Here is a 57671-nt window from a genome sequence, read left to right as displayed (position 1 = left end):
GGGCGTGTTACCGACGGCAGCGGTGCGGCAACTTGTTTCCTTATGGAAAATAATGTACTATGGCAACATGAGCTTTTGTTCTGACGCTTCGCTGAAGCTAATGGCAAGCTGAATGAGCTGCTCTCTGAGCAAGCTTATAGCTAAGTCTGATTGAATATTTAAATTGGTAAAGGCCCGCGTTACGCTGGCCTTTTGAACCTTTTTATCAAAATTCTTTCAGAAATGGCCCGCAATATCATGAGCAATACTGTCAAAACTCCGAAATTTATCGTCATCCAAGGTGGGAAATCTTCGGGGCAGCCCGAGTCGGTCGAACCTGCCGTCAACCATTTCCACTCATCGGATAATTCGCCCTCCGCATTGGAGTCGAACCGATTGCGGCGCGCGATTCTCAGCTTGCGTGTCGCTGAGGTCGGCGAAACTGTCGAAGATATCTTGGACGAAATTAGCGATAAGCTTGACACCGGTGAAGACTACGACTTCTCAAGGGGTATCTTCATCAAGGATCAGCTGGAGGTTTACGGCCTTCGGTTCTGCTTGGCTCGACCAGAGATGAATTTGGTTCGGGAAGGTTATTTGATGCTCTGCTGGCCTGATCGTTTGCTTCGGAAGTATCCGGAATTGGCCGAGCTCCACCCACTCGCGCATCAATCACTTACGCTCGGTTAGCGTGTCGATGGATTTACCGTAGGGGGAATGACTGAGTCTGGCGTAGCGGCATCGCTGCGTAGTGGCCCAGTCGCTCGCCACTGCATCCCATTCTCTTCCGGCAAGCACGGCATCAAAGCGACCGGTAAATATCGAATTTCGATGCCCATTTTTTCTTCGCGAGTGAGGGTGCTTTAGAAAAGGTCCGTCTGCGTTGGCGTTGCTACAGACATAGATTTCGCTGATTCCGAATCGTGCTGCACCTTCGGGGCTGAGTTGATTTTCGGTGCCGGATAGGCATTCAACTCTTCCGAGCGCCATAGTTCAATCAACGCCCTGGCAAATTCTGGATTTTTTGAGCTTAGCCAATCGTCGTAGTGCTCTGGTCGCAGGATCGCCACGCCTCGCTTCTCTTCGTTCGGCCGATGAAACCTGCGCAGCAGCGGGTGGTCATCTGCGTTCAGCGTAAAGTGAGTGAAGCTGTTCGATATGGTGCCATCCGCCTCTTCCCAGGTCCGCCACATCCCGGGTAGTCCGATTGGCGTTTCGTCGGCAAGTTCCAGCGCCCAGCGTTCGTGCAGACCGGTTTCCCAGTTTGGTTCGAACACCTTTACCCTCTCAATCTGGGGCGGCTCACCACTTAAGACTTGGCGAACCTATGTGGACGCGACTTGCATCTTAGATGCAGCGAGGCGTGCGCAGAAGCAGCTCATCGGCTTGGGGGCCAGAGCGGTCGTCGCCGGTCCCTCTATTCCTGCAGGCAAAATGGTATGCTGTTCAGAACGTCCAGCCTTGTAACTGAATCTAAATTCGGTAACGTGCTCCTATTGTTCAGACCTTTTTCGTTCGCGACGCATGCAATCACCCGCAGAGACAAATTCAGACAGCACCGGCAAGCCGCTAGATTACCTAGATGTGCTGCGGGAAGGAATGACAGCGTTGAATGCTGTGGGACATGACGGCTTCGAAGGGCTCGTCGCGGAAGTTTTGACCCGTGCCTGTGGCCGGCCTTTTAGGCTCGCTGCGAGCGGTTCGCAGGGTGGGCGAGACGGCGACGACGGGGCCGTGTATTTTGAGGCAAAACGATACGTCAGTGACTTGAAGAGACCCGCGGTTTCGGACAAGTTGTTGGAACTTAGTGTTCGCGGCGTCGAACATATCGACCTCTTCGTGCTCGCCGTTACATGCCCAGTAGGCGCACAACACGCTGAGTTCTACACGAAGGCCTGTGATGACATTGGTATCGAGCTGCTGCTGTTGGACTGGGATGAATCTAGTTCAGGCACGCCAGCATTGGCAGTGCTACTGTCTTTAGCTACCGATGTCGCTCGACGCTTTTTTGCTGAAAATCTTCCCGACAAAGCTCAGGAAATAGCGGGTGCGATTTCTGAATTGGAATCCAGGGTCGACAGCAGGCTACCGGCCGAGATGTTGTCGAAGCTAACAAGTCCCCTTGCGTCTTTCAGCTATGCGCGTGAGAGTAGCGAAAAATGGTTCAAGAAAATTTTCGGGAACGTCCGAGATGCTCGAGGAATCCTCCACCAGCCGGTGGCGCCTTTCGACAGCAACGCCAGCAACTACCGAGCGCGCCCTGCGTTGGCGAAGGAGCTTGCGGTAGCGCTCACCTCGGCGCCAGACGAAGGATTCTGGATGCTACAAGGCCGGGAAGGGGCAGGGAAAACCTGGCTTTTAGCTTCGACTTGGAATGAACTGGCGCCCCCACCGATTCTGGTTTTCATTGTTCCCGGGGAGTGTAGAGACCCTGCACGCCTGTATGACCTGGAAGGGTTCGTCGCAAATAAGCTTGCGATGCAGTCCGAGAAGACGATACACGGCGATGCTGATAAACGCTGGCGCCGTCGGTTGAAAACATGGGAGACATCGCCGCAGGCTGAACGCGTCCGGTTGGTCGTCTACCTGGATGGCATTAACCAATCTCCGGAGGTAAATTGGCGGCAGTGGATTGAATCCCTCTCGTCCTACGTTCAGTCGATTGGCGGAAGGCTCATTGTCTCAGCACGGCCGGAGGCGGCACAGCGCATTGCTGACACGGTGGCCTCGCCGTGTCGAAGGGTAAACGTCCCTGAGTGGACTGAGCAAGAGCTTTCTGAGATTTTGAAGTCGCTTGAAATTGAGCCTAGCCAAATGCCGCCACAGGTGTTTGCTGCGCTCAGAAATCCCCGCCTGTTGGGCATTGCGCTTGAGGTTCTGGGCAAGCGGGAAATAAATGGACTTGAAGAATTGCATCCTGAGCGACTGCTGTTCGAGTATATGAACAAAGCATGTCGAGATAGCGCGGTGCAGCTTGAACCGAGAAAATTCGCGCAAACTTTGCGGGGGCTCGCATCCGAGTTTCTTCGCCGCGTCAACGAAAATCAAACCGATGACCTGCATGTTTATTCCACCGATTTCGCTGTAGATTTGAGTGAGGCGGCTGACAGCCAATTTTTCCAACCGGTACCATGGGAAAGTAATCACTACGCCATCAATAGGAACGGCCTGTCACTCGCGCTAGGGCTTTGGATTATCTCCGAGTTGGACAAGGAGGCACGCAATAATCGTGACCCGGCTGAGCATCTTGAACATCTGATAGAGCCAATTGAGGCGCTAGACTTCACTGCCGATGCGATGCTCGCCGCCGTGATGGTCGCGTTTTTGGATACCGGCAAGGACTCCAAAGTTGGTGCTCTTCTGTTCTGCAGGTATTGCAATTTGCAGAACAGGCCGTCGAGTGAAGAAGTTGTGCTTCTTGGCTTGGCGCGTCGCCGCACTGGTTTGGTCCTCGATGCAGCAGAAGTCGCGATTGAGAAAGGGCATTCTCCGGATGGTGGTCTCATCGGTGCGACCCTCAGCGCGATTCGTGATGACAGTCAAGCGTGGGCCACGATGCAAGAACGCATCGCGACCTGGCTTACCCTAAGGTCTGATGTTGTCGACGATATTGGCGGAACTGACCAGGCGGAGAAAAAGGTTCGAATTCAGAATCATCAGAAAGAATATCAGGAACGGCTGCGAAACCTGTCGCAAGCGGAGAGCGCGATTCTGGACGAAGTGAACGGCGTGTGCATCAGCCGTGATGTTAAACCTTATCATTCGCTGGCGTTCTTGTTAATGCGCGGGCGGGCACTAGCCCCGTTCGCTCAACACATGGTGGCATGGTCCTTAGGGACCTGTCTGCTATCGAGTTTCTACAGTTTACATGACGAATTCCTGCAACTGGTCCAGTACAACACCGAAGACTGGGAGAGCACTCGCGGTGCTATTTTGCGCGCGAGCTCACGGCTAAGTGAACTAGAAGTGTCGGAGAAAGGAAAGTGGGCACTATGGCGTCTGCTGACGTCGACTGGGGCACTATTCGACAGCGCCGAGGCAAAAGCGCTCTCCGATGAATTGACGCAATCCGAAGGCCCGGGGGAGTCATGGTCGTTGAGGGAAAGGATGTGTGCGGTCGACCCGTGCGACCCTACCACCGGTATACCTGACAATTTAGCAGATACTGCAATCAGGTTTGCGGACACCCAACCATCCGAGATTGATACGCTCATGGGACAGACGGCGGAACACCACTTCTTCGCAAAAGCTGCCACAGGTATTTGCCGATTCATGCCTGAGTTGGCCCTGAAAAAATATCAGGAGCTGATAGCAGATGTAATGACGCGTAAAAGTTTGCCACTGCGTCAAGGTGTTCAACCACTGTTAGCTGCCAGTGCGTTGATAGAGCCTTCACTGGTTCCTGCGCTGACCAAACTCGCAATCGAGTGTAGTGAGAGCGAAAACTCGCTGGGCCTCAACACGCAAGACGCGCCGTTCGTGCAGCACTACGCGACTGAGGCGGTATTGCCTCATCTGGATGGCAATGAGCAATTCGCATTCTTTCAAAAGTGCGCCAATACGGGCATCGCTCGCCGCTCGGTGGAAATGCTGAATGCTGCTGAAGAAGGCTTTATCGAAAGAGACTGGAAGGGTATAGAAGATGGAGGCCACACGACAAAGTTGTGCAACGCCTTGCTCTTCATTGCTTACTCGCACACTTCGCTCCCTAGGGCTTTCAAGGAATCGTTGCCGCGGTTGGTACGCCATTCGGATTGGCTAATTCGCGCGCATGCACTCGCTGCTGTGGCCCGAACCGAGGACCCACGCCTCGTTCAAATTGTCGTCGACTCAGATTGGAGTGCATCCGCTCTGCACAACCGCCGTCAGGCCCTGGAGGAGCACGCAGGCTCACGCGTATTAGCTGCGGCATGTCGCTTGGGGATGATTGAGCCCAATGATGCGCTCGAAAGAATGGCTTTGTCTTCGTACGGTCTCATAGCGCGGTGCGGCGCCGAAGGTATCTCTGCTGTGGCCGCTGCAGTGGCCGGCGCATTACAACGTGTCCTCTGTCTGAACTACACCCCCAACTTGTCGGCCATTGAAGAAAGGGAAGTTAAAGACTTCGACTTGCTGCCCCCGGTGCTTTCGTCCCGTATTCCAAATGAACGGTCACGTAATCCGCTTGAACCAATGACAGACGACGAGAATGAGAAGGCGTGTGATGCTTGGCAGAGTGCCGCGTGGACCAGTTACTTTGCTCTGGAGTCCCAGCTTTCTGACGATGACGCCAGATTGGCATTGGACCATCTCAGTCAGGACTGCGTGGAGGCTATCGTCCTCGCGGACCCAGTTGCTGCTGAGACCTGGCTTGGATGGATAGGGGGGGCGGGGCCTACTCAGCAGCGTTTGATTGCTCATTTTTGGCAGCAGCTGGTAATGGGTTTTGCCCATGTCCGGAAAGATGCCAAGCCTTTGCTGGCGTTGGTACACCATCAGCCATTGACGAAGGTCGTGCGTAGCTACCACGGCATTTCAGTCTTTACCTGGTTACTTTGGCGCAGCGCAGATTTGCTCGACGTATCTCAAATCTGCTTCGATAGACTGAACGTTGCACAGAGCGACACTGAAATCGCATATGAGGTTTACGCGGCGGAGAGTGCCGAGAAAGGAAGAGCGCTTGACGACTATATTGCTCTGCAATTAGCGGTTGGAGAACCAGTCAATCTTTGCCGCGCTCTCACGGTTGCAGGCTTCCGCGACGAATGCCCGCAATCCGTCCGGTTGTTGGAGCAGTACGCAGAAGCGACCGGGATGGTCGGAGAGGCACGAGAGGCCGCCTGGCAGGCTTACCAGCGAAACAGATGGGCACGTCACTGGTTCGACTTAATGCAGCGTGCGCCGTCCAAAGAAGCCTTCTGGAGGCAGTCGCGCCTGTTCTTGAAGATAGCTGATGCCCGTTATCAGATGTGGCCATTGAACTCTGATGCTGCAAGCCCGTTCGCACGATTCTTTGTGACGCTGCATGCGGAGTTGAATGACCGTCTGGAGAAGTGGAGTCGCTCGCGTCGAGATAAATTGTATGGACAAAAACGTCCCTGGTGGCTGCATTAACCGTGTGCAAATTTCTCGATGAATGTGCGAAAAAAAACGAGGAAAGTTTAAATTTCTCGATGAAAGTGCGGTTTTTCCGATGGCTTCTAACACTCCTTTTCAAGGATGCCAGAACTTCTCGTGCTGCCTCTTTGCGTAGCCAGCAAGACGGCAGCAGGATTTGATTTTTATATTACTCATGAGTGCATTTTGATGACAAGCCCCTACCAAATTCACATTGACTACTTCAATCGCATTTTAGAAAGCTGGAAGTCAGCAATAGGGCATGTTCTAGTTGAATCGGTCGCCGTGAGAGAGCAAACCGGCTGGCTGCTACTGTCGGCGCGGGTTTTTTTGAGCGCGTTTCCCATGCCTAGCAAGGCTGACGAAGTCATTTCGGTTAGTGCACTTAGGTTCGCCAGAGAGCGGGTGGCGATGGATGTGGAAGAACTGAGTTTGTTCGTAAAAAACTTGCGGGCAGGTCACCTGCTAGTGCACGACACGTCATTGAACTTTCCTGGAAATTCGACAATTTCAGAGTACGTGCCGACTTCCCAGAACGAGCCAGAATTCTTCACGCCGCAACTGCAGGTGCGTTCAGAATCGCGCACTATGCAGAGCCGGGAACTCAATTATTCTGAAATAAATTCCGAGCTGCGAGCTGGGGAAATGCCTTTTGATGGGTTAATCGATGTTCTCGACTATTTCGGATTTGGGCATACTGGAATACTGCCGCATGAGCACCAAATCACTTTGACAATCCAGCCACCGGGCGATTTGCGCATCGACGAATGTTCTTTGTCCCAAAACACCTTGAAAATTTCGCTGCAACGAAAAACTTCGTTCGCTCCTGATGATTTCGGAGTGGGGCTTAGACAGCACCCCGACCCGGTTACCGGCCGCAGGAAGCAGTTGACGGACTCTGTGATGTGGTCGAACGGAAAAGAAGAATTTCAGGATGGTGCTCTCGAGATAGAGCTGGAAAGCTGTGCAATGGCGGAGGTGTTCATTACCGCTGGCGGGTTTAGCGTTCGTCGCGCGCAGATATCTGACCCGGCAAAAAGTCTAAATCATAGGTTTGCGGCCTACCGGTTCATTGACCCTGGGCTTCAGCAATTAGAGAAATTTTTGTACGCTACCAAGAAGGAAGCGCGTGAGCTCGAAGATGCCGTTGCCACCTTGTTTTTTCTTCAGGGCGCTAGTTCGCTGTTGCCACTCCCTACAGATTCACCGGACATAGTGGTAGAAACGAGAGAGGGCCGCCTTGCTGTGGTCGAGTGTACTATTCGCTCTGACAATTTGCGGGAGAAGGTTGGAAAGCTTATCCGACGCCGTGAAAATATGATTCTTGCTGAGGAACAGGCGGAAATAAATAGGCCTGTGCTGGGGATTTTAGTTGTTAATCAGGAGCGCAGAACTGTTGCGAAAGAAGAGCAATATTTAGTCGACAATCAGATAGTTTTGCTGACGGTCGAAGACCTTCGAGCCATGGTGGCGGAGCTACCGTTTCATTTTGAGTTCGATAAATTTTTTGTTGGCAAGATGGAACTCTTCATGCGCAGTTCCCAAAATATCTTTGATAGTTTGCCCCGGCCGGCCTCATTGTAGACTTGGCGCAAAGCATGGAAGAAGGGAACGCTATGACTGGCGGCGAGCAGCCGGCTTGAGCCCATCTACAAATGTTATGCCATATTGAAGGCGGGTGTGGGATGGGTAAAAGGGTTGCGCTGCATGACAGCAAATTAGAGGATGTTCAGGAGGCGCTTACAGGCCTGCTGCCCGCAGAATAGCTTATCTAACGAGTTGTCCGCGTCACATTCCAAAATCGTTACTAGGTTCATCGTCAGAAGGCGGCTCTTCGTCATTTGGCTCAGGCGCGATTTCGCTATTAATCTCGCTTCGTAGTTGAGTCAGCGCTTCGTTATATATTGCGTCCAGCCCCTCCGTATTCCCTAGAATCGCTATTCGGGTCACTGAATCCGGCGAGATGTTCGCAAGAATCATGTTGAGCGCATCCTCACGCGTTTGAGCTGAGGGAATCTCATCGAAGCCGTTGATGGCTTTCAGCAAATAGGTACTAAAATTTGCACTCTTTTCGAAGACTGCCGTCTTAGGAGACACTTCAACCGGTGCACACAATGACGAAGGCTTCACCATAGGCAGAGCGGGATAGTCAATACGGTCTTTGCCGTTTTCATAGAAAATGTAATTGGACGCACACCCAGTCTGTCGAAGCCGGTTGAACTGGTAGCCACGCATTGTATGTTTGCGCGAGATGTCCGCTGACGCCCCCGTGTAGCATTTGGCTTGAAATAAAAGCGGTACGAAGATGGGGCCTCGGGGCGCGCCCCCCACCGCAATCAACTCAGGCCTTAGTGGTGGCATAGGAGCGTTCTCGCGAATATCCAGGATTAGCGCAAAATCAGCACCCGTGACCTGTTCACCGCCGTCGACGGTTAAGTCAATGCTGCTCAGTTCCAACAGGTTGTCAGTACGATTTAGGTAAGACCTGGACGCATCTGCCCATGCGGCACAAGTTCCTCTGATGCTTTCAATGAATCTGCCGGTCAGCACGTCTTCACGTGAATGCGCTGGACATGCATCAAGAGCAAAATCTCGCTCTGCCTGCATTGCTGCGTGAAACAGCAACCATACTGTTGGGTCCCGAAATGAGACGGGGTCCAACAAAACACGCTCCAACAGTTCCTCCCAATTCTCAGAGCGAGCTTGCTTCTCGCTGGCCAACTTCCTCATCATATCTATACGGATATAAAATCCAGCCATCGACAAAATTCGCCTGCAGGCCGCGACGTCAGTTGAAATCTGCTTGCCAGCATCAGCAGTGCGCCTCGTCGTGTTCAAGCGAGAAAATCGTGCCCTGTCGCTTAACGCGTGTTCGCCAGCGCGAGTTTTCATGCTGTTGATTTCGTCCAGGCTCAGACCAAAATTTTTCAAAAATATATCGTTGTTCATTTATAGAAATTATAAAAAATCAGGTCAGTAAACCAATCGATGGTGGACCGAGTCGACGTGGATGGTAGATTTCACTTCGCTTGCGCTAAAATTTAGGCCAAATAACCTCGTCAAAGAGGCAGCAAATTAGTCGATGGTCTGTGACGTGGAACAGAGTCAAGTCACCATGGTCTTGTTGGCCAAGGAAGAAGAGATAGGCTTTCTTGTTGGTTTTCTTCTCGGCTTCAGCAATGGCGTCCTTACGCGCTACCTCGAGCTCGTTACAAACGTACGTGCGCTTCGATTTGCTCCAGGCAGTCCATGCAATCCTTATGCGATAAGGTTGTATTAGCTTTTTGCCTTCTCGCCCTCCACCATCAAGAGATACTTCAAAGTAGTCATCTGTTCGCAGTGGCGGCGACCATCGCATCGCTGCGTAGAAAATCCTCTGGTCAGGGTAGGAAAGTAGCTCATCCCACTTTAGTTTCTTGAACACCTGCGCATAGGTTTTAGTCTCAACGCCGGGTACGCTGAGGTCAAGATATCGGTCATAAGGGTAGTTGATGAAAGTGCGACATATCGGGCGAATCGTTCCTGCGGAACGCTTGCGCTGGACGTCTGTCGTGCCCCCACCATCAACACGAGGGCCGCCACGGGTTCTAGGCGGGAGCGGATGCTCGCCACCTGGTCCATCATCCACAACTACACGGTCGTCAACGAGGACAAGCTTTGAAGGGTATGGCGCTGGGAAGCCCGTAAGTTTCGAACCTAGTTTTTCCAGTCTGCCGCGGGCGGCGAGTTTCGCCTCGCCACTTACGTCGCAGTCAGCATTGTGAGTGGAGCGGAAATAGGGCCGCACAACATTCTCAGGTTGATAGGACGCTGGGACTGCCTTAGCACCACAACCTCTACAGATGTAGCGTTCCTTGTCTACGTTCTCAATCAGCCAAAGCTGTTCAGCGTCGATGATTTCGCCAGTGACCTTATCAATCGCAGATTCCATTTGAGTCCGATAATCAATTTCCACATGGCAATCTTAACAGGGGTGGAAAAAATCTGCACTGTGACGATGGGGAAGCAAATCAACGGACGGGGGCATCATCGTAATATCCATGACGAACTGAGTGTGGGTAGTCCTTGTAGGCGCTAAATTGTTCAAGTAGTGATGCAACCTCTTGGGCATCTACGGGCTTTGAAAATTGTCGAAGGCGAATGAAATCCTTAAGCTCGCCGAACGGTAAAAAAGCCTGAACTTGGACGCCCCAGTGGTAAGTGAGTTGCCACTTCAAATAAATGCTAAGGCTACAATCGCCGCCTAAGGAAAATCCCTCGTTAGAACAATACTTTTCTTCGAAGTCTCGCTCAAAAGGACGTAACCGGCTTCCGTCCAGCAATTCATACGAAAGCGAGCTTTGTGGATAGAGCTGCGCAGCAGCTTCACTCGCTGCAGACTGCGTCCAAAAATCAGCTGCATCAGCTTTCCCTGCGACCTTAATATATGCCTGCTTCGCTGATTTATGAACGACGCGGCCAATGCCCGATGGAGAAGCTATTGGACCTGGATTGAAATCGCTTGGCACATGCTCACCGTGTTGCCAGTGTTGGTTCACCGTCGCAAGCGTTAAGCTCGTTATTTGGTCATTCTGATTAGCTGGATTGGCCCAAATGATCGCGAAGCCCGCTTGCTGCAAGCGTCGACACTCAGCGAATACCCCTCGCGCGACCCAGCGAAAGTACTTGGACGCTTCGAATCGTGCTCGATTCGGATGTGTGACGGCGAACGTGCTCGTTGTCATCGCATAAAAAGGGGCGTACGGCTGTACAAAATCAAACTCAAATAGGTCCAGCTTGGCGTCAAGTGCAAACTCGCCGTTTGGCAAGAGATTCCACTTCAGTGGCAAGACTCGCTTTCCTTCCAGGATGAGTGCTCGAACACTGAAGCTCAAGAGAGGTTCCCAGGAATTCGCGACGATAATGTAAATGAAGTCGCTTACATAAGGCATAGCCATTTTCATCGCGGAACTGTATGCGAGCAATTCCTGAACTCCTTGGCGCTCAGGTCCAGGTTGGGTTTTTAGCTCCACCAGAAGATAGTGAGCGCTACTTGTAAAAAGGACCAAGTCTGGGCGCATTTGATTATAGCCAGGTAGCGCAACACTTCGGTCTGCACTCAACTTATCCGCCTCATCAAGCAGCTCACATATCCGAAGCGCGCGAGCGATCCCGTCCCTGCTAACCGCGTCAGTTGTTCGCGCCGTCGATTGCAACTCAAGGAGACGCTCTTTCAGCGCCTCGCGATTTTGTATGGCGTCGCCCAACCGATTGTTGTTTGCCGCATCAACGAACCAATTTTGCAACTGCTTTTCTGGAATGAATTCCCTGTTCACTTTTTCTCCGTGTGGGCGATTGCCTAGGTGCGCTGCCGATGGAACAAACCAATCCGACAGCGGTCGATTGCGAAGTGCTCCGATGCTTATTGCGTGCCGCTGGTCAGGCTTTTTTCGGTGGTCTAGCCGATACTTTTTTCTTGGGTAATGGCGCCGAGCCTGAGGCCTTTGGTCGGCGATGCGTGCTGTTAGCGTTCGCCGTCTTCGCCTTCTCGTCCCGCTTGCGGAAATCATCCGGAGCAGTTGCGTCGATACCGATGACTCTTAGATACCTCGAACGGTCTCCGCCTTCAAGTCTTTGGGCCTCTCGGGAGAGAATTGCGAGCACATCGTTAAACGCAATCTTCGAACCGGTAGATGGATTCGTCCAACGCCTTCCCTTCGTCTGAAGGACGAGCACCAAGAATCCTGTAGTAGCGTTACGGTGCCGCATATATTGGCCGACAAGTTGGCTTTCTAGCGCTTCGATATATTCGTCTAATGTCCATCGTTCTGACATTTTCAATTCGACGGACGCGCGCCAATCGTTCCGGCTGCAGAGCACGTCTCTGCGCTTGCTTTCCGCCGTGTGCGACTCCACAGATATGGAATAGCGGCCTCGCGCGTGATGATTCAACTCACTAGCAAGTAAGCGTTGGAAGTTCGCCTCCAATGCAATTCCAGCTTTGGCTCCTACGGCGCCGGGCTTAGAGATGCGAGTGAAGTCCACCTCACTGAAGAAACTGCGAAGACTGTGCTCACCGCGCTCAATATCGTATTTGAGCGCCAGGAGGTCGGAATGCACCGACATCGCAAATGAAATCGAATCCGTTACCTCAGCGCGGAAGTCTCGCTCGAATTGGTCGTACTTTATTTGAGGTAGCGGTTTGCGTGCGAGCTGACGCTCCCGCAGCTCAAACTGTAGCCGACGAATGTACATCTGCATAGGGCCGTGCGTTGCGGATTGTCGAATATACTCAAGCACCTCATAGGCCTTATGCGAGGTTGCCGAAGCAATGTTTGGAATCAGGGCATCTCGAAAACTTTGTGCATTGTCTTTCGCGCTCGGACTGTAAACAACCCCGTTTGGGCGTGGCTCGTCGTTCGCAGGGTTGACTGCCCACATCGTCCAAGAATAGAGGTCCTTGAGAACCATGACACCGTCGTCGCCTCTTTGTGCGAGTTGACTGACGTCACCTGTGCGGTCTCGACCAAAATGGGCCGCAAGCGCGAAAATGAACGCTTTCACGGCGAAGGGGTCTTTGGGGCCCCATTGATTCACAACGTCCTGGAAATTTGTTGGAAAGCTCGTCAGCCAGTGAGCGGCCCACATGACAGCATTGCTGCGTAATGCGACTAGCGCTTCATCGGGCTCTGCTGGAATAGGGGACTTAAACGCGTGCTTCATCGCACGCATAGCCGTGCGTTGGAACTGTGTCCGAAGAGTTGTGGCGGGCTTCTCCAGCACAGTACCAAGGATTTGTTCTGCGACCCAGTCCCGCGAAGTTCTTTGCTTGATGAGATAGTCCCATGCGAGCGGGGTTAGCACTTCCCGGGCTGGTTCGGGAGCATCGGATAATGATGTGAATAGGTTTTCCGCGTGCTCCGTCGATACGGTCCCGTTGCCAGTTTCCGTTGCAATCTTCGACAATTCAGAAATAGCAGTGGTGGCATGTGTCGCGACTAACGGCCAGAACCACTTCGGGTAACCGTTGATTTCGAAAGTACCATAACGCAAAGCTTGTCGGACTTCCGACTCGGAAAATTGAGGTAGGTTTTCCCCCTGTTGCAACTCCAGATGCAGCCCCTGTAAGCCAGCTGCTGTGATGTTATAGGTTGTTCTCGGCCCCTCTTCATCGTACCGGGGAGCTTCCTCCCGCCAGAGGCGCTTGAGGCCGGCCTGAGCAGCATCTGCAATCTCATTGCCTGCGGCGCGACGGAATACTGCAAAGTCGACTTCACCGTAACGCGAATCCGTGTTTGTTTGAAGAAGCCAACCGGCAACCCACGCAAGGTCGCCTTTCGAGCTCGCATCCGTAATAGCTGCAAGTCTGGACTTTAATGCCTTCTTCGATTGAGCGTCAACTTTGAGGTCGTCGCTGCCGGAGCGCCTCTTCGCTTTGGTTGGCAAGGGGACTGGCGATGCCGCAGGCCGCTGCTGGTATTGATTGAAAACGTTGGCCAGGCGGGGATTTTTAATTGAATCGATATCTTCTGGTTGATAGTGGCATGCGCTTCTGTAGCCGAAGACTTCATACAACAGCTGTGTGTCGTCGAGCCTCTTTTGCTCAACTACCTGTGCTAATAGTGCTCGGCGCACAGAGGTGTTAGCTTCAAGTGCAGCCCGTAGCTGTTTGGTGTCAGCGCCAAAGTGGCCTTCCGAAAGAGCATGTTGTAGAACTATGCAAAGTCTGGCAGCTTTTTGAGTGTGTTGGGCGTCGTGACGAGTCACGAGCGCTGCCGCTACGCCTACAGCCATTTCAACGTACTGGTCTGTGTTCCGCCTGCTGTTATGGGCGCGCCGCTGTTTTCGGTCACTCAGCCTTGCTACGCGTAACACCATGCTTCGACCCACTTTGTACAGTTGCTCGAAGGTGGCACTCGCCAGGAATTCTTCCGAATCGAATAGATATGGAATACTGAAAAAGCTTCCATCTTTTACGAACTGCTGGTTGATAATCCGTGAAACTTGAACGGCTGAAAGATGGTTCCAGCCCAAACGACGGAGCAACAACGCAGCTAAACTATCTTCGACCGTATCGCTTGTTACCAATGCAACGGCAAGGCCTTTGAAGTCGTTAGCTGTGCCTACATCCAATAAGTACTGGACTCCCGCTCGGTCTCCAAGCAGGCGGCTATAGTCATTGCCTGACTGACGTAACACTGGCATTCGCAGAATGTCTGATACTGACGCCGCCGCGATATCCATGAGCAGTTCTCGGGCCGCATAGTGTTCTCCATATTTAGCAAAGAGACTGGCAATGACTGGCGCCAAGCGTGCAGGGCCGGCTTGCCAGTGGTTCTCCGAGGTCAAGGAAAACATGCCGCGGCCGGGATGATCACCTTGTTCGACCAAACGTCGAATACTTTCTGTGAGCGCCTCCTGCGCGTCCGCCAACGGTATGGCGTTGTTGCGTAGGTCACCAAAGAACGCGAGCGCCTGCGGTTCGTATTGCAGAATGACACTGCGGCAATGCGGATTTAGGGTAGCGAGCCATCCCATCAACGGCAAGAACTCACGCTGCACTCCTTGCTCTCCGCTTGGCGCGACCCAAGTGAAATTCTGGATAAGCCGCAGCGCTTGCTCAGGCGACTCAGCCAAGCTTGCCAAGCGCTGGGCGGCCAAGAACGGGGACAGCTCGTTCGGATAAATTTTGACCTGGTGATAGCCTACGTCGATACATAACTGCGAATTGAGCAGTTGTTTAATCGCTTCCTCGTTCAATATCGGCGTCGCAATAAGCCTCGCTGAAAGTGACTTCTGCGGTATCTCTAGTGACGCCGGCGGCATCTCGATGTTGACCAGCTGGCACACTTGACCCGCTGCAGCAAGACGTTGAGCTGCTTGGCCGAGCAACTCTACCGTCCCAACTTCTACATCGGCGAGTCGACGGTCTGAAGCGCGTAACACTTGGATTGCTCCAACAACGCGGTCGAAAACCTCTGTAAGACAATCTGGTGGGCTTGACAGCATATCAATGCTGGCGAGAATATCCAGACCGCCCGGGTTTTTTGTGAACCCGCTAAGCCCTCGTTCGTAAGCGAGGGACAGCAGCTGAGCGCCGTCGACGTTCAAATGTCGGCCTGCGAGATAAAGCAGCGCCTGCTTAGATTCCAGAGGTGCCATCGAAAATATACGGAGCTTTTCTAGCTCGATAATCTCATCGGTGGTGGATGTCGACGCGTGGGAGTTGGCGACAGTACTCGACTTCGAAGCTGCTCTATCGCGAATTGTTGATGCAGGCCGTACAAGTATCTCAGAGAGCTTCTCGAACACCGTTGGAGTCAGGACGGCCGGCCGCGTGGATAATACCCATTTGACGCGGTCATTGGGCCAGGATACTGCATCCGCGAGGTCCCGAACGAGGTATTCAATGGACTCCCTCTTGCCTGCAGCAGCTTCGTCAAGTGAGTCTACGAAGAGTGTCAAAGTCTCGGTAGGTGATGCCCTCCAGGCCTTGAAAGCGTCGAGCTCATCGACCGTCAGCGCCTTCTCTACGCTCCCGCGGTCGGCAAGTGCTCTTAGGGCGATGAATACCGCCATCTTCGATGAAGCACGCATTTGCGACGCGCAATGCTCCATCTCGGTTGTTTTACCGAAATTTGCTGGTGCCACGACTACGCAGAAACGACCATCCAAAACCTTCGACCAATCGAGCCGCTTGCCTCGAACCTCCGACGCGATAAGCTCATCGGCGTCGTATTCTTTCCTCTCGACGAAGCGTCGGTTCAAATCGAAGTAGTCCATGATTCTCCTGTTTTTAGGCCGGTAGGTTTCGGCCTGACTTATCGATTCAGATGTATCTGCGGTACGCCGGCAGCTGCTGCAGCGAAAACTTCAAAATATTCTTGTAGCCCTGTAGATGTGCTTTCCATTTGCGTCAAGGGCCGACGCTGGTGTTCAAGCAAGATGCTATTCTAGGCTTCGTTTGCCTCATATGGCTAGAATCGCATGGCCGATAAGGCGAAAATATCGGTCAACTGACTTTCGTATGGGTGTAGTTCAGAACACGTAAACACGGGCCTCATGGACAAGAAACTAAAAAGACTAATCTCGGATTATCAAACTAGCGTGCGCTCTGCCGTCGAGCTCATGCATCGCTCCGGGATACCGCTTCCAATCACCGCCGGCGGTTGGGTTCGGACCGACATTCCTTATGAGGGTGAGCTTGATGGAGGCGTGAGCTATCGTAAGCATGGCACTGGATGCCAAGTGGACCTACCCACTGGCTCGGTTGACTTTGATTTCGGAAGCATAGGCGAAATAAACGGATTTGACTTATGGCGGCTTACTGAATTTGTTGATGGGGAGATTGCGAAATATGGATTCGAATCCGAAGACGCAATCAAAAGGAGCTTTGAGGCCGCCGTGCGGTCTGGTGAGTTGGCTCTGCGTGAAAATAATCTTTTCTATCTAACCCATGCTGAGCGGCTGTTGGCGACGGAGATAAATCGAGACACGCCAAACGACCTGCTCCCGCACTACGACCAAGATGAAGTTGTCGCGCTAAATGTGCACAGCTTTCTGGCCGCCGATTTAATGCGAAAAAACTATAGAAAACTTGCGAGTAAGCTTGACAAGAATAAGTACCTGAGCCAGAAGGACGAGGTTGAGTTCCGCATCTATTTTTCTACCTGGTTGGGCTTTCTGTACGCGACATGCGAAAGGTTTATTAAGCCTGATATGTCGGAGTTGTTGAAGGAACGCCGCCCCGAGAGTTTCGGAGAGCTAGTTCCTCAGTCAGGCGAGATAACGCGTAAAATTAAATTGCACTCGAATGCACTTCGAAAGTTTCGCAATAATGTCTTTCACACGCGCGAAGATGTTAAACCTATCATGCTGTTTGCAGCTGACGACGCCGGGCGTCTGTCTTGGGCTGGCGAGCTTCATGCCGCGCTGGCTGGATTTTTTTCGATGTATCGTATCCTATGCGAGGAGCATTACCTGACGCGTGGCCGCTTTGAAGAAAGCCAAATACGAAAACAGAGCGCAAAGAGAAAGGCGCGCAGGTTCAATAGTCCAACTTGAGCAACTGTGTCTGTTGTGGAACTAAGTGCTGGTGGCGTTCCTGTTCATATGGCGATCCCACCTGAAGAAGTCGCGAGCTCTCTTCTGACGGAGTCATTGGAGGACATTGAAAAGTCGTTGACGTGCTTTGATCACGACGATGAAGCGATGTCGGTACTTCGGAAAGATGCCCTGCGCTGTGTGATGAAAGCCCTTGCGGACGGCTATCAAGTTCCACAGCATCGTGAGAGGTTGGCCACTCTCTGCGTAGTCATCTAGGCCGGCCAGGTATTTCACGCTCGGTTTTAGCCAAGCCCCCCTTTACGGGTTTTGTCTGTCAATTGCAGCAAGCGATCTCAAATACACGATAACGAAAAGGCAAACCCATACATGGAAGAATTAGATCACGCCGGCCGCCAGTTGCTTACAGTGCTGGTACAACACATCTCGGGTGGCACCGTTAGGCCAAGCCGCCCTGAAACGTTCATCACTTATCAAGACACACATCGCCATCTCGGCCTTACATGCGATGCAGGCGGTAACCACGACTATGGTCGCTGCTTGAAGCAGCATGGACTTGATTCACTAGGGCGCTGGCTGAAGAACACCGGCAAACCAGCCATCGCTGGCCTAATAGTCAAAAAGCACGGTGCCAGAGAACCTGGCGAGGGCTTCTTCGAATTGTTTGCGCCTCTAGGTAACCCATATGAATGGTGGGAGAACGAGATTAGACGATCAATAGAACCTGTTGAGCAATGGGGGCCGTATATTGTCTCAGTTGCGTCACCAAGTCTGTCGGCGACTGTTGGCCAGGCACTGCCAAAGATGCCCCGCACAGCCAACACCATATACGAATTGCTAGTTGATGTCGGTATTAACGTCGATGAATGGGATGTGAGCGTAGACGGTGAACCGATTGCTAATCCTCGGAATAATCCCTCTCGGAATACCGCATGGTCGTACGGCGGCGAGGTCGGCGAACCAACGGCGCTCTGTATATGGCATGACCTTATTTCATGGAATTGCACTCCACCGGTTTTCGTTTACAACGAAATTGAGTATCAGAATGAGGTCGCCAACGAACGAGCTATCACGAAGGATTCAAAGAAGAAAGCTGGGCTGACGAAGTGGCTTAAGCACTCGAGGGAATTCTTTATGGCTGTACGACAGGCCTACATATCTCGATCCCCCATTCAAATAATCCTACTCGCAGGTACTCGGCTAGGAATTCATGATTCGAGTGATGAGCAGGGCGGTGTGACAGCACGCGAGCTAGACCCCGTTGCTTGGTATGCGCACGAATGGAATCCAATGACCGGTTCTTATACACTTGTCCGCGGGATAGCACCGCCTGAACTGGCGGCCCCAGATGTCAGAGACGACAGTGATGATCCATTGAATAGTCCGGCGCTATTCGCACTTGTGGGTACGTTAGATGAGACCGAAGTGTTGGCTATCGTGAAGGCGCGAACTCGTCAAAGTCAGTTCAGGAAAAGCCTGTTGGAGCGATGGAAAAAATGTTCAGTTTCCGGCTGTGGTTTAACTGAGGTGCTTATTGCCAGCCATATTAAGCCATGGTCCGTTTGCGAGACTTACGAGGAGCGCGTCGGAGTGGCAAATGGGCTACTGCTCACACCCAACTTGGATAGTTTGTTTGACGAAGGATTGATCACTTTTGAAGACAATTTTCAAATTAAAATTAGCCCGTTACTACGTCAAGGATTTCAGCTAGACCTGAAGATCGATCACAACATGCGAATTTTACAGCGGCACGAAGACATTCGACCGTTCCTGGAATGGCACCGCAAGAATCGCTACTATGAAACCGACGAGCAGCGCGCGTTAAGGTACAACGCCTCGAAGAGAGACGCAAAATAGACGGGGAGCGTTAGGGCGAATTACCTGCGCCAAAACTTGTCGGGGTGTCGAATGTACGCGCCGTTGAATTGCTATGGAGTCGAGACTTTGGCTGTCGTAAAGGTGAATGTATGACGGTTGCCGCGGCGATTGGCTTTGGCCCTCTCGCATGTTACATTGGCTGAAAGCTCATCCCTAATTAACCCCCTAGGAACCCACGTGACAACTACATACGCAGAACTCAAAAAACAAATTGCTGAACTCGAGCAAGCCGCTAACGCTGCACGCAAAGCCGAAACGGCAGAAGCTATTTCGAAAATCCAATCGATCATGAACGACTATGGCCTGACCGTCGCTGACATCGATAGCAAAAAATCTAGGTCCGTCAAAAGCAGGACGACGGTTCCTGTGCAGTTTGTGAACCCTGAAACTAACGAAACCTGGACCGGCCGTGGTCGCGCACCGCGCTGGCTAGACGGTAAGGATCGTGAGCGGTACCGCATTAAATCGTAATTTGAGGATGTTGAACTGAGGGCCGCTAGATGTAACGCCGTACAACCCTGAGTTTGAGCGTCAAATGGAGGTGCAGAATTACTCGCAGCGGCTAGCACCGGTACGGCGATCAGTACTTTGTCTGGTGCTGCTCTCACTATTAAGGGCGAAACCCATACGGGCGGGATGCGCTGGCACCGTGCCGACGCATACGTTTGAACTATGACCGTATATCCTGCTAGTTTCGAGCGGTGCTACACTGGTCGCTATTCAGTTTTGGTGCGGTGAAAATGACAAAATCAGGCAAGATAATTTTGCGCGGAAAATATCGTGCAGCTATAGATCAATTCGTGAAATCGACACCTCTGCAGCGCATGCCTACCATCGATTTCAACGACGAGTTCGATGTCATGGTCAATACGGCGGCAAAAGCCTATTCTCGATATCTTGACGTCACTCAAGTGACCAACATCATCTTGGATACGATCTGCGACTTCGACTCGAGGAACGCCGACGAGGATGGCGCTCTTATTGGTGATCTAGCGGAACTTCAAAAAAAATTGGTAGATGACATTGTTGCTGCACTAGCTGCTTTCCCGCGAGATTATCGTGTCACCCTTCAGTTTTATCCTTCAAAGGATTGGCCCGACGCCCGATATGAACTAGGCGATAACGTTGCTTTGCTCTTTCAGTCCGGCCGTGGATTTCTCGAATTTGAATTGACAGGGTATGCTAATTCCACTTCGGACACGGGGGTGGCGCTCACCGCATATTCGAAAGCAAAAATTTTCGTTTTTCTTGCGCACAATTACTTGCCCTTTAATTCGCACATAGGACAGACAGGTCAATCCGCTGAGGCGCGCGATTGTGAAAACAATACTGTTATCAAAATGCGTGTGCCCGACCCATTGGCAAGATGTCTTAATGGTCTGAACCTAGATGCCCACATGAGAGCCAAGTTGCTCCAGCCTGCAGGCGATGCGGCAATCGAGGTGGCACTGGCCGATGGACTCCGATTCGTTAAGAATGTTTTCGCTCTGGAAGGGAAGACTGGATACGACGCCATCGCGGCAGCCATCGAGTGGTACGAGGACAGTCGATTCGCGTCTAACCAAACGGTGGCGTTATTGTCAGCATGCATTGGCCTGGAAGCCTTGCTGCGTGGTGAGGAGCAGGAGTCGGACCTAAGCAATCGATTAGCCGACCGCTACGCTTACATGCTAGGACGGAATCCGACCCAACGTAAAGAACTCTTTGGTGACTACAAGAGCGTCCTGACTTTGCGGGGGAAATTGGTACATTCTAAGCAGGCACGATTGAGCGAAGAAGATCGAGTGATCTTGCGGCGCTCACAAGGTATGCTCAAGGCGGTTATAAAACATGAACTTGCTGCGTTGTTGGAGCATCATGCGTAATCAATGAGCTAAGCTAGATTACGAACTTTGAAGGTAGTGCGGCTCTGGATACCATAGGGAGATTTTGAATTACCAAGAATTTCCTGATCGCCGCGGCCATTACCGCTACCACACTTTCCGCCATAGCTGCCACGCCGCCCAAGGCCGAGCCGCACATGCAGAAAGTACTCGACGCTCTGGCGTCCCTCGGCGGCAAGCCAATTGCAAACCGCCCACGCCTGCGGACGCGGTGAAAAAGGTGCTGACCGATATGGGGAAGAATACAGACCCCGAGCCTGGTGTTACTGTAAAGGACATGACGATCAAGGGCCCCAACGGCGACATTCCAATCCACGCCTACACTCCTGAAGGCGCCCGCCCGCTCCCGGTCATGGTCTACTACCATGGAGGTGGATTCGTGATGCCGACACCAAGACCTACAACGCTTCACCGCGCGCGCTGGCGAAGATGGCCAAAGCGATCATGGTGTCGGTCGATTACCATCGCGCCCCCGAGAGCAAATTCCCAGCAGCTCCCAATGATGCATACGCTGCCTATGAGTGACGGCTTAGCCTACCTGGACAAGAACGCGGTCACGCACGAACACAAGCGCATCGAAAAGGCACTGCCCATGACGGCTAGTGATCCGGAAGCCAGCAGGCGGTAGGCGCAGCGACCCGGTATCCCAGGTGCCGGTGTGCATCACCTCGCCAGTCGCGGATTCAACACGGACAACGCCATGGCGGTTCATGCTCCCTGTCTTCCAGGTCCAGCGCTCATCGACGTGGAAGCCAGCCTTGCGAGCGTCAGCACACAGCGCAATAATGCCGGAGACCGTGCTCGCGGCCTTGCGGAATACCTCATCGGAAGCGAACAGAGGAAGTTCGGTCAATTTCTGGCTGTGTTGCATTGAGGAGCCTTTCAGGGGGGCGGCAAGCCATTAATCAAGAGGGTACACATCCGGTATAGCGCGCCCAGCCGGGTATGAAGCCGCAGCCGGCTAACTCGAAAAGCAGGTAAAAAAAAGCCACGAATCGGGAGCACGATCCGCGGCATAACTTCAGGAGTTGTAGGCGCCTTATCAAACCCCTACATAAACGTATAGGACGTGCGACGGTAGGTGGCGGGGTTATTTCGACTTAAATATGAAAATATATCGGAAGAGTATAAGCCCCTTCGAAGACCCTTCAAAGCGCCTTCAAAGCAGTCGAAGGGCGGTTTTAGCATTCACGCCCTCCTATAGGGAACGCAAGCCGTTTAGAAGCGCCTTCCAAGGGGGTTCTAAAGCTCACGATCCGAATCGAAGAACTGCCATAATATAGAGATACATATTGTGAACACCAGATGAGACGCATGCCCCTTACAAGCCCCTTCGAATCCCCTTCGTAAGATAAAGATAAAAATAAAGATAGAGATACTCAATATTGAGCTACTCTTAAACCTAAGATATATTGAAGTTTGAGTATTACTCTCAGTATTGAGATTTCCTTTACGCGCGCGCGAGGCGGGCTCTTCTGGGTTGGGGCGCTTCTTGTCGATGGCGTGCTCAGTGCCTGTCCCACCAGGGCGGCCGGTGGCCGCGCTCATAGCAATGAGGACTCGTTCGCTGCCAGTTGGTCGTGTGGGCGGTTGCCGGGGACTGATCAAGCCGGGGTGTGCGGCGTCAGCCGCCTTGGTTGCGGAGGGCTCATAGATCGATGGGCCTGACTCTCACCTGCGTATGGTTAGCTTTGCCGGCAGTGTCGTAGCACTTGTCGGCGTTAGCGAACATCACCAGGTCGTCGTTACCCCTCAGACCCGCTTTCGTCAGCGTATCCAGCGCCGCCTTCTCGAGGTTGTTGATATTGCCACGGGGCCACGGCCTGCTTGGTTTCTTTGACCGCCGGCACGCGAACTAGAGGTCCACCGTCACCACGCTATCTCCCTACCGACGCACGTCAGCCAGCATCCTCTCCACGGCAACGGCAGTTGCGGCGCCAGTACACGTCACGGCCTGCGACCGCCCTGAACAGCTGGCCCCAACCGGGGCGAGCGGGATGATGATTTCCAATTCATCGAGGTCAACCACGCCGAGCTACCCAACCCTTGCTGGCCTTTGCGGCGCCAGAGCCGCATTTCCGACGCTTGGCGCCCTTATCGTAGTTGTCTCGGGGGGAGGCGCCATCTGCGGTGCTCGCGCGTGCTGTGGACCTGGATTTTGTAGGCATAGTTGCTCATGCTCCTAGACGCGTTGAAACGACGGCAGTTGACGGATGCGGTTCCTGATGCCGACGCCTTCAGCTTCGACTTAGCCGCGGCGGACACTGTACCCTGAGCGCCGGGTACCGATTTGTACTGAGAGCTCGTCGCGGTCGCTGGTGAGGTTATCGAGATGAGGACCGCCATCGAAGCGCGGGCCGGCGACGGGATTCGTCGCGAACAGGCGACCGAATCTTCGGGCAAGTCGAACAGAAGCTTCGTGACTACCTCCTGGAGTAATGACCGTCCTAACTCCCTTAGGCCACCGGCGTTGCTCGGTATGCTCATCCCCGATGTCCTCCGCAAAATCCCCCTCTGTTTTCTAGCACTTCTTTAAAAGTATCTGCCACCTCTCATCGCCCGTCCTATACCGGAGCAGGAAGGTCGTTTTGACTGACCGCCGGGGAGCACCGGCTGATACAAACAAAACATCAGGAGTTTCATCATGCGTTTCACCAAAATCGAACAGTCGTTCTGGTCCGACCGTACGGCCCGTATCATCGCTAAGACCGGCCCCCAGGGGTTCCAGACTTATCTGTACCTGAAGACTGGTCCGATGAGTAACTACATCGGCATGTACTATCTCAACGTCGCCCAGGCAGCGCTGGACCTGGCCACGCCAGAGCACGAGATCGCGGACTACGTGTCTAAGTTCGAGGCAGCTGGCCTGATGAAGTTCGACGCGACGCATGAAATTCTGTGGATCGTTTCCGCAGCTGAGGAACACATCGGTGAGCTTAAGGAAAAGGACCTGAAGGTGCCCATGGCACAGAAAGAGTTCAATTCCGTACCGAAGCAGTGCGCGCTGCGCTGGGAGTTCTACGCTCAGTATCAGGCCGCGCTGAAGCTTCAGGCTGAAATCAAGCTTGCCGCAGAGGTTAAGGCACCAGTAGATGTGGCGCCCGTGTCGAAATCCTCCCAGACTGATGAGACAATCCTGCGTTTTGAAGGCGCGGTGGAATTGCTGGTCATGCGCCGTGAGTCCAACCGTCAAGCGTTCTGCGAAAACGGTGACGAATTCGTTGCCCTTGACGCTCGCTCGTTGATGAAAGAGCACGGCTACAAAGCAGCCACGCAGATGGTACTCGACGCGCTCGTGAACAATGACCTTGAGCTTCATCACGCAATGGGGCGTATTGATGGAAAGTTCCGACTTGACGACTCTGATAGCCGCGACAGCTAAAAACCGTCCCCAAGGCTCGGGCAAACAACTCAAGGCAGCGGTCTAACAGTGTATCAACACTCAGATCACTTCCCTTTGCGAAAAGAGAGCGGGTGCTGGTCAGCGCTGTCTGTGGTATCCCCAACGTCCTCAAAAAAAGCGTGGAATCGACGGAGCGTTAAAGATAGAAGTGGCCCGCCTCAATTCCGCTTTCGACGGCGACCAAGCTTATTGGTACCTTCGATGGCAACTAAAGACGTTGGCTCCGCTGGCCAAGGAGATGGAAGCATCGGTCGCGGCGGGGCAACGCGGCGATGGTTACGATGGTCTCGGCGGTGGTGTTGTCGAAGGTGGCGATTATACCTTCTGATTTGACCGTTGAACAAACCCTTCGGCCCGTCTTTGACCTGGTTTGGTAGTCGGCTGGAATGGAGTGCTCGGCAAATTACAACGATGCTGCGAACTGGGCTCCGCGACAACTCAAGCCGCAGTTGTGATAATTGGTGATTAATTGTCGATATGAAATGTGGTATGGTCAGTTGCCGCCAAGGTCGTCCTCAGCACCCAATTATTCGATGACGAAGACCGAGGATAGAGACAGCGTCGATGTCATTGGGAGAAACTGTGGAGCAATCCGAAGAGCAATCAACCGCCAAGGAAGCGGGAGTTATCGAACATTCGATTCGTGTTTCCAACGCAACCAAACTGAATTTGGCCGACTTTCAGAACTCCGTGCCGCTACTGCGGGAGCTCTGTATCGTCAATGACAGTGACCGCGACTTCTCGAACATTCAATTACGCCTGGAGTCCATCCCTCCGTTCCTGAAGTCCAAGACCTGGTCAATAGATGCCTGCGCTGCAAAGGCGCGCTATGAAATTAGGGACTGTGACGTGCAACTTGATGGCGCGCTTCTTGGCAGACTCACAGAAGCCGAAACTGCCACCGTCATTTTCACGTTTGTAGCGAATGCGGGCGCGCTCGAGGAAGTCGTCCTTGCGACGGTCGAACGCAAAGTCGAACTTCTGCCGCGCAATCAGTGGGGCGGTCTTTCTCATTTGCCCGACTTGGTCGCGGCGTTCGTCCAGCCAAATGAGCTAGCAGTTGACCGGTTACTTAAGCAAACCGCAGAGGTGTTGCGCAAAGCCGGTAAGAGTGCCGCCATCGACGGATATGCCGGCGGTGCTAAGCGCGCCTGGGAGCTTACCTCTGCGCTTTGGAGCGCAGTCGCTGGACTTGGGTTGGACTATGCGCTTCCTCCTGCGAGCTTCGAGCACAAAGGTCAAAAGGTTCGTAGCCCGGCTCAGGTTCTTGACGCGCGTATCGGGACATGTCTTGACCTGACACTCATGTTCTGTGCGGCACTCGAGCAAGCCGGCCTCAATTCCATCGTCGTATTCACCAAGGGGCACGCCTTCGCTGGCGTATGGTTGCGTCAAGAAGAATTTTCGTCGGTCGTTGTCGATGACGTCACCGCAATTCGAAAGCGCGTCAAGCTCAAGGAGTTGGTGCTGTTCGAAACCACGCTGATTACCCAGCGGCCGGCTCCGTCCTTCACCTATGCAACCGAGAACGCTGCGTCCAGAATATCTGAGGAAAAAGAAGAGGAATTTGAGCTCGTCGTCGATATCAAACGTGCTCGCATGCAACGCATCAAACCCCTGGCAAGTCTTGATAGTCAGGCGGCCGCGCCGTCTCCCGCGACCGCAGAAGAAATTCTGGAAGCTACTTTCGACGAAGCCCCTGAGCTTCCAGACGGCGACGTTGCGGAACCTGACGCGGCCACATTGGACCCGAAGGACCGGCTCGCGCGATGGCAGCGCAAGCTACTTGACCTCTCCTTACGCAATAACCTGCTTAACTTCCGAGGCGGAAAAAAGTCCCTGCGACTCGACGCCCCCGAGCCTGGAACGCTTGAAGATATTCTATCGGACGGCAGCCCTATTAAGCTGCTGGCGCGACCGGACCTCATGGATGGCGCAGACCCGCGCGACCAGGCGATTTACGAACAGCGCTCCCGTGAAGATGTCCGCCGTGAGCATGCGCTTGATGCCCTCAAACGCCGCGAAGTGTTCGTCAGCGTTGACGAAAAGGAGTTGGAAACACGCCTGGTCGACCTGTACCGTACCGCCAGAACAACGATGCAAGAAGGAGGGGCCAACACACTCTTCCTGGCGCTTGGTTTCTTGACTTGGACGCGTGACGACAAGGCAGGTCAAAAGTACAAAGCTCCGCTCATTTTGATTCCGGTGTCACTGCACCGCAAGAGCGCACGGTCCGGCTTTACTGTGTCCTTGCACGAGGACGAGCCGCGATTCAATCCGACGCTCATAGAAATGCTACGCCAAGATTTCAGGCTGAACTTAGGCGTAATCGATGGCGAATTGCCCCGTGACGATGCTGGCTTGGACGTTGCACTAATTTGGAAAACCGTATCGCATGCGGTCCGTGATATCAAGGGATGGGAGGTGTCGGAAGAAGTTGTTCTGGCCATGTTCTCCTTTGCCAAGTACCTGATGTGGGTGGACTTGACCCAGCGCACTGACCAGTTGCGGGAAAACGCGGTGGTCAAACACCTCATTGATACCCCGAGGGACCCGTATCCCTCCACCATTCCATTCCCTGAGCCCAAGCGGCTGGACGTAGACTTCGCCCCAGAAAAAACGTTTTGTCCACTGCCAGCGGACTCGTCGCAACTGTCCGCAGTCATGGCCGCCGTTAAGGGAAAGGACTTCGTTCTGGTAGGGCCGCCAGGGACAGGTAAGAGCCAGACTATCTCTAACCTCATTGCGCAGTGTCTGGCTGAAGGAAAGCGCGTCCTTTTCGTCTCTGAAAAAATTGCAGCCCTAGACGTTGTATACCGCCGCCTTCGAGAAGTTGGTTTGGGTGAGTTCTGTCTGGAACTTCATTCAAGCAAGGCACGTAAGTTGGACGTCTTGAGTCAGCTGCAAAGGGCATGGGAAGCCCAAGGGGATATCGACCCTGACGAATGGCGCGCCCAAGCAGATAAGCTCAAGCGATATCGCGACGACTTGAACCAATACGTGGAGAAGCTTCACCAGAAGCACCGCAATGGGCTGACAATTTATCGAGCTATCGGACAGGTCGTGGATGGTGAGGATGTGGTCAACCTTGGATTTTCATGGAGTAGTTCGGCCTTCCATGATGCAAGTCAGCTCGATGCGATGCGTGAGGTTGTGGACCGCCTTGGCGTCAACGCTATAGCTGTCGGCGCTGACCAGCTGATGGCAGGTCCATTGAAGCAAATCGGATGTTCGGATTGGACGCCCTCATGGCAGCAATCTCTCATTGGCGCGGCCCGCGACGTCATTCCCGCGGCAGAGCGCATCCAGCATTCCGCGGCTGCATTTCAGCGGGCTGCTGGACTTCCGGACCTCGGCTCAAGTCGGCGCGCACGCATTGCGCTGGCGTCGTTGGCACACAGCCTGCCGGCCGCCGCAGGTCACGATTGGGGATTCATTTTCCGTAGTGACTCCCGAGACGTACTCGCCCGGCTTCAACAAGGTCTTGACCTTGTCGTCCAACATCGTACGCTTAACCAAGGAATTGCCCAACCATGGGCAGATGCCACTCTTGCGCGATGCAAGAAGGGTTTGGCGGTACTTGCTGAATACGAAAATTTCCGGGTTGGGCTCGCCCGTCCTTGGTCATTGGATGTCGTCGAGGAGCTGGGGAAGGGCCTGCGACTTCTCGAAGCAATTTCGGAAAATTACAGTCTTCTGTCAGTGAAATATGGCGAGCAGACGGAACAACTAAATGTCCATCAACTCCAGCGAGAATGGGCGCAGGCGGAGCAAAGCGTCTGGCCGCTATCTTGGATGCGAAAACGCAAAGTGTCCAAGGTTCTTGAGGCCACCGTAACGGGTGAAGGTCAGCCTCAGGTGGGCAGCGACCTTGCTCGATTGGTCACCATCCATGACCTCAAAGTTGAGGTTAACAAGCTTGAAATCGGGCCCGCCACTGAGGGTATATGGATGGGGCTGAAGACTCGGCCGGAATTCGCCATCGCCGCTTTGAGATTTCAGACTGTCTTGGCAGCTGCATGGAGGCGCGATAGTTGGGTTGATGAAGGTTTCGATGCTATCGCGAACGGACGATGTGGCCCTCGGTTGGCAGATGATTTGTCCCGAGTCAGAACACTGCGAAGCCTGGACACTGAGATTGCGAGCATGACCTCGCTGTCGAGCGAATCCGATAGTCTTTGGGCCGGCCACGACACGCGCGCCGATTTCTTGACAGCTGCAATGCGGTTCGCTATAGCCTTTAAGGCTGTCCAAGAGCGTGGAATCATTCAGGACCGACATGACGAGGTGGCCGCAGGAGACTGCGGTCCTACTCTGGCAGCAACCTATCTGGCGTTGCGTCATCGAGATGTACTTGAGGAAAAGCTCAGAGGCTTTGAAGACCTTGGTTCTCTCACAGGCGCAACGTGGGCCGGCCTGGACACAACACAGGAACGTATTGCGAAGGTTAATGACTTCCGCAATCACATGGTGGCGGCCGTTGCAAACCTAGCAGAAACGCCCGAGTCTACATCTGCCCTGTATCAGGTTTTACAGCGATTGGTCGTGGATGGGAACGCCATGCTAGAGGTCGCCGGCCCAGTAACAGTCGCCGGAATTCAATATGTAGAGGCGAACTCGGCGATGAGACCAGTGCTCGACAAGCTTATCTCCATTGGCGCTTTTGGCGATGAGGGTACTTCTGAAGTCAACGAGGCGCCGCTTCCGGACCTCATCTCGCATTGCAAAGCAATTGTGATGGCTGAGAACCGATTGCACGCTTGGTGCGCTTGGCGCAAGGTGCGTGCGGAAGCGTTGAGTATTGGCTTGCACTCCTTGGTTATGGCGATAGAGTGTGGCAGCGTCGGCCCCAGAGACTCCGTGCGCGCCTTTGAAACGAACTATAGTCGATGGTGGCTGAACGCGGTCGTCGATAATGAGCCAGTTATTCGAGGTTTCGTCTCAGCAGAACATGAAAAACGTATCGGAGACTTCCGCGCGCTCGATGAGCGATTTACGGAACTTACGCGTGCCTGGGTAAGGGCTACGATGTGTGCAGACCTTCCCAAAGCGGACACTGTCACGCGCAATTCCGAGTGGGGTATCTTGCGCCATGAGATGAGCAAGAAAAAACAGCACATGCCGCTGCGTGAGCTCATGAAGAACATTCCTACAGCGTTAACCAAGCTTACGCCCTGCCTTCTGATGAGCCCCCTTTCAATTGCTCAGTATCTCTCTGCTGATGTCAAGCCATTCGACGTCGTTGTGTTTGACGAGGCCTCCCAAATTCCCGTTTGGGATGCGATTGGCGCAATCGCTCGAGGTAAGCAAGTGGTAATGGTTGGTGACCCTAAACAACTTCCGCCCACCTCCTTCTTTGACCGTGCCGAATCTGCGTTGGACGACGAGGATGTCGAGACCGACCTCGAGAGCATCCTCGATGAGTGTATGGGGGCGAGCCTACCCACCATGCATCTGGCATGGCACTATCGTAGTCGCCATGAATCGCTTATCGCGTTTTCCAACCACCATTACTATGGCGGTGGCTTGATTACATTCCCATCCCCAGTCACTGATGACCGCGCCGTCAGCTTCCACCATATCAAGGGAGTCTACGAGAAAGGCGGTGCGCGCATCAACAAACCGGAGGCAAAGGCCCTGGTAGAGGACGTCGTCACCAGACTGAAGTCGCCCAACTTCCGGGAATCCAAGCTCACCATCGGCATAGTGACCTTCAACACGGAGCAGATGAATCTCATTGAGGATTTACTTGACGAAGAGCGGCGTCGGGACCCCTCACTCGAGCCATACTTCTCGGAGTTGGAATTGGAGCCGTTGTTCGTCAAGAATCTTGAGTCGGTTCAAGGGGATGAGCGCGACATCATGTATTTCTCCATCACCTATGGCCCAGACCATGGAGGTGCGGTTTCGATGAATTTTGGGCCAATGAACCGCGACGGTGGCGAGCGTCGGCTAAACGTTGCTATCACGCGAGCACGGCATGAACTGCGAGTGTTCTCGAGTTTGAAAGCTGAACAGCTCGACTTGTCACGCACCCAAGCTGCTGGCGTGCGGGACTTGAAGCATTTCATGGAATTTGCGGAACGCGGACCACGCGCTTTGGCTGAAGCGACAAAGGGGAGCCTTGGGGGATTCGAGAGTCCTTTTGAGGAAGCAGTCGCTGCAGCATTGTCCTCAAAGGGGTGGCGGGTTGAAACCCAGATTGGAGCGTCGTCGTTCCGCGTTGACCTGGGAATAGTTCATCCAGACGCGCCAGGCACATACCTGTGTGGTGTTGAGTGTGATGGTGCTACGTATCACCGGTCGGCAACGGCCCGCGACCGGGACTTGCTCAGGGAGCAGGTTCTTCGCGGCCTCGGATGGGAGATTCTGCGCATTTGGTCTACAGACTGGTGGATTGACCGAATTGGAACGCTCGAGAGAGTGCAGCAAGCATTGGAAAATTTGCTTGAGCACAGTCGCGCCGCGCGTGCCCTATGTCAGGAAAGTGAAGAAGCAAGTTGTGCGGCCGACGCTGCAATCGTTAAGACGCAGAATGAAGCAGCGGCTCCCACCAAGGTTAGAGAAGGGGCAGCACCGCCGTCTGCTAAGAATGACCACCAGGTGGCCGGAAACACTGCCATTACCGAGCCGGCCGACTTCGAAGCCGCGTATGCCGAGAACGCAGCAGGCCGAGTCAATGGAGATGACACAGTGTTCGTCGTGGCAGACCCCAGCGCTGCGGTCGCCTCAATAAATTCGGATGATTTTTTCGAGGCCCGGTATGACGACAACCTCCGAATGATGATTGAGCATGTGGTATCTATCGAGGGACCAGTCCTTGATTCCGTCCTCGCCCGTCGAATCGCTCGGGTCCATGGATGGCAGCGTACGGGTGCTCGGATTCAAGAGAGGGTTTCCAGTGTGGCGCGCTCATTCTTGACTTCCACGGATGAGGACATTGGCACATTCTTTTGGGCCCAAGGGCGAGGTCCCGATGTGCTCGTTGTCTTCCGCGGTGGCTCCGGAGATGGACGAACTGTCGATGAAATTTGCATGGCCGAGCTGAGGTCGCTGGCAGAAAAAGTAAGTACGGAGGGAAAGACCGGGGATAGCGCCATCCTGGCGATGGCGCATGAATTGGGACTACAACGCGTAAGAGCGGTCACTCGGGCAAGGTTTGAAAGAGCTTTGTCAGCCGCACGATAGAAGCCGTCAGACGAGCGCATGAGTAACTTCGTACACCGTGGCGCACTGTCATGCGGCCATGTGGTCAGAACATCGCACGGCAGTGGTTTGCACGGTCACAACCCACTCGGCAGGGCCTGCAAATCTCCGTCCGCCGCAGCCAGACCTGCCATTTCCTATTTGGCGCTGACGGCGTAACGGGCGAGTGATTCTTATAGTTCGCTGCTTGTGCGGCTGAGTGGAGAGCGTGAGTTCATTTTCCAAGCCGCCAGCAATGCGCCGCCAACCAACAGGCTCAATGCAATTGGATTCCAGCAGCTCTCACCGCACGCTCGAGATTTACCGAGCCGTTTACCGTTGCCCACGACCAAGCGTCGTCGATCACACACGCTGCCTCAAACTCGACCGCTGACCAGTTGTCAACGAGATAGTGCCATGCCTCGACGATTTCCTCGTAGTGCAATTCGAAGGCGTCAACGCTCGATATGTTCATCAGAGAGAGCTCGAAATCCGAGGCTTCGCCGAAGAAAATCCGCGCGTCGATGTTCTGATAAATAAGTTTTACATCTGTAGTGTGATCGAGCAGAATTTCTTCCGCTACCAACCCAGCCATGCCGCACAACATACGCCAGTTCTTGGGCAAATCGGCCGGTTGAAACCCGCTGCGTTTTGCGAATTCATCCATCGCTTTTGGACAGGTACGAGGACGAAAAAGGCCGCGCCAATCGCTTTCAATAGGCTCACAGCTCGTGTTTTTCCAAACGACCACGTTGCCGTCGCCCCCGTATCGGGCGTACATGACCTTGTGTCCGACCTGCCGATACGCGGCCATATGCAATTCGAAGGGAGCCAACTCTTCAGGGGGCGGAGGAATAATAATTTTGTTGTTCATGACACGATTTTGACGGGATGGTCTTAGGTATAGCGCAGGAGTAGGTGTATGAACAAAAAATTGTGAACTCGCAACCTCGCAAGCTAACCGCCGAGCGATAGTCACGACGTTCGGTCCGGAAAAGACGCGTTAATTATCAAAAGGAGGGGGCGTCAGCAAGAGTGTGTACGACCGACGGCGGGATGTTGCTCAATGGAGACCAATCGTGATGCGCCGTCAGACCTTGGATCATTGCTTTGTCCGCAAAGTCCCGCGCGAGCTGGAGCCGGATGTGTTGTACATCTTGATGGATTACGGGACCGTAGCGCACTCGTACTGCTGCTGCTGCTGCTGCGACCGCGTAGTGACGCCGTTCACGCCGGCCGATTCGCGCATGACGTTCGACGGCAAATTCATCTCGCTTAACCCGTCTGTGGGTAATTGGAACCAGAAATGCCGGTCCCATTATGTTATTCAACGGAATCTCGTGTTGGAGGTCTGTGCCTAGCTGGACGTTGGCCATCTTGACAACCAAGTCACAAAACTCGATCCGAAGCGTGCTCATATGGCATGCTATTCGGTCTGAAAATCTCCCGCAGTACGATGCCGATTAGGTGCATAAATGTCCAGCAACTTCAATACCCCCCGATTTTGCTTGCCCATTATTGAATGCAGGCAATTTTTCGTTGTGAGGGCGTATCGAGCTATACCCAATATCAGCTCGCAATAACGCTACCGAGACTCATGGACTTTAAATCCGGAGGCATTTGCATGAGGAAAAATATCAGTAAGATCAAAGAGTTAAAACTACCCCGTTATTATGGCGTTATTTCTAATAACGTCGTAAATCACAGATACAGCGGCGTCTTTGCGAGCTCCACTTCACAGGAGCTCATAATGGCAATTCCTTACAGCGATCTTATCGAGAAGATCAAGTCTCACGTCGGCTTTGACACGGAGGATAATTTTTCCGCGTTGCAACAGTTCCGTAACTATCTCAGCGCTTTGAATGGCTACCTGGCGTTTTGCGGCAAAACCGTCGATGCAAACGTTGGATTCGAGCTGTCTACCAAGTTTGATGAACGTCTTCCTAAATATTTGGCCAGCCTCGAGGTGGCCCCGAGGACCCGCGCCGACCGAGCTACGCAGCTCCGGGCAATTCAGCGGATATATCAACAGGGGGTTGCTCAACGCCCGCGCCAGCAAGTCCAGGGGACAGGGCTCGCCACATTTACAGACCAGCTACGTCGTCTTGTCGCTGCGGTTAACGTTGCCCCCAAGACCCTAGCGAAACAGAATGGCGTAGACCCCAATACGTTACGCCGATGGCTCGCCGGAGCAAAGCCGCGACCGGACACATTCCCTGCACTTCGCCGTCTCGAGTCAAGGTTTGGTCTCGAACGCGATACCTTTGTTCAACTGATCGAGAAGGAGACTAATAGCGCCCTCGTAACTAGCGTGGCCCCTGCGTGGCGGCTTACCTTGGCGGCTCGTACTCAGAGCAAGATAGGTTTTTCTGAGAAGGAGTTGAGCGCGACGTTTCTGCAAGAGTGGCGCGGCCTTGTTGAATACAAAGTGGCTGCAATTCACTCACTTGAGCGGCAAGGAAAAGGTCACTGGCGCCAAATTCCCATGAGCATGTCGATGGCACTTTCTGATTTGGCCGCTAAGGGAAATATGAGGTGTCCGTCTGCTGATATGTTCATCACAAAATTTCGTCAATTTCTTGGTGTGATATTGCGATTAGCCCCCGAAATGGGAGGATTGTCTTGGACGAATGCGCCTGAACAATCCTTAGCATTTTGTGCCTATCCTAAAGCACTCGAATGTTACCTTCAATGGATGACTGATCAGTCAGGTGGCATCCGTCACAAGGGGCAAAGCGTTTTTGCTTCCTTTGTTGCGAGCCTATTGCGCCCGCAGACAGGATATCTCTGGCAGCAGCCTGCACAGTTTCGTTGCAAGCTACCGGAAGAGATAAGGCCGCAGACGGACGACGCATGGCAAAGGATGTGCGAAAAAACTCATAACTTTTTACGGGCTTACATTCGTAGCTCGACAGGCACCAGTAGGAGCCCGGAGGAGCCCATTGCCAATCTCCTCGCATTGCCCGAACCCTTTAAGCCAGTTCGACAAGCAATTGAGCGGATTCAACAAGAAGCTGCTGCATCTCTGCCAGGCGGAATTAATCAAGCACGCCACAAGCGAAATGCTTTATTGCTAGCACTCTTGCTTTCAAACCCGCTACGCGTTCGATCACTTGCGTCGCTTACCTGGTTGCCGAATGGTCAGGGTTCGCTTCGTGGAAGTTCGATAACCGGATGGCGAATCGTACTGCTGCCAGTACAATTAAAAAATGGTGGGAGCCAAAAACGCACGTATAGCGTGAAGGTAGCCGATTGGGTAAAGCCGCTGTTGGATGAATACATGGAGGAATACCGAGACACGTTATTGGAGGGGAAAAACAGTCAGTATTTGCTTGTCGGTGACAAAAAAGGGGGAATCTGGCTGGGCTTGAGCAGTACTGTTTTGAAGCTGACGCGCCGCTATATACCCGGCTCTCCAGGCTTTGGACCGCATGCGTTTCGGCACCTAGTTGCTACGACTTGGTTGCGACAAAATCCTGGCGATTTTCTTACTGTAGCCGAGCTTTTGAATGACAGTCTAGCGACGGTTCTCGCAAATTACGCCCACTTGCGGATGGAAGATTCATTCGCACGATATGAGTCTCAATTTGCTCAATCATCCTAATAAATGGCCTCTGTATGCTTGAGATTTGGGAGTGTCGAAACTAAACCGAATCTTGGCTTACAAAAATAGAGCCTGTATAAAACTGCGCAGCCACTTCTAGCAAGTGGCTGCGCAGTTTTATACAGGTCCGGCCGGGCGCTGCTTGGGACGGCCGTATGTGCACCGTTCATCAACACGCAACTCTGGCGAGGATGGCGACACCATCAAGACCTTTGTAAAAACGGGCCAGGACACGACGGCAACCTACATCAAGGGGTGGAAGGACACTGCTAATCAGACTGTGACGAGTTTTAACGATACGGTTGATGCGGCGAAGGCAGGGGCCAACTTTGCCGCTAGCCAGCTCGCTGCGCAAGAAGATGCGGCAATAAAATGCAGTCAAGCGCGCGCAGGAGGGAAAAGTGGTCGATGCCATGTGGGGATTGGCCATTGCGCCAATGCAAGCGTCCGACGCGAACTTTTACAAGGCCACGCAGGAGAGCAAGGTCATCGACGCGGCTGCGTCAGCTGCTGCTACAACCTACGGCGGCCCAGGCGGCGCTGCGGCTTATGCTGCCTAGTCTACCTATAGAGCGACCGGAAACGCAGAGATGGCGTTTCGTGCCGGTCTATTGGCTGGAGCGTCGGCGCAAGCTGGGAAAGTAGTCTCCACTATGCCTATTGCAGGTGCACCGATCCAGACGGTCACACATAAGCCCGCCGAAATCGGCGGGCACGAGTCGAACATCAAATAGCTAGGCAGCTCGGCGGGTGAAGTCCACATGAATGACGTTTTCCACAGGCGACGCCGACGCCCTGGATGCCGTCAACGCCACCAAATTCACGTCGGCCACAGGTATCGTGACAGTCTCCACTGCAGCTTGAACCTTTGACGATTCTTCAACGGGCTCAACTGGCGAGACCAGTGCGTCACATCCGACCATTTCCTGGACAGTGATCTTCGCTTCTTTCTTGAGGCGCCTGCGCCCGTGGTGAGTATCGAATTTCTCTGTACAGCTGAACGCTTCGTCGAGCCGCTTGGCCAGGCTCTGCGTGCACAAGTGTGCATATCGCAGCAGCATACGTACATCACGGTGCCCGCTGAAATGCTGAAGGTCGATCAGCGAGAAGCCACCTAGCGTATTGCTGCCAATTTCCGCAACTCTGGAAATGGCTTCGTGCCTCAAGTCGTGCACATGGAGGTCATCGTCGCCTGTGAGCCCGGCATGCTCACACATCCGGCCCCAGGCCTTGCGCAAGGCCTCATTGGTAAAGCCAAATACAAGCTCGCTGGTGCGCGGCAATTCCCGAAGCAGTTCGACCAGATCGCTGCGCAGCGGCAGCTTGCGGGGGCGCCCATTTTTCGTCTCAGGGATGAACGCCGTTTGCATCTCCAGGTCCACGTTGGACCAGAGAAGAGAAAGCGATTCGCCACGCCGTGCGCCAGTCATCAGCTGGAACTGCAGAAAGGATTCGTACATAGGAATATGAACCCAGCTAGCTTGGGCTTCGCTCAGATTTCGCTTGCGGGTCTGCCAGATACGATAGCGCGTAGGCGCCCCTTCAACTTGTTGAAGCTCGGGGGATACCAGTTGGTCAAGCCGGATTGCTTGGGACCACTTCTCATCTTCGATAAATGCTGCCTCCAGCAGGCGGTCTTCTTCATCTGCTTTGAGGCGGCGGTCCCGTTCGTTGAAGTATTTCGGACGTTTCACACCGTCCATCGGGCTGGCGAGGACATGGATGCGCCAAGTCTTGATGGCGATGCTGCAGACGGCCGAGAAGATGTCCAGTTCCCGATCCACGGTCGATGCCGACACCGCCTGGCGGCGCTCGTCGACATACTCAGTGAGGTCGTCTGGAACGATTTGCGCAAACGGCTTCAGAATGAAGCGCGTCGCCGAGCACAAGGCAGAGCGCATTTTTTTACCAGTCTCTTTGCGAATCTTCATCGCTTTGACCTTGGCACACGGATTGGGATGGCTGGCGACAATTTCCATGATGGATTGCCGCTGCAAGCCCGCATCTTCCAGCATCGCGTTGATTTTGTAGGCGTCGATCTCGAAGCTCTTATTGCGTGGGGCCTCTTCGCGCAGGTAGCGGATCATCAGTTCCGCAAGCGTGGTGTTCTGCGCTTTGGAATAGTCGATAAAGAGGCCTTGGCTCTGCTCTACGTGCAGCTTAGCCCTTATAAGTTCGGCCTCTTTCAGGGAGTTTGCGTATAGCATCTGGTCCTTGAGCCCATTTTTACGGATGCGAATCATGTAGTGATCGTTCAGTTGGGACAGTTTGGGTTTGAGCTTTTGCGCCCTCAGGGACTGGAGGTAAGCTTCCGCTTTTTTCTGCTTGTCGTGGGGGAAGGTTTTCGTAAGGTCGTCGCGGTTCTTGACCGAGACCTGGTAGTGCGAGCGATTGTCAATGGACGCCATGTCCGTACTCCATGAAGTTGTGGAGTACCGTATAGATCGATTCCGCAGGGATGATTTTCCGAACTGGGCAACCCGCCGCCAAATGTCCCTGCAAATGAAGTCTGTTTTTGCAAGCGCCACTTTGTCAGATGGCAACTGCCACTGATTTGCCACTGAATTGACTTCAAGGCGGGGTGATGTTGCAATAACTTATTGTTTTACAAGGAGATTTTGGTCGGGGTGAGAGGATTCGAACCTCCGGCCTCTGCGTCCCGAACGCAGCGCTCTACCAGGCTGAGCCACACCCCGACTGTTGGAGTAATTACAGCAGATTTACGGTGGTTTTTCAACCGGGTGCGTCCGGTCCCGGTCAGTCGATGGTCCACACGTAGTTCAAATTGGTCCACACCGGCTCGGCCTGGGCGTCGCTGCTTGCCGGCTTGAACTTGCACAGCGAGAGCGCCTTGCGCGCAGCCTTGTCGAGCTCAGGGGAGCCGCTCGACTTCTGCACTTTCGATTCGAGGACCCGGCCATCGCTGGCTACCAGCAGGGCCAGCAGCACCGAGCCGCTCTCGCCGTTGCGGTAGGCATTGATCGGATACGGAGGCGGGGTGCAAGCGCGCGCGTCGGCAAATACGGCGGTGCGCAGCGGATGGCTGGCGCTGGCCGTGTTCGGGCTGGCGGCCGCCGGCGCACTGGCCAGGCTCGCCACTGCGAGAGGCTTGGCTTCGCTGCGCACCGGATCAGCCGCTGCAGGGCTGGCAATCTCCTCACGCACGCGGACCGTTTCGGGCGGTGCGGCTGCTTTGGCGGCTTGCACGGGAGGCGGAGGCGCCGCCACGGCACTCTCTCTGGTTGCCTCGGCCACCTTCGCCGGGGAAGGCGCCGGCACCTCCAGCTTGTGCAGGCCGAACCCCATGCTTTTTAACATGGCGGTCAGGCGTTCATATTCCGTAGCCTTGGTGGCAGCGGCCGGCACGACAGCTGCCTTGGGCGCGGCGGTTGGCTTGGGCCGTTCCTCCTTGACCTTGGTGGTGGCGGCACCAACCGGCGCTTGAAGTCCGGGCGGGGCGCCGGCCTCGGCCAGCGATCCGCGGTCGGCGGTGACGGCGTAGACTGCCGCCCGTTCGAGACGCAGCGACGATTGATTTTCCTTCCAGACCATGCTCATGACTATTGCCAGTGCGATGGACAAGCTCCCGAGCAGCATGGCGGCAACCCGCATATCGCGGCCCTTCGCGTAGTTGCGCAGATGCTGGAACCAGGCGTCCACGGTGGTCTTGTGCTCGCCATCGGGCATGTCGAAGTGCGATTCTCGGCCCAGCTGCTGGTCAAGCATCTGCAAGTCATAGAGTTCCCGCTGGTCCGGATCCGACAGCACGCTGTAGGCAGTATTCAAACGTATCATCATCTGCGCGGCATCATGGTTGCCACGGTTTTTGTCTGGATGATGCTTTTGCGATAGCGAACGATAGGCCGCGCGGATGACCTCGGCGGGAGCGTCTCGTGTGACGTTGAGACTTTCGTAGTGGTTGTGAAATTTTGTCATCAGATATAGCGAATGTTATTGACCGCGAATGACCCGGAAGATGAAAACTTGTCAGCGGTACAAGATGCTATATTGAATTCATGACATCAGAACGCATTCCGAACTGTTGTTGGGAAAGAATGACCTAAAAACAACAAAAATGACACTAGTTGGCATCCATTTTTGCTAAAATATCAAGATTCGCCCACCGATTCGGAGAATCCCAGCATATGAAAATACGGCAGAAGGTACTGTACGGCGCAGTGGCTGCGGCGTTGGCGACGATGGCGGGCCAGGCGGCCCGGGCGCAAACCAGGCCGCAGTCGGACGAGATCGAGGTGGTCAAGGTCACGGCGCAAAAGCGCAAGGAAGATCCGGCCAAGGTGGCGATGAGCATCTCCGCCGTCACCGGCAACCAGCTGCAGGCCGAGCACGTGAAGGACTTCACCGACCTGACGCGCGTGGTGCCGAACATTTCCTTCACCGCCGCCAGCGGCAACGGCGGCGCCGGGCCGGGCACGGAGAATATCGAGATCCGCGGCATCAGCTCGACGGCGGGCGCGGCCACGGTTGGCATCTACCTGGGCGACGTCTCCATCACGGTCGGCAACGTCTACACCATGGGCACGGTCGAGCCGAAATTCTTCGATATCGACCGCGTCGAAGTGCTGCGCGGCCCGCAGGCGACCTTGTACGGCGCCAGCTCGATGGGCGGCACCATCAAGTTCGTGCCGAACGAGCCGGATTTGAAGGAGCGCGAGTTCACCACCTACGGCGAGCTGTCCAACACCAAGGGCGGCAGCCCGAACTACGCGGCCAACATGGTCGCCAACTTCCCGCTGATCCCGGATGAACTGGCGCTGCGCATCGGCGTGCAGGCGCAGCATACCGGCGGCTATATCAAGCAGGTCGACGGCGACGGCAATGTGCTGGCCAACGACATCAACAAGATCGGCGACCAGGAGGCGCGCATCGCGCTGAAGTGGAAGCCGGTCCGCTCGCTGACGATCACGCCGTCGCTGTACTATCAGAAGGTCGATGCGAAAGACATCGCGGCCTTCAACCTGGAACTGCCGAACTACCAGGCGCAGAAGCAGGTGCGCGAGCCGTCCAAGGACACGCTGCTGACGCCCAGCGTGACCGTCAACTGGGACCTGGGTCCGTTCGACCTGACCTCGGCCACCAGCTACTTCGAGCGCAAGTTCGACCGCACGCAAAACGGCTCGGCCTACAACAGCTATTCGCTGTCGACCTTCCTGACGTCGACCGCCGACGGCGGCAAGGCGCCGCCCGAACTGATCGACGCGATCGCCGGCCTGCCGTCGGCCGTCTACCTGAACAACCGGGTGCGCCAGGTGTCGCAGGAATTCCGCCTGGCCTCGCATCCGTACGACGCGGCGGTGTCGCCGTGGACCTGGCTGGCCGGCACCTACTTCTCCAACCAGCACACCAACATCATCGAGAACGATCCGATCTTCGGCGTGACCGACACCTTCAAGAGCTTCGGCTTCGATATCGCCGATCCGGACCTGCTGCCGGACGCCCGTCCCGGCCAGTTCCCGAACGATAACTCGTTTGCAGGCGCCTTCCATTTCCGCGAAAAGCAGACTTCGATCTTCGGCGAGCTCAATTACTACTTCACGCCGGCGGTGCACGCCACGGTCGGCGCGCGCTACCTGAAGGCCGACACCACGCTGGACCAGCGCAACGGCAACTACCTGGCCGGCGCCGGCAACAACAGCAGCTTCGCCACGTCGTCGAAGGCGTTCACGCCGAAATATGCGCTGACATGGGAAGTCGATCCGGCCAACACGGTCTACACCAGCGTGGCCAAGGGCTTCCGCCTGGGCGGCAACAACATCTACGTGCCGCCGACCACCTGCAGCCAGGACCTGGAAGCGAACGGCATCAGCAAGGGGCCGGAGACCTACGCGTCCGACAGCCTGTGGAGCTATGAGGTCGGCAGCAAGTCGCGCTTCCTGAACAACCGCGTGTCGGTGAACGCGGACGTGTTCTACGTGAAGTGGAAGAACATCCAGCAGGGCGTGTATCTGCCGACCTGCGCCTACACCTACAACGCCAACGCGGGCGACGCCACCAGCAAGGGCTTCGAGTTCGACATCAAGGCCAAGCCGCTGCCTGGCCTGACCTTGACCGCGTCGGCCGGCTACGTGAAGGCCGAGCTGTCGAACGACAAGGGCATCGAGAACGGCATCGTCGGCGCGGTGGCCGGGGCGCAAATCCAGGGCGTGCCGAAATATAACGCGGCGTTCAACGCGGTCTACAACTTCGCGGTGTTCGGCGACAAGAGCGCGTTCGTCATGGGCGGCATGCAGTGGGTGGGCGCCAGCAAGGGTTCGTTGAATCCGGAGCAGACCGACTACGAGCGTCCGGCCTACCACACCACGGACTTCAGCACCGGCATGTCGTTCGACCGCTACAACGTCAGCCTGTTCGTCAAGAACGCCTTCGACACGGACACGGTGATCCAGCACCCGCAGGTGGCGTCCATCGTGCAGGGCTACCGCCTGGCGCCGCGCAGCATCGGCGTCAGTCTGGCGGCGAAGTTTTAAGCGATAATGCTGCCTTTGGATACGTTCAAGGGCAGCATCATGGCAATCACCCGCCTTGTCACTATTTATCATAACAACGCCTGCGGCACCTCGCGCAAGACGCTGGAGGCGATCCGCGCCAGCGGCGTCGAGCCGGAAATCATCGACTACGTGAAGAACCCGCCGTCGCGCACCGGGTTGAAGGCGATGATCGTCAAGGCCGGCCTGACCGCGCGCGCGGCGATGCGCGACAAGGGAGATCTGTATGAGGAGCTGGGGCTGGCCGATGCGTCGCTGTCCGACGACGCGCTGCTGGACGCGATGATCGCCCATCCTATCCTGATCAACCGGCCGTTCGTGGTGACGGACAAGGGCGTGCGCCTGTGCCGTCCGTCCGAACTGGTGCTGGAACTGTTGTAATGTTCAATCCGCGCCCGGTCATACAGCAAGTCTCGCTTGGCGATGGCGGCGTATGCCTGGTCGTCGACGATTTTCTCAGCGAGCCGCATAAGCTGGTGCAGGCCGCCGTGGCCAGGCGCGCCGCGTTTGCCGTCGCGCCGGTCAACTGCTATCCCGGTATCGAGCAACCGATGACGGCGGATTTCGATGCGCAGCTCGGCGCTTACTTTTCCGAACACTTGCTGGGCGCATTCGGCGGCAGCGAGACCTTGGGCATGGCGACGCGCATGTCGATCGTGACCTTGCCGCCGGAGCAGCTGCTGCCGCAGCAGCGCATCTGTCACCGCGACGCCCGCAGCTGCGCGCCGGGCGAGGGCGCCGCCGCGTCGGTGCTGTATCTGTTCGGGGATGCGCGCATGGGCGGCACCAGTTTCTACCGGCCGCGCCGTCATCCGGAGGAGATCGACTTCCTGCTGCACCAGGCGCGGGTGATGGAGAACGGCGCGTTCAGCAAGGTGATCGGCGCGGAGCCGGCCTATCTTGGCGGCAGCAACGCCTATTTCGAGAAGATCTGCACCGTGCCGGCGGCATGGAACCGCGCGATCTTTTACGACGCCACGATTTTTCACACGGGGCAGATCGATGCGCCGGAGCTGCTCGATGCCGATCCGGCGCGCGGGCGCCTGACGGTCAACGCCTTCATCCGCTACCGGAAGCCCGGGGTCAGATCCGACATTCGGACACGAACTCTGCCGTAGCGGCCGCTACGGCAGAGTTCGTGTCCGAATGTCGGATCTGACCCCGGATTGATTTTAGTGGTTGCGGTTGACCGAGAAGTGGGCCAGCTGCAGCAGCGATTCCTTGTAGATGCTGTCGGGCAGGTCGGCGATCGCTTCGGCGGCGCGCTTGGCGGCCGTCTCGGCCTGCTGGCGCGTGTAGTCGAGCGCGCCGCTGCTGGTGATGGCGGCCAGGATGGTGTCGAAGTGTTGTTCGTCGCCCTGCTCGATGCAGCTGCGCACCAGCTGGCGCTGCTCGGCGCTGCCGTTTTCCATCAGGTAGATCAGCGGCAGCGTCGGCTTGCCTTCGCGCAGGTCGTCGCCGACGTTCTTGCCGATCTCGCTGGCGTCGCCGGCGTAGTCGAGCACGTCGTCGATCAGCTGGAAGGCCGTGCCCAGCGAACGGCCGTATTCGCCGGCCGCTTCGATCTGCGCGTCGTTGCAGCCGGAGATCAGCGCGCCCAGCTCGGCCGCCGCTTCAAACAGCTTGGCCGTCTTGGAGCGGATCACCTGCAGGTAGCGCTCCTGGCTGACGTCCGGGTCGTGCATGTTCAGCAGCTGCAGCACTTCGCCTTCGGCGATGACGTTGGTGGCGTCCGACAGGATCTGCATCACGCGCATATTGTTCAGGCCGACCATCATCTGGAACGCGCGCGAATACAGGAAGTCGCCCACCAGCACCGAGGCGGCGTTGCCGAACAGCGCGTTGGCCGTGGCGCGGCCGCGGCGCAGCGATGATTCGTCGACCACGTCGTCGTGCAGCAAGGTGGCGGTGTGGATGAATTCGACCACGGCCGCCAGCTCGTGATGTGCCGTGCCCTTGTACGCATAGGCGTTCGCCACCAGCAGCACCAGGACCGGGCGGATGCGTTTGCCGCCGGCGCTGATGATGTATTCAGCGATCTGATTGACGAGACTGACCTCGGAATGCAGTTTCTGGCGGATCACCGTGTTGACCGCGTCCATGTCGGCGGCGATCGTGTGGGCGATGTTGTTTTGGGTGGCGTTTTGGGTAGCGGCAGACAAGGCGAACCTGTGCGGTAGACTATTGGTGCCGAGATTATACGTCATGCCCTTGCCCGCAGGGGCATCCTCCCCGGTTCCGAGTAACAAGTTTGCCTGAAAATTAACACCGCGGCCTTGCCAGCCGGCCGACATACCACGCCATCGGCCATTTGTGAATAGTTTTTGACGTGAAATCCCATCCCATGTATAATCAGCGGTTCCCCGGTTTCCATGCATGCAGTTCCGCTGGCGCCGAGAGGAAAATTTCTTAACATTTGATGAGGTTTCAAATCATGTACGCGGTCATAAAAACCGGTGGCAAACAATACAAAGTTGTCGCTGGCGAAAAACTTAAAGTAGAACAGATACCGGCAGACATTGGTTCCGAACTCACCATCGATCAGGTCCTCGCCGTTGGCGAAGGCGAAAGCATCAAATTTGGTGCTCCCCTGGTTGAGGGTGCAAAGGTACTGGTTACTGTTGTGGCACACGGTCGTCACGATAAAGTGAAGATTTTCAAGATGCGTCGTCGTAAGCACTACCAGAAGCATCAAGGCCATCGCCAAAATTACACCGAAATCCAAATCGTATCGATCAACGGCTAATTGCCGTTTGCCCGAGAATTAGTATCCAAGGAGTCTTAAATGGCACACAAAAAAGGCGGCGGCACAACGCGAAATGGTCGTGACTCAGAATCAAAACGCCTGGGCGTTAAGGTTTATGGCGGTCAATCGATCAATGCTGGTGGCATCATCATTCGTCAACGCGGCACGCCAGTGCGCGCCGGCGAAGGTGTTGGCATGGGCAAAGACCACACCCTGTTCGCTCTGGTGGACGGCAAGGTCAAGTTCGTAGTCAAGGGCGAAGGTTCGAAGCAATTCGTTACCGTTGTTCCAGCGTAAATAGCGCTACCCGGCTCGTAGTGATGCGGGTCGACTTGGCTCGCGCTGCGAGTCAAGTCTGTAAGGCGCAAGCCTTCAATCGAAAGGCTCTGCCCACGGTAGAGCCTTTTTAGTTTTATGGCGGTACATCATGAAGTTTATCGACGAAGCAAAAATTGAAGTGATCGGTGGTGACGGCGGCAATGGTTGCGCCTCGTTTTGCCGTGAAAAATTCCGCCCGTTCGGCGGCCCTGACGGCGGCGACGGCGGCAAGGGTGGCTCGATCTGGGCCGTAGCGGACCGTAACATCAACACCTTGGTCGATTTCCGCTTCTCCAAGATGCACCGCGGCAAAGACGGCGAACCTGGCCGCGGCGCCGATTGCTACGGCAAGGGCGCGGACGACATCCACCTGCGCATGCCGGTCGGCACCCTGATCATCGACGACGCCTCCGGCGAAATCCTGGCCGACCTGACCGAACACGGCCAGATGGAACTGCTGGCCAAGGGCGGCGAGGGCGGTTGGGGCAACATCCATTTCAAGACTTCGACCAACCGCGCCCCGCGTCAAAAGACCGAAGGCAAGGAAGGCGAACGCCGCGAAATCCGCCTGGAACTGAAGGTGCTGGCCGACGTCGGCCTGCTGGGCATGCCGAACGCCGGCAAGTCGACCTTTATTTCGGCCGTGTCGAACGCGCGCCCTAAAATTGCCGACTACCCGTTCACCACCTTGCACCCGAACCTGGGCGTGGTCCGCGTGTCGCATGAGAAGAGCTTTGTGATCGCCGACATTCCCGGCTTGATCGAAGGCGCTTCCGAAGGCGCCGGCCTGGGCCACCAGTTCCTGCGCCACCTGCAGCGCACCGGCCTGCTGCTGCACATCGTCGACCTGGCGCCGTTCGAGACCAACGTCGATCCGGTCAAGGAAGCCAAGGCGCTGGTCAACGAGCTGAAAAAGTATGACGAGGCGCTGGTCGACAAGCCGCGCTGGCTGGTGTTGAACAAGCTGGACATGGTGCCGGCAGAAGAGCGCGTCAAGCGCGTCAAGGACTTCGTCAAGAAGTTCGGCTTCAAGGGCCCCGTGTTCGAGATCTCCGCGCTGAGCCACGACGGCACGCAGGAACTGGTCAACGCCATCCAAAAGCACCTGGAAGAGAAGCGCCACAGCGAACAGCGCGCGGAAGAAACCCAGATGACGGAAGAGGCGCGCGGCATCTCGTCCATCGATCCGGACGATCCGCGTTTCAAAATACTCGACTAATACTCGACGTCTCCCCCGTATCACCGGCATAATCAGTTATCAGCTGATTATGCCTTTCCATTTCGGCACCCGTCCCGCCACCGCGGGGCAGGCGGTCGATAGCGGCAAAGCAGGGCAAACCGCCCGCCAAATCACAGCACTGAGCCCTTTCATCCGCTTGTTTTGAGAATTGTCGTCTCTATGAATTCCGTCATACAAAAAGCCACCCGCATCATCATCAAGGTCGGTTCGTCGCTGGTCACCAACGACGGCCGCGGCCTCGATCACGCCGCCATCGCGCGCTGGGCCGCGCAGATCGCCGGCCTGCGGGCCTTGGGCAAGGAAGTGGTGCTGGTGTCGTCCGGCGCCATCGCCGAGGGCATGCTGCGCCTCGGCTTCGAGCAGCGTCCGACCGACATCCACGAACTGCAGGCCTGCGCCGCCGTCGGCCAGATGGGGTTGGCGCAAATTTACGAGACCAGCTTCCGCGCGCACCAGCTGGGCACCGCGCAGGTGCTGCTGACGCACGCCGACCTGGCCGACCGCGAACGCTACCTGAACGCCCGCTCGACCTTGACCACCTTGCTGCGGCTGGGCGTGGTGCCGATCATCAACGAGAACGACACCGTCGTCACCGACGAGATCAAGTTCGGCGACAACGACACCCTGGGCGCGCTGGTCGCCAACCTGATCGAGGCCGACGCGCTGATCATCCTGACCGACCAGCATGGCCTGTACAGCGCCGATCCGCGCAAGGATCCAACGGCGACGCTGATCCAGCAGGGCCGCGCCGGCGACCTGGCGCTGGAGGCGATGGCCGGCGGCGCGGGCAGCAGCCTGGGTCGCGGCGGCATGCTGACCAAGATCCTGGCGGCCAAGCGCGCCGCCAAGTCGGGCGCGCACACGGTGATCGCCTACGGCCGCGAAGACAATGTGCTGGAGCGCCTGGCCAGCGGCGAATCCATCGGCACCGAACTGGCGGCGCAGACCGGCCACCTGACGGCGCGCAAGCAGTGGATGGCCGACCACCTGCACACGGCCGGCCGGGTAGTGCTGGACGCGGGCGCGGTGCAGAAGCTGACCAAGGACGGCAAGTCGCTGCTGCCGATCGGCGTGGTGGAAGTCAAGGGGGAATTTGGCCGCGGCGCCGTCATCACCTGCATCGGCGAGAACGGCGAGCCGGTGGCGCGCGGACTGTCGAACTACACCAGCGCCGAGACGCGCCGCATCATGCGCAAGCCGTCAAGCGAGATCGAAGCCATCCTCGGCTTCGTCGAAGGCAAGGAACTGATCCACCGCGACAACCTGGTGCTGGTCTAATCCGGGGCAAATCCGGGGTCAGATCCGACATTTGGACACGAGCTCTACCGTTGCGACCGCAACGGTAGAGCTCGTGTCCAAATGTCGGATCTGACCCCGGATTAAACGCCGTCCGGCGCCGGCGTCTTCGAGCGGTAGTCGCACAGGTCGAGCTGCATGCAGTTCCAGCACTCGGGCTTGCGCGCCTTGCAGGTGTAGCGGCCGTGCAGGATCAGCCAGTGGTGGGCGTCGTGCAGGAATTCCTTCGGCACGAACTTGAGCAGCTTCTGCTCGACGATCTCCACGTTCTTGCCCGGCGCCAGGCCGGTGCGGTTGGAGACGCGGAAGATGTGCGTGTCCACCGCCATCGTCGGTTCGCCGAAGGCCGTGTTCATCACCACGTTGGCGGTCTTGCGGCCCACGCCGGGCAGCGCCTCCAGCGACTCGCGGTCGCGCGGCACTTCGCCGCCGTGCAGCTCCACCAGCATCCGGCACGTCGCCATGACGTTCTTCGCCTTGGTCTTGTACAGTCCTATGGTCTGGATGTAGGCCTTCAGTTCCTCTTCGCCCAGGTCCAGTATCGCCTGCGGCGTGTTCGCCACCGGATACAGCTTGCGCGTGGCCTTGTTGACGCCGACGTCGGTCGCCTGCGCCGACAGCAGCACGGCGATCAGCAATTCAAACGGCGAGGTGTATTCAAGTTCGGTTTCAGGCTTGGGATTGGCGGCGCGGAAGCGCACGAACATTTCGTAGCGTTTGGCTGGATTCATTGAGCGTCTTGTTCTCTCTTGAGTCGCGCGCGTTCCATCGCGGCGGCGATGATGGCGCGCTTGCGTTCCTTCTCGGCTTCACCGGCGGCGTCGGCCGGATCGAGCGCCTGCACCGCCTTCATCTTGGCTTCGGCCTTGGCGGCCAGGCGGGCGTCGTTCTCGTCCTTCTCGCGCTTCAGGCGGAAGGCGCGGAAGTCGTGGCGTTCGCGGGCGGCGTCGGCGTCGGGCTGGCTCCAGGCGGCCCAGCCGGTGGTCTCGGTGACCGGGTACATGACGATGCAGTCGACCGGGCAGGGATGGACGCACAGGTCGCAGCCGGTGCACAGGTCGGGCACGACGGTGTGCATCAGTTTGGCGGCGCCGACGATGGCGTCCACCGGGCACGCCTGGATGCACAGCGTGCAGCCTATGCACAGCGATTCGTCGATGTAGGCCACCGCGCGCGGGCGCTCCAGGCCGTTGACGGGATTGAGCGGAATGATCTTGTGGCCGGTGACCGACGACAGCCGCGCGATGCCTTCGGCGCCGCCCGGCGGGCACTGGTTGATCGCGGCCGCGCCGGCGGCGATCGCCTCGGCGTACGGACGGCAGCCGTCATAGCCGCACTTGGTGCACTGCGTCTGCGGCAGGACGTCTTCGATGCGGTCGGCAAGTGTGTTGGAGGTCGGCACGGCGGAATGGATGGCGATAAGCCTGACAATAAAGCGTCATTATCCGATATCTGCGCCGGCCGGGCCGAAAAACCTTGTCAGGCGCGCGGTTTCGCCGGCCACACGCGGCGCACGGTCTGCCGCTCCAGTTCCTCCGCGTGCAGGCTCAGCGCCGGCTTGATCAAGTCGCTGCGGCTGACGATGCCGATCAGCCGGCGCGACCGGGCGTCGCTGACCACCGGCAGCCGCTCCAGCTGGTGCACGGCCAGCCGCGTGGCCAGCGCGCGGCAGGTTTCGTCGGCCAGCGCGAAGATCGGCGCGTTGACGCCGAACAGCTCGCCCACGCGCGCGGCGCCGGCGGCGCGCGCGCTGCTTTCGATGCCGGCGCGGTCCAGCATGCCCACCAGCGCGCCGTCGCGCACCACCGGGAAGGCGCGGTGGCGCTGGTCCGCGCCGAAGTGGCTGGCCAGCACGTCGGCGATCAGCGCCTGCGCGTCGATGCTGGTTGCCGTCGCCGTCATCACCTCGGCCACGCTGTGGCGCTCCATCGGATCGATGCCGTATTCGCGGTAGATGTGGTGGCCGCGGCGGGCGATCTTCTCGGTCAGGATGGAGCGGTGCATGGTGATGACGGTGAAGGCGTAGGCCACGGTCGACGTGGCCAGCACCGGCAGCAGCGCGTTGACGTCGTGCGTCAGCTCGAACGCGAACACCACCGCCATCACGGGCGCGCGCATCATGCCGCCCAGGGTGGCGGCCATGAACACCAGCGGCCACACGGCCGGCTCGCCGCCGGGCAGGTAGGGGCCGACCAGGGCGCCCAGGCCGGCGCCCAGCATCAGCAGCGGCGCCAGCACGCCGCCGGACGTGCCCGAGCCCAGCGCCAGCAGCCAGATCACGGCCTTGACCACCAGCACGCTGGCGATGACGCCGGCGGCCAGATGGTTGTTGAGCAGGTCGGCGATCACGTCGTAGCCCACGCCCAGCGCGCGCGGCTGCAGGTAGCCGCCGATGCCGACCGCCAGCCCGCCGATGGCCGGCCACCACATCCAGTGCACCGGCAGCTTGTGGAAGCCGTCCTCGACCCGGTACAGCGCGGTCGACAGCACCCAGGCCAGCGCGCCGCACAGCAGGCCGCCGACCAGGCAGGACAGCAGCGCCGACGGCGGCAGCACCGCCGTATGCAGCGGGAACAGCGGGCCGCTCTCGATCAGCAGCGGACGCAGGAAGCCGGCCACCGCGCAGGCCACGGCCACCGGCGCCAGGCTGCGCGGGCGCAGTTCGAACAGCAGCAGCTCCACCGCCAGCAGCAGCGCGGCGATCGGCGTGCCGAACACCGCCGTCATGCCGGCCACGGCGCCGGCCACCAGCAGCGCCTTGCGCTCGGCGCCGCTCAGGTGGAAGTGCTGGGCGATCAGCGAGCCGACCGCGCCGCCGGTCATGATGATCGGGCCTTCGGCGCCGAACGGGCCGCCGCTGCCGATGGCGATGCCCGAGGCCAGCGGCTTGAGCACGGCCACCTTGGGCGACATCGTGCTGCTCTTGAACAGGATCGCCTCGATCGCTTCCGGAATGCCGTGGCCGCGTATCGCCTCGGAGCCGTAGCGCGCGATCAGGCCGATGACCAGGCCGCCGATCACCGGCACCGCGATCACCCACAGGCCCAGCGTGTTGGCGGCGGGCGAGGTGAAGCTGGTCGACAGCTTCTGGAAGAAGAACAGGTTGGTGAAGAAGCGGATCGCGTGCAGCAGCAGGTCGGCGGTCACGGTGCTGAGCGCGCCGACCACGGCGGCGATGCTGGCGATCAGGATCAGCCGGGAGTTGCCGTCGAAGTCGCGGCGGGAGTCGTAGGGTTTATTCATGGCGCAGTCGTGGGATGGTGAAGACGCCGTCCAGCGACAGCAGTTCGATGCGGTGCTGTTCGGCCAGCTGGGCGAGGATGGTTTCGCCTTCGCGCAACAGGTGGATTTCCACGCGGCGGCGGTCGATGGCGCTGTTGCGGCGCTCGACCAGGCCCATCGCCTCGCAGCGCGAGACCAGCGCCACCACGCCGTGGTGCTTGGCCTGCAGGCGCTCGGCCAGCTCGCCCACGGTGGCCCAGTCGCGGCCCGGGTAGCCCTTGATGTGCAGCAGCAGCAGGTACTGCAGCGGCGTGATGCCGTGGGCTTGCACCACGTCTTCGGAAAAGCGCTCGAAACGGCGCATCTGGAAACGGAATTCGGAGAGCGCGGCGAAGTCGGACTTGCTCAGCGCGGGAGGGGATTTGGCGGTCATGACCCAAATATATCACGTCGTGATATATTTGGGGATATCTTGCCGGGCTCTGCCAGGCTTAACCGCCGATGGTCAGCGACAGCGTGGTGCTGCTGTAGACCGGGGTGACGTTGGCGTAGCCGTCCACCGTGACGGTGGCGAACTTGCCCTTGAGGCTGCCCGCCGTCAGCACGGTCAGGCTGTCGCCGGCCTTGGGCTTGTAGCCGTTGGCGAACTTCACGCGCAGCGTGCCGCCGGCGATGGTGGCGGTGCCGGTCACCGTCATGCTGCCCTGCGCGCCGCCGCCGATGTCCAGCTCCAGCGTGGTGCTGCCGCTCAGCTGCGTGTATTTGCCGGCCAGCTTCAGGGCCGCCGGCGCGTTGGCGATCAGCGTGCCGCCGCTGACATAGACATCGCCGCTGCCGAAGGCGGTGGCCGAGTCGCCCTGCAGCGCGCCGGCCGTCAGTTCGGTGCCGCCGGTCCAGCTGTTGTTGCCGGCCAGCTTGAGCGTGCCGCTGCCTTGCTTGACCAGCTTGCCGGTGCCGCCGATGTCGTTGCGCCAGCGGTCGGCCGCGTTGAAGCCGCCCTTGGCCGCGTCCATGCTCAGCACCACGTTGCCGCTGAAGGCGCCGTAGCCGTCGGCCGCCGCGAACAGGTTCAACCGGCCCCAGCCTTCGGGATCGTCCATCACCGGATAGCCGGACGGCAGCGCCGTGGTCTTCAGCACCACGCGGCGCTGGGCGTCGCTCAGGTAGGGCTGGCGGGTTTCCAGCAGCACTTCCGCGCCCTTCGGCACGGTGGCTGCGGCGGTGGTGGCGCCGATCGGCGCGAAACCGTAGGTGCTGCGGCGCAGGTAGTTGGCCTTGTTGGCGGCGTAGTCGGCAAAGCGGTCGCTGGCGACGGTGCCCGATTGCGCGTAGGCGGCGAAGGTGTCGGCCGTGGTCGAGGTGGCGGCCATCAGCGTGGCGTGGGCCTGCGCGACGGCGGCGGCTTTCTTGGCCGCGTTGGCGGCGTCGGCCAGGTTGGCGGCGGCGCTGGCCTGGCCGAGGATGCGGCCGCTCAGCACGTCCAGCGGCGAGTGCATGCCGGCCAGGATGCGCGATTCGCCCAGCTCCAGGCCGCGGCTGATGAGTTCCTGGTAGCGCTCCGGCAGCGCGTAGGCCATCGCCACCGCGTCGCGCGTCGCCTCGGCCGAGTGGCCGCTGGTGAAGCCGCCGTCGATGGTCGGGGTGGCGCTCTTGGCCGGCACCAGCGCCGGCAGCACTTGCACGGCGCTGCTCCAGCGGTAGGGGCGGGCGTATTTGTAGAAGCGCTTGGCCGGCTCGGTCGAGGCGTTGTTGCCGACCAGGTTGACCAGGTCGACCACGCTGCCGAAGCCGGCGTTGGCGCTGCCGCCCACGCCGGTGTTGTTGCCGCCGTCGTTGTACAGCACGCTGGTGGCGTCGGCCGCGACCGCGGTGATGGTGGTGGTCTGCTGCGCGGCCGCGCGCCAGGCGGCGGTCAGCGGGCCCAGGCCGTCGGTGACGCTGTAGCCCTTGCCGCGGCGGTCGTCCAGGTAGGCTTGCGTGGCCTGCGCGGCGCTGCGGTTGGCGGTGGCGTTGACCACGTAGGCGATGTTGGCCGCGTGCACGGCGGCGTTGACGATGGTGCCGTCCGGGTTGCCGTCGTTGGGCACGCCGCTCCAGGTCGAGGCGGTCACGGCAGGGAAGCCGTCCACGGCCGGCGCGGTCACGCCGGCGTCGACGATCTCGGTCAGCGGTTTCCATACCGCGAGGAAGCCGCCCAGCACGCGCACGCCGGCGTTGGTGGCCAGCGTGGCGTAGCGGGCGTCGCCGCGCTGGTTGGTGGCGGCGGTGTCGACAAAGGCGGTGGCGGCCGGCACGGCGACCACTTCCGCCGCGCCCTGGTCGGCCGGCGCGGCCGGAATGAGCAGCGGCTGGTCTTCGGAATTTGAACCGCAGGCGCTCAGGGCGAGGGCGACGCTGAAGGCCAGCACGAGCGGGCGCGTAGGGGCGAAATGCATGGCGAAAAATCCGTAGTCAGTGAGAAAGCGTTACAGACTAGGGATGCCGTGTGACGCGCTGATTACGCGATGCCGCTGGAAGCGCTATCTGCGAAAAATTATTATGCGCTTGGTGAAAAACATAAAGGGCCCATGCAACACATGGGCCCTTCAGGATGAGGCGGGGAGGAGGGGCTGGACTCAGCCGTGCTTCTTGATGAACTCGGTGATCTTCGGGCACACCATTTCGCGCCAGCGGCGGCCGGAGAAGATGCCGTAGTGGCCGGCGCCTGGCGCCACGAAGTCCTGCTGCATGTCGGCCGGAATGCCGCTGCACAGGTCATGCGCGGCCTGGGTCTGGCCGGCGCCGGAGATGTCGTCCAGCTCGCCTTCGACGGTGAACAGCGCCACCGTGGTGATGTCCTGCGGACGCACCAGCTTGCCGCCGATCTTCCACGTCCCCTTGGGCAGCGCGAAGTCCTGGAACACGGTCTTGATGGTGTCCAGGTAGTACTCGGCCGGCATGTCCAGCACGGCGTTGTATTCGTCGTAGAACCTGCGGTGGCTTTCCGCCGTTTCCTCGTCGCCTTCGACCAGGTGCATGTAGAACTCGCGGTGGCTCTGCGCGTGGCGGCCCGGGTTCATCGCGATGAAGCCGGCGTGCTGCAGGAAGCCGGGGTAGACCTTGCGGCCAAAGGCCGGGTAGTTCGGCGGCACGGCGTAGATCACGGTGTTTTCAAACCACGAGAATTTCTTTTCGGTGGCCAGGTTGTTGACCTGCGTCGGCGAACGGCGCGGGTCGATCGGGCCGCCCATCATGGTCATGGTCTTCGGCAGCTTGGGGTCTTTTTCCGTCGCCATCAGCGAGATCGCCGCCAGCACCGGCACGGTGGGCTGGCACACCGAGATCACGTGCACGTCGGGGCCGAGCGCGCGGATGAAGTCCTGCACGTAGAAGACGTAGTCGTCCAGGTGGAACGCGCCTTCCGACAGCGGCACCATGCGCGCGTCGGTCCAGTCGGTGATGAAGACGTCATGCTCGTGCAGCAGGCCGCGCACGGTGTCGCGCAGCAGCGTCGAGTGGTGGCCGGACAGCGGCGCCACCAGCAGCACGGTCGGCTGGTTCAGCGCCTTGGTCTGTTTGGCGTCCAGGTCCTTCTTGAAATGGATCAGGCGGCAGAACGGCTTGTTGACGACCACCTGCTCGATGATGCCGACAGTCTCGCCCTTGACGTCGGTACTGTCGATTTCAAACGCCGGTTTTTCGTAATCCTTGCCCAGCCGGTACATCAGTTCGTAGCCGGCGGCGATCCGTTGCGCGAACGGCGTGTGGGCCAGCGGCGAGACGGGGTTGGTGAACAGTTTGGAGGACGCGTCAGCCCATTGCATCAGGGGCGTCAGGAATGAGCGTTGCATTTCGTGCAGTTGGTAGAGCATATGTATTCCCGGTCGAGACTTGGTGCGGTGCACCAATGTTTACATCATAAGCCAATTATAGAATATTTGTTGGTGACGTAAAGCATTCCAAAATACCGCTGAGCAAGCGTACGTGTTATCCACAACGCGCTGCATGTCAAACAATAATACTGCCGAACCAATAAAAAAAGCAGCGTTTCCGCTGCTTTTGTGTAGGACAGTTGCTAATGTGCTTAATCGAAGACCGGGGTTTCCACGCCGAGCACCTTGTGCAGCTTGGGCGAGGTGGTGGTGTATTGCATGTGGATCTTCTTGTCCGGGAAGATGTAGGGCGCCGCGCCGAAGGCCGCCAGCGCTGCTTCGTGGAAGCCCGACAGGATCAGTTTTTTCTTGCCCGGATAGGTATTGATGTCGCCCACGGCGAAGATGCCCGGCACGTTGGTCTCGAACTTCTCGGTGTTTTGCACCTTCAGCTGGCGGCGCTCGATGTCCAGGCCCCATTCGGCGATCGGACCCAGCTTCGGCGACAGGCCGAAGAACACCAGCAGCATGTCCAGCGGCACGCGGCGGGTGACGCCGTCGGCGCCGGTGACCTTCAGCTGCGACAGCTTGCCGTCGGCGTCGACTTCATGGCCGGTGGCCTGGCCGATGATCAGCTGCATTTCGTAGTCGTCGCACAGCGCTTTCATCTTGGCCACCGAGGCCGGCGCGGCGCGGAAGTCTTCGCGGCGGTGCAGCAGCACCACCGATTCGGCCTTGCCGACGAAGTTCAGCGCCCAGTCCAGCGCGGAGTCGCCGCCGCCGCAGATGACCAGGTTCTTGCCTTCGAACTGGGCCGGATCCTTGACCTTGTAGTGCAGCTGCGAGCCTTCGAACACTTCGATGCCGTCGACCTTCAGCGTGCGCGCCTGGAACGAGCCGACGCCGGCGGCGATGAAGATGGTCTTGGTGATGAAGCGGGTGCCGGCGCTGGTTTCCACGTCGAAGCGGCCGTCGTCGCGGCGCTCGACCTTGGTCACTTCCTGGCCCAGGTGGAAGGTCGGCTCGAACGGCTCGATCTGCTTGAGCAGGTTGTCGGTCAATTCCTGGCCGGTGCACGACGGCACGGCAGGGATGTCGTAGATCGGCTTGTCCGGATACAGTTCCACGCACTGTCCGCCCACGGCGCCCAGCGAATCGATCACGTGGGCTTTGATTTCCAGCAGGCCCAGTTCGAAGACCTGGAACAGGCCGACCGGGCCGGCGCCGATGATGACGGCATCGGCTTCGATGACGCCAGTTGGGGTGACAGTGCTATTCATACTTGGATTCCTGTTATTTCAATAGTGGTTAGGCAACACTGGTGCTCGCTCGACGCGCTGCCCGGTGCCGCCTGCCAGACGGGAGGGTCTTAGCGTACCAGCAGGTGCAGTTTTTCTTTGACGTCCTTGAACTGATCCGCTTCCGGCAGAGGCGGGATCGTCTTGGTGATCGAAGGCCAGTTGCGCGCCAGGTCGACGTTGATTTTGATGAATTGCTGCTGGTCGCCCGGCACATCTTCCTCGGCGAAAATCGCATTGACCGGGCATTCGGCCACGCAGACGGCGCAGTCGATGCACTCGTCGGGATCGATGGCGAGGAAGTTCGGGCCTTGGCGGAAACAATCTACCGGGCAAACATCGACGCAATCCGTGTAACGGCAGCTGATGCAAGATTCGGTGACAACGTGGGTCATAACAGTCCTATCAATGTTGGTGTGCTGCAGCGTCGGCGGCGGTGGGATGGCCCGGCTAACCTCAGCAAAGCACTGTATTTTAAGGTAATTCGCTATTTCTCACAAATTGCGCTTATATACAATACATATAAGCAAATTCGTAATGGAGAGTGCATGAGCGCCATGCCGCTGGAATTTTTCCTGTTCGCCGCCGTCCTGGGCATGGTGGCGTTCGGCCGCGTGAGCACCATGGTGAGCGCGCTGGCCGGGGCCTTGGTGATCAGCGTCTATAAAGTGTTGTTCTCGCCGTTTGCCGAAGGCGCCGGCATGGCGGGCCTGCTGGCGCACGCGGGGCGCGAGTGGGTGGGGCTGGCCAACCTGCTGGGCCTGCTGCTGGGTTTTGCGCTGCTGGCCAGGCATTTTGAAAGGAGCCAGGTGCCCGCCGTCCTGCCGCACTACATGCCGGACGACTGGAAGGGGCCGCTGATGCTGCTGGTGCTGGTGTTCCTCACCTCCAGCTTCCTCGACAATATCGCCGCCGCCATCATCGGCGGCACCGTGGCGCGCGGCGTGTTCCGCGGCCGCGTGCACGTGGGCTACCTGGCGGCCATCGTCGCCGCCTCCAACGCCGGCGGCTCCGGCAGCGTGGTCGGCGACACCACCACCACCATGATGTGGCTGGCCGGCGTGGCGCCGGGCCAGGTGCTGCACGCCTACGTGGCGGCGGTGGTGGCGCTGGCCGTGTGCGCGGTGCCGGCCGCGCTGCAGCAGCAGGCCTGGTCGCCGATCGTCAAGGATGCGCCGCCGGGCGTCCGCGTCGACTGGATCCGGCTGGGCATCGTGGCGCTGGTGCTGCTGGCGGCGATCGCCGCCAATTTGTTGTCGAGTTTGTACTGGCCGGCGCTGGGCGCGGCCTTTCCGCTGGTCGGCGCGGCGGTGTGGCTGGCGCTGCTGCTGAGCGCCGCGCTGCGCCGGCCCGACTGGAGCGAGCTGCCGGGCGCGCTGCGCGGCGCCGTGTTCCTGCTGGCGCTGGTGTGGTCGGCGTCGATGATGCCGGTCGAGGCGCTGCCGCCGGCGTCGTGGCCGATCGCGCTGGGCATCGGTTTCGTCTCGGCCGTGTTCGACAACATCCCGCTGACGGCGCTGGCGCTGCGGCAGGGCGGTTTCGACTGGGGTTTTGTCGCCTACGCGGTGGGCTTCGGCGGTTCGATGATCTGGTTCGGCTCGTCGGCCGGGGTGGCGCTGAGCGGCATGTACCCGGAATCGCGCTCGGTCGGGCGCTGGCTGCGCCAGGGCTGGCATGTGCCGCTGGCCTACGTGGCCGGATTTTTCGCCATGCTGGCGCTGCTGGGCTGGCGCGCCTGAGGCGCAACTGGCATCATGTCGCCTTCGCTTAATTCACAGAGGAAGCCGGATGGCCGACATCAACATCGTCCAGGCGCACAGCCTGGCGCCGGAGCAGGCCCGCGCGGCCGCGCAGCAGGTGGCCGACAAGCTGGCCGAACAATTCGAACTGGAATGCCGCTGGGACGGCGACGTGCTGCGCTTCGAGCGCAGCGGCGTCAACGGCTCGCTGGCGCTGCGCCCGAGCGAAGCGCAGTTGCAGATCGCGCTGGGCTTCCTGTACGGCGCGTTCTCGTCGCAGATCGAGGCCAAGGTGACCGAGAAAATGCGCAAGGTCTTCGCCTGAAATCCGGGGTCAGATCTGAAAATTGGACACGACCTCTGCCGTAGCAGCTGCTACGGCAG

Annotated in this window: 40 protein-coding genes and 1 tRNA gene; 22 read left to right on the top strand and 19 right to left on the bottom strand. The window is 57.3% G+C overall.

Annotation, left to right across the window (positions count from 1 at the left end; translation table 11 throughout):
* Positions 1–192 precede the first annotated feature (192 nt).
* On the top strand, positions 193–669 hold the full coding sequence (locus tag ACCD07_RS07240) for a hypothetical protein (RefSeq protein ID WP_413446945.1): 477 nt from the start codon (positions 193–195) through the stop codon (positions 667–669).
* 173 nt (positions 670–842) lie between these two features.
* On the opposite strand, the gene ACCD07_RS07235 is transcribed toward ACCD07_RS07240, so the two are convergent.
* A complete protein-coding gene (locus tag ACCD07_RS07235; RefSeq protein WP_413446944.1) occupies positions 843–1256 on the bottom strand; it encodes an SOS response-associated peptidase family protein in 414 nt (137 codons plus the stop codon).
* A 247-nt stretch (positions 1257–1503) separates the two neighbouring features.
* Here ACCD07_RS07235 and ACCD07_RS07230 point away from each other — a divergent pair, with 247 nt between their 5' ends.
* Positions 1504–6072: a hypothetical protein gene (locus ACCD07_RS07230; RefSeq protein WP_413446943.1), complete on the top strand. Its 4569-nt coding sequence runs from the start codon at positions 1504–1506 to the stop codon at positions 6070–6072.
* A 192-nt stretch (positions 6073–6264) separates the two neighbouring features.
* Positions 6265–7659 carry a hypothetical protein gene (locus ACCD07_RS07225; RefSeq protein WP_413446942.1) on the top strand — a complete coding sequence of 465 codons (1395 nt, stop codon included), beginning with the start codon at positions 6265–6267 and terminating at the stop codon, positions 7657–7659.
* A gap of 204 nt (positions 7660–7863) precedes the next feature.
* Here the strand turns inward: ACCD07_RS07225 and ACCD07_RS07220 are convergent, their stop codons facing one another.
* From ACCD07_RS07220 to ACCD07_RS07205, 4 genes are all read right to left on the bottom strand, one after another.
* A complete protein-coding gene (locus tag ACCD07_RS07220) occupies positions 7864–9024 on the bottom strand; it encodes a hypothetical protein (RefSeq protein ID WP_413446941.1) in 1161 nt (386 codons plus the stop codon).
* A gap of 85 nt (positions 9025–9109) precedes the next feature.
* Positions 9110–10030, bottom strand: coding sequence for a hypothetical protein (locus tag ACCD07_RS07215; RefSeq protein WP_413446940.1), 921 nt, complete (start codon positions 10028–10030; stop codon positions 9110–9112).
* A gap of 55 nt (positions 10031–10085) precedes the next feature.
* On the bottom strand, positions 10086–11390 hold the full coding sequence (locus ACCD07_RS07210; protein WP_413446939.1) for a hypothetical protein: 1305 nt from the start codon (positions 11388–11390) through the stop codon (positions 10086–10088).
* Positions 11391–11493: 103 nt separating this feature from the next.
* Complete coding sequence (locus ACCD07_RS07205; protein WP_413446938.1) at positions 11494–15837, bottom strand: hypothetical protein; 4344 nt, start codon at positions 15835–15837, stop codon at positions 11494–11496.
* 279 nt (positions 15838–16116) lie between these two features.
* Here ACCD07_RS07205 and ACCD07_RS07200 point away from each other — a divergent pair, with 279 nt between their 5' ends.
* The 5 genes from ACCD07_RS07200 (at position 16117) to ACCD07_RS07180 (ending at position 21404) form a co-directional block, all read left to right on the top strand.
* Positions 16117–17118: a DUF6896 domain-containing protein gene (locus tag ACCD07_RS07200; protein WP_413446937.1), complete on the top strand. Its 1002-nt coding sequence runs from the start codon at positions 16117–16119 to the stop codon at positions 17116–17118.
* A 369-nt stretch (positions 17119–17487) separates the two neighbouring features.
* The gene (locus ACCD07_RS07195; protein ID WP_413446936.1) at positions 17488–18975 is read left to right on the top strand and encodes an HNH endonuclease; all 1488 of its coding nucleotides are present in this window, start codon (positions 17488–17490) and stop codon (positions 18973–18975) included.
* A gap of 198 nt (positions 18976–19173) precedes the next feature.
* Positions 19174–19467: an H-NS family nucleoid-associated regulatory protein gene (locus tag ACCD07_RS07190; protein ID WP_413446935.1), complete on the top strand. Its 294-nt coding sequence runs from the start codon at positions 19174–19176 to the stop codon at positions 19465–19467.
* Between the two features lie 269 nt (positions 19468–19736).
* A complete protein-coding gene (locus ACCD07_RS07185; RefSeq protein ID WP_413446934.1) occupies positions 19737–20861 on the top strand; it encodes a hypothetical protein in 1125 nt (374 codons plus the stop codon).
* Positions 20862–21308: 447 nt separating this feature from the next.
* The gene (locus tag ACCD07_RS07180) at positions 21309–21404 is read left to right on the top strand and encodes an alpha/beta hydrolase fold domain-containing protein (RefSeq protein WP_413446933.1); all 96 of its coding nucleotides are present in this window, start codon (positions 21309–21311) and stop codon (positions 21402–21404) included.
* Positions 21405–21408: 4 nt separating this feature from the next.
* On the opposite strand, the gene ACCD07_RS07175 is transcribed toward ACCD07_RS07180, so the two are convergent.
* Positions 21409–21750: a hypothetical protein gene (locus tag ACCD07_RS07175; RefSeq protein WP_413446932.1), complete on the bottom strand. Its 342-nt coding sequence runs from the start codon at positions 21748–21750 to the stop codon at positions 21409–21411.
* Positions 21751–23523: 1773 nt separating this feature from the next.
* On the opposite strand from ACCD07_RS07175, the gene ACCD07_RS07170 reads away from it, so the two are divergent.
* The 3 genes from ACCD07_RS07170 (at position 23524) to ACCD07_RS07160 (ending at position 31470) form a co-directional block, all read left to right on the top strand.
* Positions 23524–24261, top strand: coding sequence for a hypothetical protein (locus ACCD07_RS07170; protein WP_413446931.1), 738 nt, complete (start codon positions 23524–23526; stop codon positions 24259–24261).
* 169 nt (positions 24262–24430) lie between these two features.
* Positions 24431–24610 carry a hypothetical protein gene (locus ACCD07_RS07165; RefSeq protein WP_413446930.1) on the top strand — a complete coding sequence of 60 codons (180 nt, stop codon included), beginning with the start codon at positions 24431–24433 and terminating at the stop codon, positions 24608–24610.
* Positions 24611–24864: 254 nt separating this feature from the next.
* On the top strand, positions 24865–31470 hold the full coding sequence (locus tag ACCD07_RS07160; RefSeq protein ID WP_413446929.1) for a DUF3320 domain-containing protein: 6606 nt from the start codon (positions 24865–24867) through the stop codon (positions 31468–31470).
* A 274-nt stretch (positions 31471–31744) separates the two neighbouring features.
* Here the strand turns inward: ACCD07_RS07160 and ACCD07_RS07155 are convergent, their stop codons facing one another.
* Positions 31745–32341: a hypothetical protein gene (locus ACCD07_RS07155; protein WP_413446928.1), complete on the bottom strand. Its 597-nt coding sequence runs from the start codon at positions 32339–32341 to the stop codon at positions 31745–31747.
* Positions 32342–32684: 343 nt separating this feature from the next.
* Here ACCD07_RS07155 and ACCD07_RS07150 point away from each other — a divergent pair, with 343 nt between their 5' ends.
* Together ACCD07_RS07150 and ACCD07_RS07145 are read left to right on the top strand one after the other, a co-directional pair.
* Positions 32685–32828, top strand: a complete 144-nt coding sequence (locus tag ACCD07_RS07150; RefSeq protein ID WP_413447017.1) for a DUF6527 family protein — start codon at positions 32685–32687, stop codon at positions 32826–32828.
* A 263-nt stretch (positions 32829–33091) separates the two neighbouring features.
* Positions 33092–35071, top strand: coding sequence for a site-specific integrase (locus tag ACCD07_RS07145; protein WP_413446927.1), 1980 nt, complete (start codon positions 33092–33094; stop codon positions 35069–35071).
* Positions 35072–35805: 734 nt separating this feature from the next.
* On the opposite strand, the gene ACCD07_RS07140 is transcribed toward ACCD07_RS07145, so the two are convergent.
* From ACCD07_RS07140 to ACCD07_RS07130, 3 genes are all read right to left on the bottom strand, one after another.
* Entirely contained in the window at positions 35806–37479 is a 1674-nt protein-coding gene (locus ACCD07_RS07140; RefSeq protein ID WP_413446926.1) for a site-specific integrase, read from the bottom strand.
* Positions 37480–37690: 211 nt separating this feature from the next.
* A tRNA-Pro gene (locus ACCD07_RS07135) sits at positions 37691–37767 on the bottom strand.
* A 61-nt stretch (positions 37768–37828) separates the two neighbouring features.
* Positions 37829–39007, bottom strand: a complete 1179-nt coding sequence (locus ACCD07_RS07130) for a TonB family protein (RefSeq protein ID WP_413446925.1) — start codon at positions 39005–39007, stop codon at positions 37829–37831.
* A 209-nt stretch (positions 39008–39216) separates the two neighbouring features.
* On the opposite strand from ACCD07_RS07130, the gene ACCD07_RS07125 reads away from it, so the two are divergent.
* The 3 genes from ACCD07_RS07125 to ACCD07_RS07115 are packed head-to-tail and all read left to right on the top strand — an operon-like array spanning position 39217 to position 42695.
* Entirely contained in the window at positions 39217–41559 is a 2343-nt protein-coding gene (locus tag ACCD07_RS07125) for a TonB-dependent receptor (protein WP_413446924.1), read from the top strand.
* Positions 41560–41598: 39 nt separating this feature from the next.
* A complete protein-coding gene (arsC, locus tag ACCD07_RS07120) occupies positions 41599–41958 on the top strand; it encodes an arsenate reductase (glutaredoxin) (RefSeq protein WP_413446923.1) in 360 nt (119 codons plus the stop codon).
* Positions 41958–42695: a DUF6445 family protein gene (locus tag ACCD07_RS07115; RefSeq protein ID WP_413446922.1), complete on the top strand. Its 738-nt coding sequence runs from the start codon at positions 41958–41960 to the stop codon at positions 42693–42695. The genes arsC and ACCD07_RS07115 overlap by 1 nt, the downstream gene beginning before the upstream one ends.
* Positions 42696–42749: 54 nt before the next feature.
* On the opposite strand, the gene ispB is transcribed toward ACCD07_RS07115, so the two are convergent.
* The gene (ispB, locus tag ACCD07_RS07110) at positions 42750–43739 is read right to left on the bottom strand and encodes an octaprenyl diphosphate synthase (RefSeq protein WP_176654518.1); all 990 of its coding nucleotides are present in this window, start codon (positions 43737–43739) and stop codon (positions 42750–42752) included.
* Positions 43740–44011: 272 nt separating this feature from the next.
* Between ispB and rplU the strand changes: the two genes are divergently transcribed.
* From rplU to proB, 4 genes are all read left to right on the top strand, one after another.
* On the top strand, positions 44012–44323 hold the full coding sequence (gene rplU, locus ACCD07_RS07105; RefSeq protein ID WP_008445658.1) for a 50S ribosomal protein L21: 312 nt from the start codon (positions 44012–44014) through the stop codon (positions 44321–44323).
* Positions 44324–44362: 39 nt separating this feature from the next.
* On the top strand, positions 44363–44620 hold the full coding sequence (rpmA, locus tag ACCD07_RS07100; protein WP_008445659.1) for a 50S ribosomal protein L27: 258 nt from the start codon (positions 44363–44365) through the stop codon (positions 44618–44620).
* Positions 44621–44750: 130 nt separating this feature from the next.
* Positions 44751–45860, top strand: a complete 1110-nt coding sequence (gene obgE / locus ACCD07_RS07095; protein WP_176654517.1) for a GTPase ObgE — start codon at positions 44751–44753, stop codon at positions 45858–45860.
* Between the two features lie 180 nt (positions 45861–46040).
* Positions 46041–47159, top strand: a complete 1119-nt coding sequence (proB, locus tag ACCD07_RS07090) for a glutamate 5-kinase (protein ID WP_176654516.1) — start codon at positions 46041–46043, stop codon at positions 47157–47159.
* A 101-nt stretch (positions 47160–47260) separates the two neighbouring features.
* On the opposite strand, the gene nth is transcribed toward proB, so the two are convergent.
* From nth to fdxA, 8 genes are all read right to left on the bottom strand, one after another.
* On the bottom strand, positions 47261–47908 hold the full coding sequence (gene nth, locus ACCD07_RS07085; RefSeq protein ID WP_353400127.1) for an endonuclease III: 648 nt from the start codon (positions 47906–47908) through the stop codon (positions 47261–47263).
* Positions 47905–48579, bottom strand: coding sequence for an electron transport complex subunit RsxB (gene rsxB, locus ACCD07_RS07080; RefSeq protein ID WP_413446921.1), 675 nt, complete (start codon positions 48577–48579; stop codon positions 47905–47907). Before rsxB ends, nth begins: the two co-directional genes overlap by 4 nt.
* Positions 48580–48656: 77 nt before the next feature.
* Complete coding sequence (locus tag ACCD07_RS07075) at positions 48657–50420, bottom strand: chloride channel protein (RefSeq protein ID WP_413446920.1); 1764 nt, start codon at positions 50418–50420, stop codon at positions 48657–48659.
* Positions 50413–50832, bottom strand: a complete 420-nt coding sequence (locus ACCD07_RS07070; protein WP_176654512.1) for a MarR family winged helix-turn-helix transcriptional regulator — start codon at positions 50830–50832, stop codon at positions 50413–50415. Before ACCD07_RS07070 ends, ACCD07_RS07075 begins: the two co-directional genes overlap by 8 nt.
* 58 nt (positions 50833–50890) lie before the next feature.
* On the bottom strand, positions 50891–52834 hold the full coding sequence (locus tag ACCD07_RS07065; protein ID WP_413446919.1) for a phosphatase PAP2 family protein: 1944 nt from the start codon (positions 52832–52834) through the stop codon (positions 50891–50893).
* Positions 52835–53014: 180 nt separating this feature from the next.
* Positions 53015–54250: a polyhydroxyalkanoate depolymerase gene (locus tag ACCD07_RS07060; RefSeq protein ID WP_353400135.1), complete on the bottom strand. Its 1236-nt coding sequence runs from the start codon at positions 54248–54250 to the stop codon at positions 53015–53017.
* A gap of 212 nt (positions 54251–54462) precedes the next feature.
* A complete protein-coding gene (locus ACCD07_RS07055) occupies positions 54463–55530 on the bottom strand; it encodes an NAD(P)/FAD-dependent oxidoreductase (protein ID WP_413446918.1) in 1068 nt (355 codons plus the stop codon).
* Positions 55531–55619: 89 nt separating this feature from the next.
* Positions 55620–55943 (bottom strand): ferredoxin FdxA, encoded by a 324-nt coding sequence (gene fdxA / locus ACCD07_RS07050; RefSeq protein WP_008445669.1) that lies wholly within the window; start codon positions 55941–55943, stop codon positions 55620–55622.
* A gap of 153 nt (positions 55944–56096) precedes the next feature.
* Here fdxA and ACCD07_RS07045 point away from each other — a divergent pair, with 153 nt between their 5' ends.
* Positions 56097–57287: a citrate transporter gene (locus ACCD07_RS07045; RefSeq protein WP_413446917.1), complete on the top strand. Its 1191-nt coding sequence runs from the start codon at positions 56097–56099 to the stop codon at positions 57285–57287.
* 49 nt (positions 57288–57336) lie between these two features.
* A complete protein-coding gene (locus ACCD07_RS07040) occupies positions 57337–57612 on the top strand; it encodes a polyhydroxyalkanoic acid system family protein (RefSeq protein WP_413446916.1) in 276 nt (91 codons plus the stop codon).
* Positions 57613–57671 lie beyond the last annotated feature (59 nt).

The organism is Duganella sp. Dugasp56 (genome assembly GCF_047304105.1).
Lineage (GTDB): Bacteria > Pseudomonadota > Gammaproteobacteria > Burkholderiales > Burkholderiaceae_D > Rugamonas > Rugamonas hordei.
Note: the sequence above shows the minus strand (reverse complement) of the source record. Positions and strands in the feature narration are given on the sequence as shown.

Excerpts from the sequence above, each read along its gene's own strand:
- ACCD07_RS07115 (WP_413446922.1), top strand. The coding sequence starts at position 41,958 with ATGTTCAATCCGCGCCCGGTCATACAGCAAGTCTCGCTTGGCGATGGC.
- ACCD07_RS07220 (WP_413446941.1), bottom strand. The coding sequence starts at position 9,024 with ATGAACAACGATATATTTTTGAAAAATTTTGGTCTGAGCCTGGACGAA.
- ACCD07_RS07070 (WP_176654512.1), bottom strand. The coding sequence starts at position 50,832 with ATGACCGCCAAATCCCCTCCCGCGCTGAGCAAGTCCGACTTCGCCGCG.
- rpmA (WP_008445659.1), top strand. The coding sequence starts at position 44,363 with ATGGCACACAAAAAAGGCGGCGGCACAACGCGAAATGGTCGTGACTCA.
- rplU (WP_008445658.1), top strand. The coding sequence starts at position 44,012 with ATGTACGCGGTCATAAAAACCGGTGGCAAACAATACAAAGTTGTCGCT.
- ACCD07_RS07140 (WP_413446926.1), bottom strand. The coding sequence starts at position 37,479 with ATGGCGTCCATTGACAATCGCTCGCACTACCAGGTCTCGGTCAAGAAC.
- ACCD07_RS07195 (WP_413446936.1), top strand. The coding sequence starts at position 17,488 with ATGGAAGAATTAGATCACGCCGGCCGCCAGTTGCTTACAGTGCTGGTA.
- ACCD07_RS07200 (WP_413446937.1), top strand. The coding sequence starts at position 16,117 with ATGGACAAGAAACTAAAAAGACTAATCTCGGATTATCAAACTAGCGTG.
- ACCD07_RS07175 (WP_413446932.1), bottom strand. The coding sequence starts at position 21,750 with ATGCAACACAGCCAGAAATTGACCGAACTTCCTCTGTTCGCTTCCGAT.
- ACCD07_RS07170 (WP_413446931.1), top strand. The coding sequence starts at position 23,524 with ATGCGTTTCACCAAAATCGAACAGTCGTTCTGGTCCGACCGTACGGCC.
- obgE (WP_176654517.1), top strand. The coding sequence starts at position 44,751 with ATGAAGTTTATCGACGAAGCAAAAATTGAAGTGATCGGTGGTGACGGC.
- ACCD07_RS07125 (WP_413446924.1), top strand. The coding sequence starts at position 39,217 with ATGAAAATACGGCAGAAGGTACTGTACGGCGCAGTGGCTGCGGCGTTG.
- ACCD07_RS07230 (WP_413446943.1), top strand. The coding sequence starts at position 1,504 with ATGCAATCACCCGCAGAGACAAATTCAGACAGCACCGGCAAGCCGCTA.
- proB (WP_176654516.1), top strand. The coding sequence starts at position 46,041 with ATGAATTCCGTCATACAAAAAGCCACCCGCATCATCATCAAGGTCGGT.
- nth (WP_353400127.1), bottom strand. The coding sequence starts at position 47,908 with ATGAATCCAGCCAAACGCTACGAAATGTTCGTGCGCTTCCGCGCCGCC.
- ACCD07_RS07060 (WP_353400135.1), bottom strand. The coding sequence starts at position 54,250 with ATGCTCTACCAACTGCACGAAATGCAACGCTCATTCCTGACGCCCCTG.
- ACCD07_RS07130 (WP_413446925.1), bottom strand. The coding sequence starts at position 39,007 with ATGACAAAATTTCACAACCACTACGAAAGTCTCAACGTCACACGAGAC.
- ACCD07_RS07185 (WP_413446934.1), top strand. The coding sequence starts at position 19,737 with ATGACAAAATCAGGCAAGATAATTTTGCGCGGAAAATATCGTGCAGCT.
- ACCD07_RS07225 (WP_413446942.1), top strand. The coding sequence starts at position 6,265 with ATGACAAGCCCCTACCAAATTCACATTGACTACTTCAATCGCATTTTA.
- ACCD07_RS07180 (WP_413446933.1), top strand. The coding sequence starts at position 21,309 with ATGGCCAAAGCGATCATGGTGTCGGTCGATTACCATCGCGCCCCCGAG.
- ACCD07_RS07155 (WP_413446928.1), bottom strand. The coding sequence starts at position 32,341 with ATGAACAACAAAATTATTATTCCTCCGCCCCCTGAAGAGTTGGCTCCC.
- ACCD07_RS07075 (WP_413446920.1), bottom strand. The coding sequence starts at position 50,420 with ATGAATAAACCCTACGACTCCCGCCGCGACTTCGACGGCAACTCCCGG.
- ACCD07_RS07040 (WP_413446916.1), top strand. The coding sequence starts at position 57,337 with ATGGCCGACATCAACATCGTCCAGGCGCACAGCCTGGCGCCGGAGCAG.
- arsC (WP_413446923.1), top strand. The coding sequence starts at position 41,599 with ATGGCAATCACCCGCCTTGTCACTATTTATCATAACAACGCCTGCGGC.
- ACCD07_RS07045 (WP_413446917.1), top strand. The coding sequence starts at position 56,097 with ATGAGCGCCATGCCGCTGGAATTTTTCCTGTTCGCCGCCGTCCTGGGC.
- ACCD07_RS07055 (WP_413446918.1), bottom strand. The coding sequence starts at position 55,530 with ATGAATAGCACTGTCACCCCAACTGGCGTCATCGAAGCCGATGCCGTC.
- ACCD07_RS07145 (WP_413446927.1), top strand. The coding sequence starts at position 33,092 with ATGAGGAAAAATATCAGTAAGATCAAAGAGTTAAAACTACCCCGTTAT.
- ACCD07_RS07205 (WP_413446938.1), bottom strand. The coding sequence starts at position 15,837 with ATGGACTACTTCGATTTGAACCGACGCTTCGTCGAGAGGAAAGAATAC.
- ACCD07_RS07065 (WP_413446919.1), bottom strand. The coding sequence starts at position 52,834 with ATGCATTTCGCCCCTACGCGCCCGCTCGTGCTGGCCTTCAGCGTCGCC.
- fdxA (WP_008445669.1), bottom strand. The coding sequence starts at position 55,943 with ATGACCCACGTTGTCACCGAATCTTGCATCAGCTGCCGTTACACGGAT.